The organism is Devosia sp. 67-54, assembly GCF_001899075.1.
Lineage (GTDB): Bacteria > Pseudomonadota > Alphaproteobacteria > Rhizobiales > Devosiaceae > Devosia_A.
The window spans coordinates 386,406-443,228 of sequence record NZ_MKVA01000003.1 but is presented as its reverse complement, the minus strand read 5'-3'; the positions used below and the strand labels follow the sequence as shown (position 1 = coordinate 443,228).

General features: G+C 68.0%; 51 protein-coding genes (2 of these 51 running past the window's edge). 18 read left to right on the top strand and 33 right to left on the bottom strand.

The annotated features are described in order from the left end of the window. From BGO82_RS04850 to rpiA, 4 genes are all read right to left on the bottom strand, one after another. Nucleotides 1–1,322, bottom strand: partial view of a class II 3-deoxy-7-phosphoheptulonate synthase gene (locus tag BGO82_RS04850; RefSeq protein ID WP_291304421.1) — the 5' portion only. Its footprint begins 58 nt before the window's first position; 1,322 of the gene's 1,380 nt are visible here — the first part of the coding sequence; it begins with the start codon at nt 1,320–1,322; its stop codon lies beyond the left edge, outside the window. 53 nt (nt 1,323–1,375) lie between these two features. Beyond that, nucleotides 1,376–2,749 (bottom strand): glutathione-disulfide reductase, encoded by a 1,374-nt coding sequence (gene gorA / locus BGO82_RS04845; protein ID WP_291304420.1) that lies wholly within the window; start codon nt 2,747–2,749, stop codon nt 1,376–1,378. A 71-nt stretch (nt 2,750–2,820) separates the two neighbouring features. Further along, nucleotides 2,821–3,339 carry a DUF2059 domain-containing protein gene (locus BGO82_RS04840; protein WP_291304419.1) on the bottom strand — a complete coding sequence of 173 codons (519 nt, stop codon included), beginning with the start codon at nt 3,337–3,339 and terminating at the stop codon, nt 2,821–2,823. A gap of 35 nt (nt 3,340–3,374) precedes the next feature. Next, entirely contained in the window at nt 3,375–4,067 is a 693-nt protein-coding gene (gene rpiA / locus BGO82_RS04835; protein ID WP_291304418.1) for a ribose-5-phosphate isomerase RpiA, read from the bottom strand. A gap of 234 nt (nt 4,068–4,301) precedes the next feature. Between rpiA and BGO82_RS04830 the strand changes: the two genes are divergently transcribed. After that, nucleotides 4,302–4,895: a L,D-transpeptidase gene (locus BGO82_RS04830; protein WP_291304417.1), complete on the top strand. Its 594-nt coding sequence runs from the start codon at nt 4,302–4,304 to the stop codon at nt 4,893–4,895. A 75-nt stretch (nt 4,896–4,970) separates the two neighbouring features. After that, complete coding sequence (gene moaA, locus BGO82_RS04825) at nt 4,971–6,008, top strand: GTP 3',8-cyclase MoaA (protein WP_291304416.1); 1,038 nt, start codon at nt 4,971–4,973, stop codon at nt 6,006–6,008. Nucleotides 6,009–6,209: 201 nt separating this feature from the next. Here moaA and BGO82_RS04820 read toward each other — a convergent pair whose 3' ends face one another. After that, nucleotides 6,210–6,689, bottom strand: coding sequence for an Lrp/AsnC family transcriptional regulator (locus BGO82_RS04820; protein ID WP_291304445.1), 480 nt, complete (start codon nt 6,687–6,689; stop codon nt 6,210–6,212). A gap of 132 nt (nt 6,690–6,821) precedes the next feature. After that, nucleotides 6,822–7,385: a thermonuclease family protein gene (locus BGO82_RS04815; protein ID WP_291304415.1), complete on the bottom strand. Its 564-nt coding sequence runs from the start codon at nt 7,383–7,385 to the stop codon at nt 6,822–6,824. A gap of 96 nt (nt 7,386–7,481) precedes the next feature. Between BGO82_RS04815 and BGO82_RS04810 the strand changes: the two genes are divergently transcribed. From BGO82_RS04810 to BGO82_RS04800, 3 genes are all read left to right on the top strand, one after another. Then, a complete protein-coding gene (locus BGO82_RS04810; RefSeq protein WP_291304414.1) occupies nt 7,482–9,032 on the top strand; it encodes a HAMP domain-containing sensor histidine kinase in 1,551 nt (516 codons plus the stop codon). Between the two features lie 69 nt (nt 9,033–9,101). Further along, on the top strand, nt 9,102–9,365 hold the full coding sequence (locus BGO82_RS04805; protein WP_291304413.1) for a hypothetical protein: 264 nt from the start codon (nt 9,102–9,104) through the stop codon (nt 9,363–9,365). Beyond that, nucleotides 9,340–9,741 carry a hypothetical protein gene (locus BGO82_RS04800; protein WP_291304412.1) on the top strand — a complete coding sequence of 134 codons (402 nt, stop codon included), beginning with the start codon at nt 9,340–9,342 and terminating at the stop codon, nt 9,739–9,741. The genes BGO82_RS04805 and BGO82_RS04800 overlap by 26 nt, the downstream gene beginning before the upstream one ends. On the opposite strand, the gene cobT is transcribed toward BGO82_RS04800, so the two are convergent. Continuing rightward, entirely contained in the window at nt 9,742–10,755 is a 1,014-nt protein-coding gene (gene cobT / locus BGO82_RS04795) for a nicotinate-nucleotide--dimethylbenzimidazole phosphoribosyltransferase (RefSeq protein ID WP_291304411.1), read from the bottom strand. Nucleotides 10,756–10,887: 132 nt separating this feature from the next. Here cobT and BGO82_RS04790 point away from each other — a divergent pair, with 132 nt between their 5' ends. The 3 genes from BGO82_RS04790 to BGO82_RS04780 all read left to right on the top strand — a co-directional run bounded on the left by BGO82_RS04790 (nt 10,888) and on the right by BGO82_RS04780 (nt 13,061). Beyond that, nucleotides 10,888–11,715 carry an adenosylcobinamide-GDP ribazoletransferase gene (locus BGO82_RS04790; protein WP_291304410.1) on the top strand — a complete coding sequence of 276 codons (828 nt, stop codon included), beginning with the start codon at nt 10,888–10,890 and terminating at the stop codon, nt 11,713–11,715. Between the two features lie 141 nt (nt 11,716–11,856). Beyond that, nucleotides 11,857–12,543, top strand: a complete 687-nt coding sequence (locus tag BGO82_RS04785) for a TIGR02281 family clan AA aspartic protease (protein ID WP_291304409.1) — start codon at nt 11,857–11,859, stop codon at nt 12,541–12,543. A 26-nt stretch (nt 12,544–12,569) separates the two neighbouring features. Further along, a complete protein-coding gene (locus BGO82_RS04780) occupies nt 12,570–13,061 on the top strand; it encodes a nucleoside deaminase (RefSeq protein ID WP_291304408.1) in 492 nt (163 codons plus the stop codon). 14 nt (nt 13,062–13,075) lie between these two features. Here the strand turns inward: BGO82_RS04780 and dusA are convergent, their stop codons facing one another. The 7 genes from dusA to BGO82_RS04745 all read right to left on the bottom strand — a co-directional run bounded on the left by dusA (nt 13,076) and on the right by BGO82_RS04745 (nt 20,765). Next, on the bottom strand, nt 13,076–14,086 hold the full coding sequence (dusA, locus tag BGO82_RS04775) for a tRNA dihydrouridine(20/20a) synthase DusA (protein WP_291304444.1): 1,011 nt from the start codon (nt 14,084–14,086) through the stop codon (nt 13,076–13,078). Nucleotides 14,087–14,157: 71 nt separating this feature from the next. Next, entirely contained in the window at nt 14,158–15,168 is a 1,011-nt protein-coding gene (locus BGO82_RS04770; protein WP_291304407.1) for an Ldh family oxidoreductase, read from the bottom strand. After that, a complete protein-coding gene (locus BGO82_RS04765) occupies nt 15,165–16,199 on the bottom strand; it encodes a proline racemase family protein (protein WP_291304406.1) in 1,035 nt (344 codons plus the stop codon). Before BGO82_RS04765 ends, BGO82_RS04770 begins: the two co-directional genes overlap by 4 nt. Nucleotides 16,200–16,326: 127 nt before the next feature. Continuing rightward, entirely contained in the window at nt 16,327–17,430 is a 1,104-nt protein-coding gene (locus BGO82_RS04760) for a cis-3-hydroxy-L-proline dehydratase (protein WP_291304405.1), read from the bottom strand. A gap of 165 nt (nt 17,431–17,595) precedes the next feature. After that, complete coding sequence (locus BGO82_RS04755) at nt 17,596–18,597, bottom strand: 4-hydroxyproline epimerase (protein WP_291304404.1); 1,002 nt, start codon at nt 18,595–18,597, stop codon at nt 17,596–17,598. A 12-nt stretch (nt 18,598–18,609) separates the two neighbouring features. After that, nucleotides 18,610–19,848 carry an FAD-binding oxidoreductase gene (locus BGO82_RS04750; protein ID WP_291304403.1) on the bottom strand — a complete coding sequence of 413 codons (1,239 nt, stop codon included), beginning with the start codon at nt 19,846–19,848 and terminating at the stop codon, nt 18,610–18,612. Nucleotides 19,849–19,856: 8 nt separating this feature from the next. Next, nucleotides 19,857–20,765 (bottom strand): dihydrodipicolinate synthase family protein, encoded by a 909-nt coding sequence (locus BGO82_RS04745; RefSeq protein ID WP_291304402.1) that lies wholly within the window; start codon nt 20,763–20,765, stop codon nt 19,857–19,859. Between the two features lie 33 nt (nt 20,766–20,798). Between BGO82_RS04745 and BGO82_RS04740 the strand changes: the two genes are divergently transcribed. Beyond that, nucleotides 20,799–21,563 (top strand): NAD(P)-binding domain-containing protein, encoded by a 765-nt coding sequence (locus BGO82_RS04740; protein WP_291304401.1) that lies wholly within the window; start codon nt 20,799–20,801, stop codon nt 21,561–21,563. Nucleotides 21,564–21,614: 51 nt separating this feature from the next. On the opposite strand, the gene BGO82_RS04735 is transcribed toward BGO82_RS04740, so the two are convergent. From BGO82_RS04735 to BGO82_RS04715, 5 genes are all read right to left on the bottom strand, one after another. Beyond that, nucleotides 21,615–22,319 (bottom strand): ABC transporter ATP-binding protein, encoded by a 705-nt coding sequence (locus BGO82_RS04735; RefSeq protein ID WP_366246923.1) that lies wholly within the window; start codon nt 22,317–22,319, stop codon nt 21,615–21,617. 10 nt (nt 22,320–22,329) lie between these two features. After that, nucleotides 22,330–23,118 (bottom strand): ABC transporter ATP-binding protein, encoded by a 789-nt coding sequence (locus BGO82_RS04730; protein ID WP_291304399.1) that lies wholly within the window; start codon nt 23,116–23,118, stop codon nt 22,330–22,332. Next, nucleotides 23,118–24,113, bottom strand: a complete 996-nt coding sequence (locus BGO82_RS04725) for a branched-chain amino acid ABC transporter permease (RefSeq protein ID WP_291304398.1) — start codon at nt 24,111–24,113, stop codon at nt 23,118–23,120. The genes BGO82_RS04730 and BGO82_RS04725 overlap by 1 nt, the downstream gene beginning before the upstream one ends. Further along, nucleotides 24,113–25,027, bottom strand: coding sequence for a branched-chain amino acid ABC transporter permease (locus BGO82_RS04720; RefSeq protein ID WP_291304397.1), 915 nt, complete (start codon nt 25,025–25,027; stop codon nt 24,113–24,115). The genes BGO82_RS04725 and BGO82_RS04720 overlap by 1 nt, the downstream gene beginning before the upstream one ends. A gap of 113 nt (nt 25,028–25,140) precedes the next feature. Further along, nucleotides 25,141–26,241: a branched-chain amino acid ABC transporter substrate-binding protein gene (locus BGO82_RS04715; protein WP_291304396.1), complete on the bottom strand. Its 1,101-nt coding sequence runs from the start codon at nt 26,239–26,241 to the stop codon at nt 25,141–25,143. Between the two features lie 184 nt (nt 26,242–26,425). On the opposite strand from BGO82_RS04715, the gene BGO82_RS04710 reads away from it, so the two are divergent. Next, on the top strand, nt 26,426–27,154 hold the full coding sequence (locus tag BGO82_RS04710) for a GntR family transcriptional regulator (protein ID WP_291304395.1): 729 nt from the start codon (nt 26,426–26,428) through the stop codon (nt 27,152–27,154). Nucleotides 27,155–27,160: 6 nt separating this feature from the next. Here BGO82_RS04710 and putA read toward each other — a convergent pair whose 3' ends face one another. After that, nucleotides 27,161–30,661 carry a bifunctional proline dehydrogenase/L-glutamate gamma-semialdehyde dehydrogenase PutA gene (gene putA, locus BGO82_RS04705; protein ID WP_291304394.1) on the bottom strand — a complete coding sequence of 1,167 codons (3,501 nt, stop codon included), beginning with the start codon at nt 30,659–30,661 and terminating at the stop codon, nt 27,161–27,163. 114 nt (nt 30,662–30,775) lie between these two features. Here putA and BGO82_RS04700 point away from each other — a divergent pair, with 114 nt between their 5' ends. From BGO82_RS04700 to BGO82_RS04690, 3 genes are all read left to right on the top strand, one after another. Continuing rightward, a complete protein-coding gene (locus BGO82_RS04700; protein WP_291304393.1) occupies nt 30,776–31,237 on the top strand; it encodes an Lrp/AsnC ligand binding domain-containing protein in 462 nt (153 codons plus the stop codon). Continuing rightward, nucleotides 31,237–31,800, top strand: coding sequence for a hypothetical protein (locus tag BGO82_RS04695; protein WP_291304392.1), 564 nt, complete (start codon nt 31,237–31,239; stop codon nt 31,798–31,800). Before BGO82_RS04700 ends, BGO82_RS04695 begins: the two co-directional genes overlap by 1 nt. 141 nt (nt 31,801–31,941) lie before the next feature. Then, nucleotides 31,942–33,282 carry an NAD(P)/FAD-dependent oxidoreductase gene (locus tag BGO82_RS04690; RefSeq protein WP_291304391.1) on the top strand — a complete coding sequence of 447 codons (1,341 nt, stop codon included), beginning with the start codon at nt 31,942–31,944 and terminating at the stop codon, nt 33,280–33,282. Here BGO82_RS04690 and BGO82_RS04685 read toward each other — a convergent pair. Further along, nucleotides 33,206–34,591, bottom strand: coding sequence for an aminopeptidase P family N-terminal domain-containing protein (locus tag BGO82_RS04685; RefSeq protein ID WP_291304390.1), 1,386 nt, complete (start codon nt 34,589–34,591; stop codon nt 33,206–33,208). The two genes, BGO82_RS04690 and BGO82_RS04685, sit on opposite strands and share 77 nt — an antisense overlap. A gap of 143 nt (nt 34,592–34,734) precedes the next feature. On the opposite strand from BGO82_RS04685, the gene BGO82_RS04680 reads away from it, so the two are divergent. Together BGO82_RS04680 and BGO82_RS04675 are read left to right on the top strand one after the other, a co-directional pair. Then, the gene (locus BGO82_RS04680; RefSeq protein WP_291304389.1) at nt 34,735–34,920 is read left to right on the top strand and encodes a type II toxin-antitoxin system CcdA family antitoxin; all 186 of its coding nucleotides are present in this window, start codon (nt 34,735–34,737) and stop codon (nt 34,918–34,920) included. After that, nucleotides 34,920–35,213: a CcdB family protein gene (locus BGO82_RS04675; RefSeq protein ID WP_291304388.1), complete on the top strand. Its 294-nt coding sequence runs from the start codon at nt 34,920–34,922 to the stop codon at nt 35,211–35,213. The genes BGO82_RS04680 and BGO82_RS04675 overlap by 1 nt, the downstream gene beginning before the upstream one ends. 4 nt (nt 35,214–35,217) lie before the next feature. Here BGO82_RS04675 and BGO82_RS04670 read toward each other — a convergent pair whose 3' ends face one another. The 6 genes from BGO82_RS04670 to BGO82_RS04645 all read right to left on the bottom strand — a co-directional run bounded on the left by BGO82_RS04670 (nt 35,218) and on the right by BGO82_RS04645 (nt 43,925). After that, nucleotides 35,218–36,135 carry a DMT family transporter gene (locus BGO82_RS04670; protein ID WP_291304387.1) on the bottom strand — a complete coding sequence of 306 codons (918 nt, stop codon included), beginning with the start codon at nt 36,133–36,135 and terminating at the stop codon, nt 35,218–35,220. Between the two features lie 26 nt (nt 36,136–36,161). Beyond that, a complete protein-coding gene (locus BGO82_RS04665) occupies nt 36,162–36,851 on the bottom strand; it encodes a D-lyxose/D-mannose family sugar isomerase (protein ID WP_291304443.1) in 690 nt (229 codons plus the stop codon). An 8-nt stretch (nt 36,852–36,859) separates the two neighbouring features. Further along, nucleotides 36,860–37,369: a DUF6580 family putative transport protein gene (locus BGO82_RS04660; RefSeq protein ID WP_291304386.1), complete on the bottom strand. Its 510-nt coding sequence runs from the start codon at nt 37,367–37,369 to the stop codon at nt 36,860–36,862. A gap of 11 nt (nt 37,370–37,380) precedes the next feature. Beyond that, nucleotides 37,381–39,867, bottom strand: a complete 2,487-nt coding sequence (locus BGO82_RS04655; protein WP_291304385.1) for a glycoside hydrolase family 2 protein — start codon at nt 39,865–39,867, stop codon at nt 37,381–37,383. Nucleotides 39,868–40,017: 150 nt separating this feature from the next. Then, nucleotides 40,018–41,880, bottom strand: coding sequence for an ABC transporter ATP-binding protein (locus BGO82_RS04650; RefSeq protein WP_291304384.1), 1,863 nt, complete (start codon nt 41,878–41,880; stop codon nt 40,018–40,020). A 185-nt stretch (nt 41,881–42,065) separates the two neighbouring features. Beyond that, nucleotides 42,066–43,925 carry an ABC transporter ATP-binding protein gene (locus BGO82_RS04645; protein WP_291304383.1) on the bottom strand — a complete coding sequence of 620 codons (1,860 nt, stop codon included), beginning with the start codon at nt 43,923–43,925 and terminating at the stop codon, nt 42,066–42,068. 212 nt (nt 43,926–44,137) lie between these two features. Here BGO82_RS04645 and pepN point away from each other — a divergent pair, with 212 nt between their 5' ends. Both pepN and BGO82_RS04635 read left to right on the top strand, forming a co-directional pair. Further along, a complete protein-coding gene (gene pepN / locus BGO82_RS04640) occupies nt 44,138–46,774 on the top strand; it encodes an aminopeptidase N (RefSeq protein WP_291304382.1) in 2,637 nt (878 codons plus the stop codon). A gap of 217 nt (nt 46,775–46,991) precedes the next feature. After that, on the top strand, nt 46,992–48,470 hold the full coding sequence (locus BGO82_RS04635) for a PAS domain-containing sensor histidine kinase (RefSeq protein ID WP_291304381.1): 1,479 nt from the start codon (nt 46,992–46,994) through the stop codon (nt 48,468–48,470). A gap of 163 nt (nt 48,471–48,633) precedes the next feature. On the opposite strand, the gene BGO82_RS04630 is transcribed toward BGO82_RS04635, so the two are convergent. Then, nucleotides 48,634–51,411: a bifunctional [glutamine synthetase] adenylyltransferase/[glutamine synthetase]-adenylyl-L-tyrosine phosphorylase gene (locus tag BGO82_RS04630; protein WP_291304380.1), complete on the bottom strand. Its 2,778-nt coding sequence runs from the start codon at nt 51,409–51,411 to the stop codon at nt 48,634–48,636. A gap of 149 nt (nt 51,412–51,560) precedes the next feature. Here BGO82_RS04630 and BGO82_RS04625 point away from each other — a divergent pair, with 149 nt between their 5' ends. Continuing rightward, nucleotides 51,561–52,214 carry a hypothetical protein gene (locus tag BGO82_RS04625; RefSeq protein ID WP_291304379.1) on the top strand — a complete coding sequence of 218 codons (654 nt, stop codon included), beginning with the start codon at nt 51,561–51,563 and terminating at the stop codon, nt 52,212–52,214. A 162-nt stretch (nt 52,215–52,376) separates the two neighbouring features. On the opposite strand, the gene BGO82_RS04620 is transcribed toward BGO82_RS04625, so the two are convergent. The 5 genes from BGO82_RS04620 to BGO82_RS04600 form a co-directional block, all read right to left on the bottom strand. Then, the gene (locus BGO82_RS04620) at nt 52,377–53,768 is read right to left on the bottom strand and encodes an ATP-binding protein (protein ID WP_291304378.1); all 1,392 of its coding nucleotides are present in this window, start codon (nt 53,766–53,768) and stop codon (nt 52,377–52,379) included. Then, nucleotides 53,761–54,432, bottom strand: a complete 672-nt coding sequence (locus BGO82_RS04615) for a response regulator transcription factor (protein WP_291304377.1) — start codon at nt 54,430–54,432, stop codon at nt 53,761–53,763. The genes BGO82_RS04620 and BGO82_RS04615 overlap by 8 nt, the downstream gene beginning before the upstream one ends. 89 nt (nt 54,433–54,521) lie before the next feature. After that, a complete protein-coding gene (locus BGO82_RS04610; protein WP_291304376.1) occupies nt 54,522–56,060 on the bottom strand; it encodes a Do family serine endopeptidase in 1,539 nt (512 codons plus the stop codon). Between the two features lie 204 nt (nt 56,061–56,264). Further along, complete coding sequence (locus BGO82_RS04605; RefSeq protein ID WP_291304375.1) at nt 56,265–56,723, bottom strand: cytochrome c-type biogenesis protein; 459 nt, start codon at nt 56,721–56,723, stop codon at nt 56,265–56,267. Next, nucleotides 56,720–56,823, bottom strand: the 3' end of a protein-coding gene (locus tag BGO82_RS04600) for a heme lyase CcmF/NrfE family subunit (protein ID WP_291304374.1). Its footprint extends 1,870 nt past the window's final position; only the last 104 of its 1,974 coding nucleotides appear in the window; its start codon lies off the right edge, out of view; the stop codon is at nt 56,720–56,722. The genes BGO82_RS04605 and BGO82_RS04600 overlap by 4 nt, the downstream gene beginning before the upstream one ends.

Here is a 56,823-nt window from a genome sequence, read left to right as displayed (position 1 = left end):
ACGAGGAAAGCGAGCTCGAGCGATTGGCTGGCGTTGAGGCGCGGGTCGCAATAGGTGTGGTAGCGGTCCTTGAGGCTGGCCTCGGTCACCGCGCCGACGCTGCCGCCGGTGCATTCGGTGACGTCGTCGCCGGTCATCTCGATGTGGATACCGCCGGCATAGGTGCCCATCTGGCGGTGGATCTGGAAGAAGGAGTGGACCTCGCTCAGCACCCGGTCGAAGGGCCGGGTCTTGTAGCCGTTGGCGGCCTTGACGGTGTTGCCGTGCATCGGGTCGGAGCACCACACCACGGTGCGGCCGGCGCGGCGCACGGTCTCGATGATGCGCGGCAGATGCTCCTTCACCTTGTCGGAGCCGAAGCGGCAGATGAGCGTGACGCGTCCGGCCTCGTCGTTGGGATTGAGCTGGTCGAGCAGACGCAGCAGATCGTCGCCCGACAGCGACGGCCCGCATTTGATGCCGACGGGGTTCTTGATGCCGGAGAAATATTCGGCATGGGCGCCGTCGGGCTGGCGGGTGCGGTCGCCGATCCACAGCATGTGGCCGGAGGTGGCGTACCAGTCGTTGGTGATCGAGTCGCGGCGGGTGAGCGCCTGCTCGTAGCCGAGCAGCAGCGCCTCGTGGCTGGTGTAGAACTTGGTTTCGCGCAGCGCCGGGGTGTTGTCGGGGGTGAGGCCCAGGGCACGCATGAAGTCGATGGCGTCGTCGATCTTGCGGGCCACCTCGTCGAAGCGGCCCGAGGCCGTCGAATCCTTCATGAACCCCATGGTCCATTCGTGCACGCGGGCGAGATTGGCATAGCCGCCGGTGGCGAAGGCGCGCAGCAGGTTGAGCGTCGCCGCCGACTGGCGGTAGGCGAGCAGCAGGCGCTCCGGATCGGGCACGCGGGCGCCCTCGCTGAAGCCGATGTCGTTGATGATGTCGCCGCGATAGGAGGGCAGCGTCACCCCGTCGATGGTCTCGGTGTCGGCGGAGCGCGGCTTGGCGAACTGGCCGGCGATGCGGCCGACCTTCACCACCGGCTTGCCGGCGCCGTGGGTGAGGACGATCGCCATCTGCAGGAAGACGCGGAAGAAATCGCGGATGTGGTCGGCACCGTGCTCGGCGAAGCTTTCGGCGCAATCGCCACCCTGCAGCAGGAAGGCGCGGCCATGCGCGACCTCGGCCAGCTGCGCCTTGAGCTCGCGCGCCTCGCCGGCGAACACCAGCGGCGGAAAGCTCGCGAGCTGCTTTTCGGCGGCCGCCAGCCGCGTCGCATCGGGATAGGCCGGCACCTGCGAGATCGGCTTCTGCCGCCAGCTATCGGGGGTCCAGGTGCTCATGGTGATACTCGCGATGGATTGCCGGCGCGTCGTAACGCCTCCGCCGTTTGGGGTCAAACCTTCACGCCGCCGCGGTAGCGGGTGGTGGGAGCCTTGAAGGTGACGAGCTCTTCGGCGGCGGTGGGGTGCATGGCCATGGCGCGGTCGAAATCGGCTTTGGTGGCGCCCATGCCGAGGGGGATGGCGGCCATCTGGACGAGCTCGGCGGCGCCCGGGCCGAGGACGTGGACGCCGAGGACCTTGCCGCCATCGGCCTCGGTGACGAGCTTGAGCAGCATGCGCTGCAGGCTGTCCGACAGCGTGTTGAGCATCGGACGGAAGCGGGTGACGTAGACGTCGATGTCGCCATGCGTGGCGGCTTCGGCCTCGGTGAGGCCGATGGTGGCGGCCTCGGGCTCGGCAAAGATCGCGGTGCCGATGAGCGAATGGTCGACGGCCATCGGGTTGTCGTTGAACACGGTCTCGGCGAAGTACCAGCCCTCGCGGATGGCGACGGGGGTGAGCTCGACGCGGCCGGTGACGTCGCCGACGGCGTAGATCGAGGGCACCGAGGTACGCGAATATTTGTCGACCTGGACGGCGCCCTTCTCGGTGAGGGTGACGCCGGCCTGCTCAAGGCCGAGCCCGGCGGTATTGGCGCGGCGGCCGGTGGCAAACATGACGCCGCCGAAGGGGGCGGCGACGCCGTCGGAAAACTGGACTGATATTTCGTCGCCCAATTTCTCCAGAGCGCGGATGGTGGTTTCGTAGATGAACTTGACGCCGCGCTCCTGCATGCCGGCTTCGAGGCCGGTGCGCAGATCGTCGTCGAAGCCGCGCAGGATCTGGCGGCCGCGGTAGATCACGGTGGTGTCGACGCCCAGCCCGGCGAAGATGGTGGCAAATTCGAGCGCGACATAGCCGCCGCCCTCGATCAGCACGGAATGCGGCAGGCGCTCGAGGTGGAAGGCTTCGTTGGAGGTGAAGCCGAGCTCGCGGCCGGGGATGTCGGGGATGTGCGGGTGGCCGCCGGTGGCGACGAGGAGGTAGCGGGCGCTGAGCACGCGGCCGTCGCGGGCGAGCCGCACGCTGTTGGGGCCGGTGACAATGGCGCGGTCGCGGATGATCTCCACCCTGGCGCTTTCGAGCCCCGAGACATAGGCCTTTTCGAGCCGGGCGATCTCCCTGTCCTTGTTGCGGACCAGGGTCGGCCAGTCGAATTCGGCGGTCGTGGTCCAGCCGAAGGAGCCGGCGACCTCGAACAGATCGGCGAAGCGCGAGGCGTAGACGAAGAGCTTCTTGGGGACGCAGCCGCGGATGACGCAGGTGCCGCCGACGCGGTATTCCTCGATGATGGCGACGCGGGCGCCGAGATTGCCGGCGACACGGGCGGCGCGGACGCCCCCCGAGCCGGCGCCGATGACGATCAGATCGTAGTCGTGAGCCATGACACCCCTCGCCTACGCAAAAAAAGAACCCCGCACAAGGCGGGGTCCGGAATGCGGCGATCGGCGAGGGATCAGAACTTGTAGCCCTGGGCCTTGAGCTCGGCGCGCACCTTGGTGACGAACTCGGTGCCGAAATTGTAGGTGAAGACCTGCATCACCTGCTTGATGCCGTTGTTGATGTCGAGGGCGGAGCTGGCGAGCTTGACGCCGACCGGGCTCGAATAGAAGTCGTTCATCTGCTTGAGCTCGTCGGGGGTGAAGGTGGTGGCATAGACGCGGGCGAACTGGTCGTAGAGATCGCCGCTCTTGTCCTTGTACTGGTCAAGGATCTTGCCGATGGCGGCATCGATCTTGTCGCTGAGGTCGGGGTTCTGCTGGGTGAGCAATTTGCTCGTCTGGGCAGCGGTCTGGGCGAGAATGGCCTGATAAAGCTGCGCCTTGTTCGTGAGATCCACGTATTTGCGCGCCAATGCCAACGTTTCGGGCGCGATTTCCTGCGACAGCGCGGGCGCGGCGGCACCGCAGGCCAGGGCGACGGCCAGCACCGCCATGGCGGCCCATTTGGTCAGGCGCGACAGATACATAGTCATGGTCTCCAATAACCCCCGGTTGGTGACGTTGCGCGTCACGCGTCGATCGTTTCTACGCCATCCGCGGCGGCGACGTAGGCCCTTTGGCAAAGCTTGAGAAACAGCCCGTGCTCGACCACGCCCGGCACCTCGTGCAGGTCGGTCGAAAGCGCTTCTGGCGCGGAAATGCGGCCAAAAAAAGCATCCAGAATGAGGTGTCCGCCGTCGGTCACGAACGGCTCGCCGGTGGGGGCGAGGCGCAGCTCGACGGGGCCTTCGGCGCGGTGCCGGGCAGCGACGCGCTCGACGGCGATCTGCGTGGCGCGCAGGCCGAAGCGGTTGACTTCGATGGAGAGCGGGAAGCGGCCGAGCGCCGCGACGCGCTTGCCGGCGTCGGCGATGACCACCATGCGCCGGCTCGCGGCGGCGACGATCTTTTCGCGCAGCAGGGCGCCGCCGGCGCCCTTGATCAGGCTGAGGCCGGGGCCGATCTCGTCGGCGCCGTCGATGGTCAGGTCGAGCTCGGGGGTGTCCTCGAGGGTGGTCAGCGGAATGCCGAGGCCCCGCGCCTGGGCGGCCGTGGCCTCGGAGGTCGGCACGCAGAGCACGTCGAGCCCCTCGCGCACCCGGGCCCCCACCAGATCGACCAGATGCCGCGCCGTGGACCCGGTGCCGAGGCCGAGGCGCATGCCGGGCCGAATCTCGGCGAGCGCCGCGGCCGCCGCCATGCGTTTGAGATCGTCGCTCACCGGTGCCTCCCTCGCCCCGCGGCGGTGCTAGAAGGCGCAAATTGCCCTGTCAACCGCCGTTCTTCACGCGTTGGTGAAGCAGAATGTCGCTTTGCCGCAACACACGACGCATTTGCGCCGGTCGGGTTGCTCAAAACAAGATGAGCAAGACTTCCGGGAAAACTGCAATTTAGCTAAGCAAAATTCATACGATCCGCTGGGGGTTCGTGGCCCGGCATCGCTCAGAGGCAAAATATGAATCGACGTCACCTGCTGCTTACCGCGCTCGGCGCGGCTGCTTTCTCCGTTTCCGGTGCGGCTCCGGCGATGGCAAAGCTCTACTACAATCCCGACACCAACAGATGGGAAGAACGGACCGTCACCTCCAACGGGCGCGGCCGTTATACGCCGATCCCGCGCGAGACCGTCGACTATCCGACCAAGCTCAAGCCCGGCACGATCGTGGTCGAGACGGCGGAGCGCCGGCTGTATTTCGTGCTCGGCGACGGCGAGGCCCTGCGCTACGGCATCGGCGTCGGTCGCGACGGCTTCCGCTGGTCGGGGCAGCACAAGATCACGCGCAAGGCCGAGTGGCCGGGCTGGACGCCGCCCGCCGAGATGCGCAAGCGCGTGCCGGACCTGCCGGCCTACATGCCCGGCGGCCCGGACAACCCGCTGGGCGCGCGGGCGCTCTATATCGGCTCGACCCTGTACCGGCTGCACGGCACCTCGGAGCCGTGGACCATCGGCCAGGCGGTGTCGTCGGGCTGCATCCGGCTGACCAATGAGGACATCATCGACCTCTACGACCGGGTAAGGGTCGGCTCGCTGGTGGTCGTGCACCAGTAAAAGCGGTCAATTCACCGCGGCCGGTTCTTCGGGACCGGCCTTTTTGTTTGCCGCGGCGGCGGCTATCCTTGCGCCATGACCCTGCTCCTTGCGCAGCGCGACCTTGCGCCCACCGGCGCCGTGCGGCCGCTGATCGACCGCTTCGGCCGGCAGATCAGCTATCTGCGGATCAGCGTCACCGACCGCTGCGACTTCCGCTGCGTCTATTGCATGTCCGAGCACATGCAGTTCCTGCCCAAATCCGAGGTGCTGGGCTTCGAGGAGATCGTCGCCATCGCCTCGGCGTTCATCGCGCGCGGCACGCGCAAGATCCGGCTGACCGGCGGCGAGCCACTGGTCCGGCGCGACATCCTCGAGCTGGTGGAGCGGCTGGGCGGCTTTATCGGCCATGGCCTCGACGAGCTGACCCTCACCACCAATGGCAGCCAGTTGCGGCGCTATGCGACGCGGCTGGCCGGCGCCGGCGTGCGGCGCATCAACGTGTCGCTCGACACGCTGGACGAGGCGCGCTTCCGCGAGATCACGCGACGCGGGCGGATCGGCGACGTGCTCGACGGCATCGATGCGGCGGCGGAGGCCGGCCTCGCGATCAAGCTCAACATGGTGGCGATCCGGGGCGTCAACGACGACGAGATCGAGGCCATGCTGGCCTTCGCGCATGGGCGCGGCTTCGGCCTGACGCTGATCGAAGGCATGCCGCTGGGCGAGGTCGGGATCGACCGGGTCGAGTCGTACCTGCCGCTCAGGGAACTGCGCGAGCGGCTGGCGGCAAAGTACACGCTGGAGCCGACGGCGCACCGGACCGGGGGCCCTGCCCGCTACGACTGGGTGAAGGAAACCAATGGCTTGCTCGGGTTTATTACGCCGATGAGTCACAATTTCTGCGAGAGCTGCAACCGCGTGCGGCTGACGGCGACGGGGCAGCTCTATCTCTGCCTCGGGCAGGACGACATGGTGGATTTGCGGGCGGTGCTGCGTGGCGACGGGCCAGCAGGCCTCGACGCGGCGCTGGACCGCGCCATGCGGATCAAGCCCCAGGGCCACGACTTCGTGCTCGACCGCGACCACACCGGGCCGGCGCTGGCGCGGCATATGAATGTGACGGGGGGCTAAATGGTGAATGGTGAATGGTGAATGGTGAATGGTGAATGGTGAATGGTGAATGGTGAATGGTGAATGGTGAATGGTGAATGGTGAATGGTGAATGGTGAATGGTGAATGGTGAATGGGAAGGCGGTGGTCTGATGCCGTTCGCACAGCAAGGGCTATCGCCCCTTACCAATCACCATTCACTATTCACCACTCACCATTCACCTATTTGTCGTCGTCGGCGACCGAGACGAATTCCAGCGGCAGGGCGGTGGTGTATTTGATCTGGCCCATGGCGAAGGACGAACTGACGTCGGTGAGGTTTATCTTGCCGATGAGCTTTTTGTAGAAGGCGTCGTAGGCGGCGATGTCGGGGACGACGACGCGCAGCAGGTAATCGACCTCGCCGCTCATGCGGTAGAATTCGACCACCTCGGTGAAATCGTCGACGACGGACGAGAATTTCCGCATCCAGGCGTCGTTGTGCTCGTTGGTGCGGATCGACACGAAGACGGTGACGCCGGCGTTGATGCGGGCTGGATCGAGGATGGCGACGCGGCCCTTGATGACGCCGTCCTCCTCCATCTTCTGGATGCGGCGCCAGCATGGCGTGGTGCTGAGGCCGACCTTGCGACCGATCTCGGCGACGGGGGTGGTGGCATCCTTCTGCAACAGCGCCAATATCTTCCGGTCGATCTTGTCCAGAGCCATGGGTCCCTCGTCAATTTTGAAATTGCTTTGCGGAAAATGCCGCAAAGAGCCGCGGTTAGCGCAATAGCAAGCGCACATTCGGCCAGTCAACGAAAATTCGTTGCGCAAACGCGGGATGGAGTCAACCTACTGGAACCAGCTTCTCATCCACTCCCACGGGCCCGGCCGATCGGTGCCGTGGTCGCGCCGCCAGGTGGACGGGCGATCGAAGCTGCCCGACCAGATGCCGAGATCGCCGGCACGAGCGGCGTCGGCTTCGGCGGCGTAGCCGCCCTCGTCGATGGCCCAGCCGGCGGCGACGAGGGCAGCGCCGATGTCGTTGCCGTTGGCGCTGCACCTGGCGAGGGCGCGGCCGTAGACATCGCGGCCCTGGCGGGTGCACGCGACGTCGTGCCGTGCCAGCGCGGCGGCGAGGAATGCCTTGGCCTCGGTACCGCACGACCATTCGGCGCCGTCGGGGCGGGTGCAGGTCTGGTCGAGCTCGGGCGCGTCGAGGCCGACGAGCCGGATGCGCGCGGTGCCGAGGCGCAGGGTGTCGCCATCGATGGCGGTCGCCGGCCCGACGAGGGGCGTGGCGTCGGGCTGCCAGCGGGCCAAAGCGACGGCGCCGACCGCCAGCAGCGCAAGCACCGGCAGCACGCCGCGCGGCGGCCGGACCCTGCCGCGATTGCCCCAAACCGACTGCCGCATTTCACCGCCTCTTAACCATGATCCGGCTAGGGTCCCGCTTCAGCGTAGCGAATGCGTTTGCTTTTCGCAGTATCGAGTTCGTCGAGTACCAGCGTGATGCCGTTTGAGCCTGCCAACCAGGCCGATGTGCGCTCCCAGATGGGGCGCGAATTGCGCCGCAATGCGCAGAAGACGGTATTCGACGCCCGCCAGCGCCTGACCTCGTCGTCGGGCACCCGCGCCGATTTCGATTTCGAGCTGCTCGACGAATATGCCGATGCGCGCAATTGGGGCGCGCTGGTGCTGCCGGTGGTGTTCGCCATCCTGGCGCTGTTTTCGAGCCTGTGGGTGCCGGTGTATGTCGCGGCGGGCTGGGCGGGGCTGGTCGCGGCGTCCAATGTGGCGGTGGTCCTGGCGGCGCGGCGGTTCAAGGCGGCGTCGCCGGAAAAGTTCAACGCCGCCCGGTGGACGGCGACGTTCATCACGGTCGAGACCATCTACGGCGTGTCGTGGGCGCTGCTGGCGCTGTTCACGCTGTTCGGCACCGACGAAGCGAGCCTGGTGGTGGTGATGTTCGCGCTGGCGCTGGTGGGCATCGCCACCAATGCGGTGTCGACGCGCACCCTGCCCGGCGCCACGCTGATGTCGACGCTGCCGGTGGCGCTGACGGTGGCGATCAACCTGATCTGGATCGGCGGGCCGCTCAACACGCTCAACTGGTCGCTGGCGGCGGTGCTGTGCGGCGGCGAGGTGTTCTTCGTCTACCTGGCGCGGCAACTGCATGGCTCCAAGCTCGAGGAGATCATGCACCAGGCCGAAAAGGACCAGCTGATCAACGAGCTGGAAGAAGCGCGCGAGATGTCGGACGAAGCGCGGCGGCATGCCGAGCAGGCCAACATCGCCAAGTCGCAGTTCCTCGCCACGATGAGCCACGAGTTGCGCACGCCGCTCAACGCCATCATCGGCTTTTCCGAGGTGCTGCAATCGGAGCTGCTGGGGCCGCACCAGGTGCCGCAGTACAAGGAATATGCCGGCGACATCCACCGCTCGGGCCAGCACCTGCTCAACCTGATCAACGAGCTGCTCGACCTGAGCCGGATCGAGGCGGGCAAGTACGAGCTCAACGAGGAGGCGGTGTCGCTGGTCGACATCGCCGAGGACTGCCGGCGGATGATGGAGATCCGCGCCAAGGCCAAGAGCATCGAGCTGACCTTCAGCTATGGCCACAATCTGCCCAAGCTGTGGGGCGACGAGCGCGCCATCCGGCAGGTGCTGCTGAACCTGCTCAGCAACGCCATCAAGTTCACGCCGCAATCGGGCAAGATCCAGTGCGTGGTCAACCGCTCGCCCGACGGCGGGCAGATGATCTCGGTGCGCGACAACGGCCCCGGGATTCCCGAGGAGGAGATCGCCACGGTGCTGAGCTCGTTCGGTCAGGGGAGCCTGGCGCAGAAGACGGCGGAACAGGGCGCGGGACTCGGCCTGCCGATCGTGCAGAAGATCATGGAGCTGCACCAGGGGCGGTTCGACCTGTTCTCGAAGCTGCGCTTCGGCACCGAAGTGATCGCCACCTTCCCGCGCGCCCGGGTGATGGACGCGCTGGCGCCGGTGGTCGAGAAGCGGCACAAGCTGCAGATCTACTCGGAGGCCGACGGCACGCACGGGTGAGGCGGCATGCCATTGAATCGAGGCTCCGAGTGTCTATGTTGCTGGTATGCGCAACGTTGGGTTCGACGAATGAAACATGACGGCGCCAAACGCGAAGTTCACGACAACTACGAGGCGTTCAAGCAACTTTTGCCTGAGTTGATGCTCCGCATTCCAGGCAAGTTCGTCGTGCTGCATCAGCGCAAGATTGAGAGGTCTTTCGATACTTTCGCGGACGCGGTTCAGTTTGGCTCACGTACATTCGGCCGCGGGCATTTCTCTGTGCAGGAAGTTACGGACCGGGTCATAACCCTTGGTGCCTGGTCGTATGCGCTGCATCCCGATACGCATTGAGGCGATCGGCCTCATCGTGCGGATGGGATTGGCCCTGCCAAAATCCGAAGGCGGCAAAGACAACATTCACTGGATCGACGCGCTCATCGACACAGGAGCGACCCATACGTCGGTCAGCGTGGAGATCGCAGTCGCAGTGTCGCTTCCCAATGTCGGCGAGGACGAAATGATTACGCCGGCCGGTAGAGTAGCCATCGACCTGTTTCACGGTGATCTCGCCCTCGATCCTGACATGCCAACGCTATTTCGGGACCGTCGGCTGGCGGGACTCATTCACCGCCAGCCAGAGTTCGACGCCGTTCTCGGCATGGACATGCTAAGCAAGGGCGTCCTGACCTTTGACGGCCCGGCGAAAACGGCGACCTTCTGCTGGTAGTCAGTCCTTGCCGCTGACGCCGGCGCTCTGGAAGGTCGCCATGTGCTGGTGCAGGTGCAGCGCGGTCTTGACGAGGACCATGGCGAGGGCGGCGCCGCTCCCCTCCCCCAGGCGCATGTCGAGGTCGAGCAGCGGGCGGACGCCGAGGCGGTCCAGCACCTTGCGATGGGCAGTCTCGGCCGAGGCGTGGGCGAACAGGCAATGGTCGATGGCGGCCGGATTGACGGCGTGCGCGATGGCGGCGGCGGAGGTGGCGACGAAGCCGTCGACGACCACCGGGATGTGCTGCTGGCGGGCGGCGATGATGGCGCCCAGCATGGCGGCGATCTCGCGGCCGCCGAGGCGGGCGAGGATCGACAGCGGATCGGTGAGGTTGGCGCGGTGGCGCTCGAGGGCGCGGTCGACGGCGTCGGCCTTGCGGCGCAGTCCGGCATCGTCGACGCCGGTGCCGCGCCCGACCCAGTCGGCGCCGCTGCCGCCGTAGAGCGCGGCGTAGAGGGCGGCGGCGATCGTGGTGTTGCCGATGCCCATTTCGCCGATGCCGAGCACGTCGGGTTTGCCGGCGATGGCCTCCATGCCGTAGGCGATGGTGGCGGCGCACATCTTGTCGTCCATGGCGACGGTGCGGGTGATGTCGCCGGTGGGCAGCTCCAGCGCCAGCTCGAAGACCCGCAGATTGAGCTCGTGCTGGGCGCAGATCTGGCTGATGGCGGCGCCGCCCTCGGTGAAATTGGCGACCATCTGCGCCGTCACCTCGCGCGGGAAGGCGCTGACGCCCTGGTCGGTGACGCCGTGATTGCCGGCGAAGATCGCTACCATCGGATCGTCGAAGGTGGGCTTCGACTTGCCCTGCCAGCGCGCCAGCCATTCGACCAGGCCCTCGAGCCGGCCGAGCGAGCCGGGCGGCTTGGTGAGCTGGGCGTCGTGCCGGCGCACGGCGTCGACCGCCGCCTCGTCGCCCTCCGGCACGATGGTCAGGAGCTCGAGGATTTCGGCGAAGGGGCTGGCAGGCATGGCGGACGCTCCCGGTGGGCGGCCTTCATGCGCCGAGTCTGCGCCCGCGCCTAGTCCCATCCGGCCGGGGCGGTGCTTGCCTGGCCTGTGCTTCGGTGGGACAAGGCGGCAACCATCCTGGCGGACCCGCAATTGACCGACGACCCGACGGGGGCGCCCGCGCCGCGCCCGACCAACGACAACAACCCGCTCAAGGGGGACGTCCGATTCGGCGACGATCTGCTGATGGGCATCCGCTTCTTTTCGCGGCTGCCCACCGGGAACGCGCCGCACCGGCGGCCGAACCTCACGCGCATGGCGCTGGCCCTGCCCTTTGCCAGCCTGGCGATCGGCATCGGCCCGGTGCTGGTGCTGCTGGGGCTCGAATGGCTGAACGTGCCGCATTATTTCGCGGCGGCGCTGGCGGTGGCGGCAATGGTGGCGGTGACCGGCGGCATGGCCGAGGACGCGCTGGCGGATGCGCTGGACGGATTGTTCGGCGGGCACGACGTCGAGGCGCGGCTGGCGATCATGAAGGACAGCCGGCACGGCACCTATGGCGTCTGCGCCATCGCGCTGCTGCTGGCGCTGCGCATCGCCGCCATCGGCGCGATCGCCAATCCGCTGGAAGCGGCGGGCGTGTGGCTGGCGGCCACGGTGATGGCGCGCTCGGGGGCGCTGTGGCTGACCGTGGCGCTGCCGGCGGCCCGCACCGGCGGAGCGGCGGCGGCCGCCGGACAGGTGTCGCGGCAGGCCTTCGGCATCGGCGCGGTGTTCATGGTGGTGCTGAGCTTCGTCCTGGCGGCGTTCGCGGTGAGCGTTGCGGGGCTGGTGGTCGCCTATGCGCTGGGCGCGCTGGTGGTGTGGGGCTGGGTGACGCTGTGCCGGCGGCTGATCGGCGGGCAGACCGGCGATCTGATCGGCGCGCTGATGGCGCTGGTGGAGGTGGCGGTGCTGACGGGGTTCATGGTGTTCGTGTGAGCGCGATGCTGACGGCTCCCCCCGCCCTAGCTTCGCTATGAGGGTCTTCTTTGCGCTCTGGCCGATCGATCCCTAGAGGGCTCGATCGGCCAACCGCGGTGGACGCTTGATTTCGCCCCAATCGTCCCCACTATTCCGGCCATGCTGTTTGTCGGTGTCGCATTGCTGGTGGCGGTGGGGATCGGGCTGCTGGTGAGCGCCGATGCCGGGACCGTGCTCGGGCTGTCGCAGGCGCAATTCGCGCAGCTGATCGTGCTGGTGGTGCTGGCGATCGTGTTTGCCGCCGGAGCGTTCTCGCGGCGGCAGAAGTTTTCGACCATCGTTGCCAACGTGGCCATGTGGGGCGCGATCTTCGTCGTCTCGCTGGTGGGCTACACCTATCGCGAGGACATCAAGGGCGTGGCGGCGCGGGTGTTCGGCGAGTTGTCGCCGACCTCGGCGGTGATCGATTCGCGCAATGGCACGGCCCGCTTCACGCGCGGCCTCGACGGGCATTTCCTCGTGGCCTCGCGGGTGAACGGCGCCGACATGGCGCTGCTGTTCGACACCGGCGCCAGCGCCGTGGTGCTGTCCTACGCCGACGCCCGCAAGGCCGGCATCGACGTCGAGGCGCTGAATTTCGACACGCCGGTGACCACGGCCAACGGCACCGGCCGCGCCGCGGTGGTGACGCTGGCCGAGATGGAGGTGGGCGGCATAAGGCGCAAGCGCGTGCAGGCCTTCGTCGCCGACCGCGGGGCGCTCGACGGGAGCCTGCTCGGCATGACCTTCCTCGAAACGCTGAGCCGCTATTCGGTGGCAGGCGACAAGCTCGAACTCTCCGACTAGGGTCGGCCGATCCAAGGGAGGCCGACATGCCCCAACGCGACGATGACGAGCGGCTGCTGCGGCAGGCCTTTGCCGTGGCGCAGCGGGCGCGCGCAAGCGGCGACCATCCGTTCGGCGCGCTGCTGGCGGATGCGCAGGGCACGGTGCTGCGCGAACAGGGCAACGGCTTCAGCGCGGCGGGCGGCGACCGCACGGCGCATGCCGAGCGGCTGCTCGCCTCGTGGGCGGCGACGCATCTCAGCCTCGAGCAATTGCAGCACTGCACGCTCTACAGCTCGGCGGAGCCCTGCGCGATGTGCGCCGGCGCGATCTACTGGGCCGGCATCGGCCGCGTGGTGTTCGGCCAGAGCGAGCGCGACCTCAAGGCGCAGACCGGCGCACATGAGGAGAACCCGACGCTGGACCTGCCCTGCGCGGTGGTGTTCGCCGCGGGGCAGCGGCCGACCGAAGTGGTGGGGCCGCTGCTGGCTGACGAGGCGGCACGATTGCAGGCGGAGTTCTGGTCGTCGAAGGGATAGCGACGAGAACGACGCTACACCGCGAGCTGCAGATCCGGCTCCAGCGCGTCGAGGGCACGGAGGAGGATTTCGGGACCGGCGCCGCGCCTCGCCGCATCGACGCTGAGGATCTGGCGGAAGGTGCGCGCGCCCGGGCGGGCGGCGGCGAGGCCGAGCATGTGGCGGGTGATGGCGTTGAGGCGCGCGCCCCTGGCGAGCTCGCGCTCGGCATAGGCGGCCATGGCCTCGACGACGGGGCGCAGCTCGACGGACGGTGCGGCCTCGCCGAAAAAGCGGCCGTCGACCGCGGCGAGCCGCATCGGCTCGTGGTAGGCGAGGCGGCCCAGCATGACGCCGGAGACGGACGCCAGATGATCCTCGGCCTCGTGCAGCGATTTGATGCCGCCATTGAGCAGCACCGGCACCGGCAGGCGCGCGGCGAGACGATAGACGCGGCCGTAATCGAGCGGCGGGATCTCGCGGTTCTCCTTCGGCGACAGGCCCTTGAGCCACGCCTTGCGGGCATGGACGTAGAGCGCCGCGACGCCCGCCTCGGCCATGAGGTCGGCGAAGCGGTCGAGCGGCGCCTCGATGTCCTGCTCGTCGATGCCGATGCGGCATTTGACGGTGACCGGAAGGTCGGTGGCGTCGCGCATGGCGCGCACGCAGTCGGCGACGAGCTCGGGTTCGGCCATCAGGCAGGCGCCGAAGCGGCCCGACTGCACGCGGTCGGACGGGCAGCCGACATTGAGGTTGATCTCGTCATAGCCGAAGGCGGCGGCGATGCGTGTCGCCTCGGCCAGCTCCCTCGGATCGGAGCCGCCGAGCTGCACGGCGACCGGGTGCTCGACCGCATCGAAGCCGAGCAGCCGATCGCGCGGGCCATGCACGATGGCGGCGCTGGTCACCATCTCGGTGAACAGCAGCGCCCGGCGCGTCAGCAAGCGATGGAGAAACCGGCAATGCCGGTCGGTCCAATCCATCATAGGCGCAACGGAGAAGCGGCGCGCCTCGGCCAGCGATGTGGTTTTTTCGGTCACGAGCAGGATATGGGGGTTACGACGCGCCCGTCCTAGAGCATCGGCGGCGTGCGGACAAGCAAGGCGCGGGATCGGGCTCAGCGGTCTTCGGCGAGGGCGCGGAGATGGTTCAGGGTTTCGGCGGGGAGCGGGATGCCCTGGGCGGTGTTGATGCGGCGGTTGGCGTAGCGGCGGTCGCCGGGGAGGCGCTGCTGGCCGGCGGCGTGGATGGCCTCGACCAGGGTTTCGATGCGGGCGGCGAAATTGCGGGCGTTGCCGCGGTTGGGGTCGATGAGGATGTAGGTCTGGCCGCCATGCGGCGTGGCGGCGCCGGGATGGCGGCTCCAGTCGATCTCCCACGAATAGTCGCCGCCGGCGAGCGCGGCGCCCATGATCTCCATCATCATGGCGATGGACGAGCCCTTGTGGCCGCCAAAGGGCAGCAGCGCGCCGCCCTCGAGCACGGCGTCGGGATCGGTGGTGGGGTTGCCGTCACGGTCGACGCCGATGCCCGGAGGGAGCGCCCTGCCCTCGCGGCGGGCGATCTGCACGTCGCCATTGGACCAGCCCGACGAGGCCTGGTCGAAGACGATGGGGTCGGGATCGCGCGGCACGGCGAAGCCCATGGGGTTGGTGCCGTAGAGGCGCGTCCTGCCGCCGTGTGGAACGACGTTCGACATGGAGTTGATCATGGCCAGCGCCACGAAGCCCTCGCGGGCGAAGGGCTCGATGTCGGGCCAGACGGCGCTGAAATGATGGGCGTTGCGGACGCTGAGCATGGCGAGGCCGTTCTGGCGGGCCTTGGCCATCAGCGGGGCGCGCGCCAGCTCCAGCAGCGGCAGCGAAAAGCCGTTGTGGCCGTCGCCGCGCAGCACGCCCGGAGCCACGTCCTCGAGCGTGGGAACGGCCCTGCCGTCGACCCAGCCGCTGTCGAGCGAGCCGAGATTGCCGGCGACGCGGAAGACGCCGTGGCTGTGGGCGCCGTCGCGCTCGGCGGCCGCCATGTTGTCGGCGAGGGTTTTGGCGACGATGTCGCTGCAGCCGTGGCGCCGGAAGATGATGGCGAGCAGCGCGGCGAGGTCGGCGGTGGAGATGCGCGCGTCGGTCACGGGGCGATCCGCGGCCAGGTGTCGGAGAGCTTGTAGCCCTGGGGCCAGGGGTCGGCAGGATCGAGCATCTCGGTACGCTTGCCGCAGATCCAGGCGCGGCCGGAGATCGAGGGGATGATGGCGGGCTTGCCGCCCAGCATGGTGTCGGCCTCGATGCGGCCCAGAAACTCCGAGCCGATGATGGAGCGGGCGAGATAGCGGTCGCCGACCTGCATCTGCCTCTTGGCGCGCAGCACCGCCATGCGGGCGGAGGCGCCGGTGCCGGTGGGCGAGCGGTCGATCTTGCCGGGCTGGATGGCGACGGCGTTGGCGGCGGTCAGGAGGCCATCGCGCGGCTCCACCGGGCGGGCGATCTGGCAGAAGGAATAGTGCGTCCAGTCGGGATTGGTGGGGTGGCGGAAGCCCAATTGCTCGTTGGCGGCGCGGGTGATGCGGATGCCGGTCTCGGCGAGATCGCGCGCCTCGTCGGGAACGACGGCGAAGCCGAGCGCGTCGGCATCGACGATGACGAAGCTGTCGCCGCCATAGGCGGTGTCGACGGTGAGCGTGCCCAGGCCCTCGACCTCGAGTTTTGCATCGAGGCGATCGGCGAAGCTCGGGACGTTGGTGACGGTGATGCGCTCGGCCTTGCCGTCACGGCATTGGGCGACGATCTCGACGAGGCCGCCGGGAGCTTCGAGCGTGAGGCGGGTCTCGGGCTCGGTCATCGGCACGATGCCGGTGTCGAGCAGGACGGTGGCGACGCAGATGGAGTTGGAGCCCGACATCGGCGGCGTGTCCTCGGGCTCCATGATGATGAAGCCCATCTGCGCCTTCGGATTTTTCGGCGGCACCAGCAGATTGACGTGGCGGAAGACGCCGCCGCGCGGCTCGTTGAGGACGAAATTACGCAGCGTCTGGTCGGTGGCGATGAAGCGCGACTGGGCCCACAGCGTGTCGCCGGGCGGTGGCGCGACGCCGCCGACGATGACGTCGCCGACCTCGCCCTCGGCGTGGCAGGAGACGATGTCGATGGAACGGGTGGTTCTCATGGCTGGCCCGGGTGGGTGTGGCCCCCACCCCCGGCCCCTCCCCGCAAGGGGGAGGGGGGCGATAGAACCGATGGCTCAGTCGGGCTTCCTCCCCCCCTGCGGGGTGGGAGCAGCGCGCACGATACTCTCATCGGATCACCTGCACGGGATCGCCCAGCACGTCCCATTTGGGGGTAACGCCGAGGCCGGGCTGGTCGGAGGCGGTCATGAAGCCGTGCTCGCGTCGGGGGGCGCCGTCGGCGGTGGAGACAGTGACGTAGGAATTGAAGTCGGTGGCGGTGAAGCAGAAGCGCTCGGGCGTCGAGCGGGCGAGGTGCGCGATGGTGGCGGTGACGATGTCGCCGCCCCAGGTGTCCTCGATGGTCATCGGGATGGAGTGGCTGACGCAGAGGTCGCGCATCTGTTTTGCCTTGGTGAGGCCGCCGACCTTGGAAATCTTGAGGTTGATGACGTCGAAGGCGTCCTCGGCGATGCCCGTTACCAGATCCTGCACCGAGCCGATGTTCTCGTCGAGGACGAAGGGCAGCGCCGTGCGGCGGCGGATGGAAAGGCTTTCCTCGTAGGTCATGCAGGGCTGCTCGATATAGACGTCGAGGTCGCGCACGGCGGCGACGACGCGGGCGGCGTCGGCCTTGGTCCAGCCGGTGTTGGCGTCGGCGACGAGAATGTCGGTGGGCGCGAGGATGGCGCGGCAGGCGCGGATGCGGGCGATGTCGTCGGCCGCATCGCCGCCGACCTTGAGCTGGAACTTGGTGTAGCCTTCGGCGCGGTAGCCGGCGATCTTTTCAGCCATACGCCCGGCGTCTTCCTGGCTGATGGCGCGGTAGAGCGCAATTTTATCCTGCTCGCCGCCGCCCAGCAGCTTGTACACCGGCAGGCCGGCGACCTGGCCGAGAATGTCCCAGCAGGCGATGTCGATGGGCGCCTTGACGTAGGGGTGGCCGCGCAGCACCGCGTCCATGTGGTGGTTGAGCGGCCAGAGGTCGGTGGGGTCGTGGCCAATGAGCTTCGGGCCGATCTCGTCGAGGCCGGCGCGCACGCCCCTGGCGTAGCTGGGCAGATAGGCCGAGCCGAGCGGGCAGCATTCGGCATAGCCGGTGATGCCGGCATCGGTCTCGACGGCGACCACGGTCGAGTCGAACACTTCCATGAAGTTGCCGCCCGACCAGTTGTAGCGGCCTTCGCGGAGCGGGAGATCGACCTGGTAGATGCGGATGGCGGTGATTTTCATGGATGCTGTCCTTCGACCGGCGATTCAGTCGGGCTCCCCTCCCCCTTGCGGGGAGGGGTTTGGGGTGGGGGCAGATTGCCCAGGATCCGGTGCGCGCGGCCCCCACCCTCGGTCCCTCCCCGCAAGGGGGAGGGAGGCGCCGGAACCGCTAATCTTGCGACAGGATCAGACAAGCGAAAAACCGTGGGCGAAGGGGTCGCGGTCGTCGATGAAGATGGTGTTGATGCCGGTCTGGCGAGCCCAGCCGGCGATGGAGGGGACGATGCCGTCGAGGTTGCCGACGCGCACCGCCTGCTCGACGCGGCCCTTGAAGATGGAGCCGATGATCGATTCATGGATGAAGGCGTCGCCGACCTTGAGCTTGCCGCGGGCGAACCACTGCGCCATGCGGGCGGAGGTGCCGGTGCCGCAGGGCGAGCGGTCGATGGCCTTGTCGCCGTAGAACACGGCGTTGCGGGCGGTGGAGCCGGGCTGCAGCGGCCGGCCGGTCCACATGATGTGGGTGCAGCCCTTGATGTTGTCGTTCTCGGGGTGAAAGAAGCTGTAGCGCTCGTTCATCGCCCGGCGCAGAACGGGACTCCAGCGCAGCAGATCGCCAACCGACACGTCGGCGAGGTCGGAAAAGTTCTCCTGTGGGTCGACGATGCAGTAGAAATTGCCGCCATAGGCGACGTCGACGGTGAGCCTGCCGAGGCCGGGGCAGTCGATCTCGAGGTCGCGCGAATGGAGGAAACTCGGTACGTTGGTGAGGCGCACCTCATCCACGTACTCGCCGTCCATCGTATACTCGGCCACCACCTTGCCGGCGGGGACGTCGAGATTGACGACGCCGGGCGTCTTCGGCTGCACCAGGCCGTTCTCGATGGCCATGGTAACGGTGCCGATGGTGCCGTGGCCGCACATATAGAGGCAGCCCGAGGTTTCGATGAACAGCACCGAGATGTCGCAATCGTCGCGCGTCGAGGGATAGAGGATCGAACCACTCATCATGTCGTGGCCGCGCGGCTCGAACATCAGGCCTTTGCGGATCCAGTCCCAATGGTCAAGGAAGTCGGCGCGCCGCTCCATCATGGTGGAGCCCTTGAGCAGCGGCCCGCCGCCGCTGACCAGACGCACGGGGTTGCCGCAGGTGTGGCCATCGATGCAGGAGAAGGTGTGGCGTGCCATGATGAGGTGGTCCTAGAAGCGTTGCGGCGAAAACGGCGCGAGGTCGAGCGACGGGGCCGCGCCCGTCACGAGATCGGCGAGCAGCCGGCCGGTGGCGGCCGACTGGGTGAGGCCGAGATGGCCGTGCCCGAAGGCATAGAGGATATGCGGCGACGGACGCGAGCGGCCGATGGCCGGCAGCGAATCCGGCAGCGACGGGCGAGAGCCCATCCACTGGCGGCCGCCTTCGGTCCTGAGGCCGGGCATGAACAGGGCGGCCTTCTTCAGCATCGCGTCGGAGCGCTTGAAGTTGGGCGGCAGGTCGAGGCCGCCGAACTCGACGGCGCCGCCGACGCGGATGCCGGTCGACAGCGGCGTGACGACGAAGCCGTGGCCGGGAAAGACGAGCTGGCGGCGAAGGTCGAAGGCGCCGGGCGGCAGCGTGGTGTTGTAGCCGCGCTCGGTGTCGAGCGGGATGAGATCGCCGAGCGGCGCGGTGAGGCGGCGCGACCAGGCCCCGCACGCCACCACCACCTTGCCGGCGGTGAGCGACGTGCCATCGGCGAAATCGAGGGCGGCCCCCTGCCCCAGCGGGCGCAGCGCCTTGACCTCGGCCTGGCGGAAGGCGACGCCGCGAGCGGTAGCGGCCTTGCCGATGGCGAGCGCGAACTCGTAGGGATCGCTGACGGTCTGCCATTTCGGGATGAAGGTAGCGGCGACGAAGCGCGGATCGAGCCCCGGCTGCAGCGCGGCCAGATCGGCGCCGCGGACGATGCGGATCTCGATGCCCTCGCGGGTCTTGGCGTCGATCTCGGGCTGGGCGCGGCGGAGCTCGGCCTCGCTCTCGTAGAGCTCGAGCACACCGTCGGAGCGCACGAGGCTGGCGATGCCGGCGGCGGCGACGAGCGCCTCCATCTCGGCGCGGGCAAGACGCATCAGCGCCGCCTGCGCCTTGACGCCGGCGGCGACACGGTCGGGCCAGCCGGCGCGCCAGAAGCGCAGCATCCACGGGGTGATCTGCGCCAGATATTCGGGACGCACGGTGAGCGGCCCCAGCGGGTCGCCCAGCCATTTCGGCAGCTTGCGCAGCACGTCCTTGGTGGCGAGCGGCATGATGTCGGAGAAGGCGAAGGCGCCGGCATTGCCGCGGCTGGTTTCCTCGGCCATGCCCTTGCGATCGACCAGCAGCACCGCGCGGCCGGCCTCGGCGAGCTTGAACGCGCTCGCGAGGCCGACGATGCCGGCGCCGACAATGACGATTTCCGCGTCCACGGTGGTGCTCAGGCCACCAGCTTCAGTTGCGGACGGGTGTCGATGGTGTGCTGGATGACGGCGGCGATCTTCCGGCGCTCCTCGCCCTCAAGGGTGAGGCGCGGCGCGCGCACCCATTCGCTGCCCTCGCCGGTCATCTGGTTGGCGAGCTTGATGTACTGCACCAGCTTGGTCGCCACATCGAGATGCAGCAGCGGCATGAACCAGCGGTAGAGCTCGACCGCCTCGGCCAGCTTGCCCGCCTTGGCGAGCCTGTAGAGCTGCACGGCTTCGCGCGGGAACGAATTGGCGAGGCCCGACACCCAGCCGACGGCGCCGAACAGCGCATTCTCGAGGAACAGATCGTCGACGCCGGAGACGATGGCGTAGCGATCACCGAGGCGGTTGATCATGTCTGTGATGCGGCGGCTGTCGTGGCTCGATTCCTTGACCGCAACGATGTTCTTCTCGCTGGCGAGCTCGGCGAAATCCTCGGGCTTGAGATCGACCTTGTAGGCCACGTGATTGTTGTAGATCATGATCGGCAGGTCGGTGTTGCGGGCCAGCGTGCGAAAGTGGTTGATGCTCTCGCGCGCGTCGGTCTGGTACACCATGGTGGGCAGCGCCATGATGCCGGCGGCGCCGGCCTTGCCCATGCGGTTGGCGGCGTCGATGGCGAGCCTGGTGGTGTATTCGGCAACGCCGGCGACGACCGGGACGCGGCCCTTCACCGCCTTCACGGCGGCGGCGACGACGGCGTCCTTCTCCTCGGGCGCCAGCGAGGAATTCTCGCCGAGGGTGCCGAGCATGACGAAGCCTTCGCAGCCGGCGCTCAGGCAGGAGTCGATGTGCCGGGCGGTGGCCTCGAAATCGAGATCGCCATTCTGCTTCATCTCGGTCATCAATGCGGGGATGACGCCGCGCCAGGTGAGTGTCATATCGGAAGTCCTTCAGTGTGCAGGGAGTGAGAGATGCAAATCGGATTCATCGGCACGGGCACGATTTCGGCGGCCGTGATCGAGGGGTTGCAGTCGCTGCCCGAGGCGCCCGAGATCGTGGTCTCGCCGCGCTCGGAGAGCACGTCGCTGGCGCTGGCCGCGAAATTCCGGAACGTCAGCCGCGCCGGCTCCAACGCCGAGGTGGCCAGGGCCGACATCGTGTTCCTCGGCATGCGCCCGGCGCATCTCGACGAGGCGATGGCGGGCATAAGCTTCGACAAGGGCCAGATCGTGGCGAGCATGGTGGCCGGCTTCGGCCTCGCCGAGATCAAGGCGCGCTGGCCGCAGGCGACGGCGTGCCGCTTCGTGCCGCTGCCCGGCATCGCGCGCGGCGTCGGGCCGATGGCGACCTATCCGGCGGTGCCCGAGATCGTGCGGCTGATGGCGCCGCTGGGCGACCTGTTCGTGGCGGCGGACGAGCGGCGGCTGCAGTTCGGCGGGCTCAGCGCCTTCATGTCGAGCTATTTCGAGCTGCAGCGGGCGCTGATCGACGTCGGCACCGGAGCCGGGCTCAGCGAAACCGAAGCGCGCAGCTATGTGGTGTCGCTGCTCGGCATGCTGGCCGACACCGCCAGGCATACGCCGGCGCAATCGTTCGACGGGCTGGCCGCGGAGCACCAGACCCGCGGCGGGCTCAACGAGCGGGTGCGCGCGGAGCTGCTGGAGAAAGGCTGGTTCGACGTGCCGGGCGCCGCCCTGCAGGCGACCACGGGGCTGGGATACAAGACGCTGGGGTAAGTCTTGTGCGCCGGTGGATGTGGGGGCCGCGGGCATCGGGGTCATCGGGTCTCACGCGCCAAGGTACGCCTCCACGATAGAGGTGCTGGCACCGAGCGTCTCGGCGTCGCCCGCCATACGGACGGCGCCGGTTTCGAGGACGTAGCCGTAGTCGGCGAGCTTGAGGGCGAGGCGGGCGTTCTGCTCGACCAAAAGGATGGTGACGCCGGTCTGGTTGAGGTCGCGGATGATGCGGAAGGTTTCGAGCACCAGCTTGGGGGCGAGGCCCATCGACGGCTCGTCGAGCAGCAGCACCTTGGGGCCGTGCATGAGGGCGCGGCCGATGGCAAGCATCTGCTGCTCGCCGCCCGACAGCAGCGAGCCGTCCTGGTGCTGGCGCTCCCGGAGGATGGGGAACAGGCTGAAGGCGTGCTCGAGGCGCTCGCGGCGGAGCTTTGGATCGGCAACGGTGAAGCCGCCGAGCTCGAGGTTTTCGCGCACGCTGAGGCCGCGCAGCACGTGGCGGCCTTCCGGCACGTGCACGACGCCGAGGCGGGCAATGTCGCTGGCCTTCCTGCCGACCAGTTCCTGGCCCTCGAAGGTGACCGAGCCCGCAGTGGCGCGGACGAGGCCGGAGATGGTCTTGAGCGTGGTGGTCTTGCCGGCGCCGTTGGCGCCGAGCAGCGTCACGATCTCGCCGGCGCGGACTTCGAGATCGATGCCGTGCAGCGCGCGGATGCGGCCGTAGCCCGCTTCGACGCCCTTGAGGGACAGCACGACCGGAGCTTCAGAGCGCAAGGGCGGCCTCCGCGTCTTCGCTGCCCAGATAGGCTTCGATCACCCGGGGGTTGGCCTGGATTTCCCGAGGCGTGCCCTCGGCGATCATGACGCCGTGGTCGAGCACGCTGACGCGCTCGGAGATCGACATCACGAGGCCGGTGTCGTGCTCGATAAGCAGCACCGCCACGCCGCGCTCGTCGCGGATGCGAGCGATCAGCGTCACCAGCTCGGCCTTCTCGCCCTTGGTGAGGCCGGCGGCGGGCTCGTCGAGCAGCAGCAGCTTGGGCTCGGTGGCAAGGGCGCGGGCGATCTCGACGCGACGCTGGTGGCCGTAAGCGAGGGTGGTGGCGTCGCGCTCCCACTCGGCCGGATCGATGCCGACGAAGCGCAGGCAGCCGGCGGCGACGTCGTGGATGTGCGCCTCTTCGCGCTGCTGCGCCGGCAAATGCAGCACGGCGCCGATGGCCCCCGCCCGCGAGCGGCAATGCTGGCCCGACATGACGTTTTCGAGCACGCTCATTTCGCGGAACAGGCGGACGTTCTGGAAGGTGCGGGCGATGCCGGCGCGCGTCACCTGGTGCGGCTTCATGCGGCGCGTCTCGACGCCGTCGAACACGATGCTGCCGCGCTGCGGCTTGTAGAAGCCGGTGATGGAGTTGAACAGCGAGGTCTTGCCGGCGCCATTGGGGCCGATGAGGCTGGCGATGGCGCCCGCGTCGACGGCAAAGCTCACATCCTGCAGCACGCGATTGCCGGCAAAGCCGAGGGACACGCCCTTGAGGTCGAGCAGGGCCATCAGCGTTTCGCTCCGCTCGGCCAGATGCCGCTGGGGCGGAACAGCATGATCAGCAGCAGGCCGACCGCGAAGACGAGATAGCGGAAGCTGCCGAGGTCGCGCAGCAGCTCGGGGCCGAGCACGACGATGAAGGCGCCGAGGATGACGCCCGGGATCTTGCCCATGCCGCCCAGGATCACCGCCATCAGGAACAGCGTCGACTGCTGGAAGGAGAAGCTCTGCGGCGAGATGGCGGTGAAGTTCACCGCGAAGAAGGCGCCGCCGATGGCGCCGTAGATGGCACCGATGATGTAGGCGGCGAGCTTCACCCGCACGCGGTCGATGCCCATGGCCTCGGCGGCATCCTCGTCGTGCCGGACGTAGAGCCAGGCGCGGCCGAGCCGCGATCTCGCGAGGCGCACGGAGACGAAGATGCCGATGACCGCGAGCAGCAGGAAGACGTAGTAGAAATCGGTGGAGCCGGCGATGTGCCAGCCGAACAGCCAGGGCTGTTCGATGCCGGAGATGCCGCTGGCGGCGCCGGTGATCTGCAGATTGCGCGCGGCGATGCGCACGATCTCGCCGAAGCCGAGGGTGACGATGGCGAGGTAGTCGGAGCGCAGCCTGAGCGTCGGGCCGCCGATGATGATGCCGGCGCAGACGGCGGCGAGTACCGCGACCGGGATCGTGGCCCAGAAATTCCAGCCGAAGACGGTGGTGAGGATGCCCACCGAATAGGCGCCAACCGCAAAGAAGGCGGCGTAGCCGAGATCGAGCAGGCCGGCATAGCCGACGACGATGTTCAGGCCGAGCGCGAGGATGGTGTAGAGCAGCGCGTTGGTGAGGATCACCACGGCGTAGGGGCCGAGCAGCGGCGCCGCGACCATGGCGGCGAGGATCACGACGATGGCGGCGGCGCGCTTGGCGGGAGTGTCGAGCAGGAGGCCGAGGCCGCCCCAGGCGCTGGGCCGGGAGACCACCGATTGCGGGCCGGGTGAGCCGGGTTCGAGCGCCATCACATGCGCTCCTGTTCGGATTTGCCGAGAAGTCCCGTGGGCTTGAACACCAGCACCAGGATCAGCACCGAGAACGAGAACACGTCCTTCCAGGCGCTGCCGATGCCGGGGATCTGCGTGCCGAAGCTTTCGAGCAGGCCGAGCACCAGGCCGCCGAGCATGGCGCCGGGGATCGAGCCGATGCCGCCGATGACCGCGGCGGTGAAGGCCTTGAGGCCGATGAGGAAGCCCATGAAGTACCAGATCGAGCCGTAATAGGCCCCGGCCATGGTGCCGGCGGCGGCGGCGAGCGCGGTGCCGACGAAGAAGGTGACGGCGATGATGCGGTTGACGTCGATGCCCATCAGCTCGGACATGTCCTTGTCGACCGACACGGCGCGCATGGCGCGGCCATACTGCGTGCGGGAGACGAACAGCTCGAGTGCCAGCATCAGCACCGCGGCGGCGCCGGCGAGCGCGATCTGCTTGTAGTTGATGAAGATGTCGCCCAGATTGATGCCGGCGAAGCCGAGCTTGGGGCTGAACGGCATGACCTGGCCGCCGGTCAGCGACAGAACGCCGTTCTGCAGCACCAGCGAGACGGCGAGCGCGGTAATGAGGATGGACAGCCGCGGAGCCTTCAGCATCGGCGCGTAGGCGATGCGTTCGATAAAGACGCCGAAGAAGCCGACGGCGAGCATCGACAGCAGGATGGCGAGCCCGACGCCGACCCAGCTCGTGCCGACGGCGCCGGCGACCAGCGACAGGGCGAGCAGGCCGATGAAGGCACCGACCATGTAGAGATCGCCATGGGCGAAATTGAGCAGCTTCACCACGCCGAAGACCATGGTGTAGCCGAGCGCGACGAGCGCGTAGAACGAGCCCAGCACCAGGCCGTTCACCAATTGCTGCAACAGGATGGTGGTCAAGGTCATTGGCGACTATCCCTGGCGGTGCGGAGAGGCCCGGACCAGCTACCGGATCATTTGATCCGGCGGCCGGTCCAGGTCGTTGTCAGGCCTCCCCGCACACGATTTGCGATGGAGGGTTACTGGGCCAGGGCCCAGGCGCCGCCCTTGGCCTCGATGACGATGAAGTTCGAGCGGGCCAGGGTGTGGTCGGGCCGGAAGCTGATTTCGCCGGCGAGACCCTTGTAGTCTTCCTTCGACAGCGCATCGATGACCTTGGCGCTGTCGGTGCCGCCGGCCTTGCTGATGGCGTCGGCGAGCAGCTTCATGCCGTCATAGGTGAGCGGGCCGTAGGAGCTGGGCGCGACGTTGAACTTGGCCTGGTAGGCATCGGCAAAGGCCTTGGCGTCGGGCAGGAACTCGGCGGTCGGGCTCGAGAAGGCGAAGACGCCCTCCGACGCGTCGCCCGCGAGCTTGAGCAGATTGGTCGAGGTCGAGCCGTCGCCGACATAGATCGCGCCCTGGTAGCCGCCCTCGCGGAGCTGCTTGATGAAGGGGCCGCCGTCGTCGTCATAGGCCGTCCAGAACACGGCGTCCGGGTTGGCCGCCTTGATCTTGGTGACGACGGATGAAAAGTCCTGCTCGCCGTGGTTGACCGTCTCGAAATCGGCAACGGTGCCGCCGCCTTCGGTGAAGCTCTTTTGCGCCAGCGTCGCCAGATCCTGGCTGTAGGCGTCGCCTTCGTTGACGATGGCCAGCGACTTGACGCCCTTGGCCTTCCACACGTCGATGGCCTTGGCGACCTGGTCGTTGCCGGTCGAGTTGATCATGAAGGCGTTGCCCGGATTGGCCGGGATCAGCTTGGTGGAGTTGGCGGCGGTGATGATGAAGGGCAGCTTGGCGTCGCCGAAGATCTTCAGCGTCGGGATGGTGGCGCCGGAGCAATAGCCGCCGACCACGCCGGCGATGCCGGAGGAGGCGAGCTTGGTGGCGGCGTTCACCGCCTGCTGCGGATCGCAGCCATCGTCGCCGACGACCATCGAATAGGTGTTGCCGCCGCCGGCCTTGTTGAGCTCGTCCATGGCGAGTTGCACGGCGTTGGCCATGTCCTGGCCGTAGCTCGCCTGGCCGCCGGTGGTGGGCACGAGGACGCCGATCTTGATGTCGGCAGCAAAGGTTGCGGTGCTGAGCGCCAGAGCCAGCGTCAGGCCGGCGAGTGCCGAGGTCATGGTCAGTTTCATAGATGGTCTCCCTGTTGCAGTGTGTTCACGTGCGCCGCCCGAAAACGGCTCTTAACGACCGACACGATACGGGCGACTGCCGATGCTTCTGCATGCATCTTGTCGACAGATTGCACGCAGACGGATTTCGTGTCAATCGAAGGGGAAATGGAGTGTGGAACCGATGGCCAATCGGGCATCGACCATGACAGGCACGACCCGGCCGGTGCGCGGCGCCGGGGTGCAGACGGTGTATGAGCGGCTGCAGTCGGCGATCGTCAATCTGGAGCTGCCGCCGGGCAGCCCGCTCGACGAGGTGCGGCTGAGCAAGCAGTTCGCGATGTCGCGCACGCCGATCCGCGAGGCGCTGGTGCGGCTGATGGCCGACGGGCTGGTGACCGCCCTGCCCAACCGCAGCACCGTGGTGGCGCCGATCGATTTCGAGAAGCTGCCGGTGTATTTCGAGGCGCTGACGCTGATGTATCGCGTTACCACCCGGGCGGCGGCGCTGCGGCGGACGCCGGCGCAGATCGAGGTGATCCGCGCGGCGCAGGCGGATTACGTCGAGGCGGTGGAGCGCAGCGACGCGGTGGGGATGATCTCGACCAACCGCGAGTTCCACCTCGCCATCGCCGAGGCCGGCGGCAACGCCTATTTCACCCGCTGGTTCACGCGGCTGCTGGACGAGGGACGGCGGCTGCTCAGGCTCTATTATTACGCCTCGTTCGACGACCATCTGCCGCGCAAATATGTCGACGAGCACGAGGCGATGATCGTCGCCATCGACAAGGGCGACGCCGAGCGCTGCGACGAGTTGGCGACCCAGCACGCGGCGCAGATCGTCAAGCAGATCCAGAGCTACATCGCCCGCGACGTCACGGCGACGATGCGCCTCGGCGACAAAATTGCTCCCGTCCGCCGATCGCGCAAATAGCTCCACTCAGCTTTCTCCCAGCGCCATCAGGCTGGCATTGCCGCCGGCCGCGGCGGTGTTGATGCTGACCGATACCTCGTGCACCAGCATGTCGCGGTTGACGTCGGCCGCCGACTGCACCGGCACGATCTTGCCGGGACGCGCCGCCACCTGCACAGCAATATCGGCAACGCGCGCCGCATCGCCTTCGACCAGCACGCCGTCGATGCCGGCTTCGGTGGCAGGCGTCGCCGCCAGCCGCGCCGCCGGCGCCAACTCTCGCACCACGGCGGCGCCGACCACGGTGCCGTCGACCACGGGACTATTGCGCGTGGCGATCACCGCGTCGAGCATGCGGCTCAGTCCCTCGCGCGTCTGCGGCAGCAGCAGGATTTGGCCACGTGGCGCGGTGCGGTAGAGGTTGGATTCGCCCACCGGCCCCGGCAGCAGCTCGGCCAGATCGTTGTCGGCGGGGCGCTGCCGCACCAGCCGCCGCACGTAGAGCGGACCGCCGGCCTTGGGGCCGGTGCCCGACATCCCCTGCCCGCCGAAGGGCTGCACGCCGACGACGGCGCCGATGATGTTGCGGTTGACGTAGATATTGCCGGCGGCGATGCGCGCGGTGACGTGGTCGATGGTGTCGTCGAGCCGGGTGTGCAGGCCGAAGGTGAGGCCGAAGCCGAGGCGGTTGACGGCATCGACGACGCCGTCGAGGTCGCGGCGGCGGTAGCGCACCACGTGCAGCACCGGGCCGAACACTTCGCGGTCGAGCTGGTCGATGCGATCGAGCTCGATCAGCGTCGGCGGCACGAAGGTGCCGGCACCGCCGGGCAACGGCGTCTGCGTGACGCGGTGGCCGGCGGCGCGCATGGCGTCGATGTGCGCGGTGATGCGGCCGGCCGCCTCGGCGGTGATCACCGGGCCGATATCGGTCGCGAGCACGGCGGGATCGCCGATGCGCAGCTCCTGCATGGCGCCCTTCAGCATCGCCAGGGTGCGGTCGGCGACGTCGTCCTGCAGGCAGAGCAGGCGCAGCGCCGAGCAGCGCTGGCCGGCGCTGTCGAAGGCCGAGGACAGCACGTCGTTGACCACCTGCTCGGTGAGCGCCGAGCTGTCGACGATCATGGCGTTGATGCCGCCGGTCTCGGCGATCAGCGGGATGGGGCCGCGCGGCGCGAGCTGCTTCTGGATCAGCCGCGCCACTTCGTTGGAGCCGGTGAAGACGACACCGGCGACCTTGGCGTGGCCACAGAGCGCGGCGCCGACATCGCCCGCGCCCGGCAGAAACTGCAGCGCCGCGCGCGGCACGCCGGCCTGGTGCAGGATAGCGACCATGGCGGCGGCGGTGAGCGGCGTCTCCTCGGCCGGCTTGGCGAGCACGGCGTTGCCGGCGGCAAGCGCCGCGGCGGCCTGGCCGGTAAAGATCGACAGCGGGAAGTTCCACGGGCTGATGCAGACCACGGTGCCGAGCGGCGCCGCATCGGGGCCCAGGGCCTCGGCCTGGTCGGCGTAGTAGCGCAGGAAATCGACGGCCTCGCGCACTTCGGCGATGCCGTTGGCGGCCGACTTGCCGGCCTCGCGCATCATCAGGCCGAGAAATTGCGGCAATTGCGCCTGCAGGCGGTCGGCGGCATCGCGCAGGATGCGGGTGCGGTCGGCCAGCGGCGCCCAGCCCGGCGTAACCGCGGCGAAGGCGCGGTCCACCAGCGCGGGCGGCGCGAACATCGCGGTGCCGACGATATCGGCGGGGTCGGCCGGATTGCGGAGGGTGACCGGCGTGCCGCCGGCCGGTCCATCGACGAGGATGGGGTTCGCAGTCCAGGTGCCGGCGGCGGCCTGCAACTGCGTGGTCAGGTGCTCCAGCACGAGATCGTCGGCGAGGTCGAGGCCGGCGGAATTCTGCCGGGCGCCGAGGATGCTGGCGGGCAGCGGGATCTGCGGATGCGGAGCGCCGGCGGGAACGATGGCGGAGGCCACCGCCGCCGGATCGGCGACCAGTTCGTCCACCGGCACCGAGTCGTCGCCGATGCGGTTGACGAAGGAGCTGTTGGCGCCGTTTTCGAGCAGGCGGCGCACCAGATAGGCGAGCAGCGTGCCGTGCGTGCCGACCGGCGCATAGATGCGGCAGGGGCGGTCGAGATTGTCCGGGCCGACGACGTTGCCGTAGAGCGGCTCGCCCATGCCGTGCAGGCACTGGAACTCGTAGTTGCCCTGCTGGAACGATGCTCCAGCCAGCTCGTAGATCGAGGCGACGGACTGGGCGTTGTGGGTGGCGAATTGCGGGAAGACCGCGTCGCGGGCGGCGAGCAGCTTCTTCGCCGAGGCGAGATAGGAGACGTCGGAATAGACCTTGCGGGTGAACACAGGATAGCCGCCGAGGCCGTCGAGCTGCGCCTGCTTGATCTCGCTGTCCCAGTAGGCGCCCTTGACGAGCCGCACCATCAGGCGGTGGCCGCTGCGGTGCGCCAGGTCGATCAGCCAGTCGATGACGAAGGTGCAGCGCTTGCCGTAGGCCTGCACCACGAAGCCGATGCCGTCCCAGCCCTTGAGCTCGGGGTCGAAACACAGCGCCTCGAGCAGGTCGAGCGAGATGTCGAGGCGGTCGGCCTCCTCGGCGTCGATGTTGAGGCCGATATTGTAGCGTTTGGCGCGCGCCGCCAACGCCTTGAGGCGCGGCAGCAATTCGGCCATGACGCGGTCGAGCTGGCTGCGGCGGTAGCGCGGATGCAGCGCGCTCAGCTTGATGGAGATGCCCGGCCCGGCGATGGGGCCACGGCCGGCCGAGGCGGCGCCGATGGCGTCGATCGCATCCTCGTAGGCCTTGAGGTAGTGCGCGGCATCCTCAGCGGTGGTCGCCGCCTCGCCGAGCATGTCGTAGGAATAGAGGAAGCCCTTGCGCTCGAGGCGGCGGCTGTTGCGCAGCGCTTCCTCGATGGTCTGGCCGGAGACGAAGGTCTCGCCCATCATGCGCATGGCGAGATCGACGCCGGTGCGCACGATCGGCTCGCCGCCGCGCGCGATGAGCCGGCCCAGCGCCCGCGCCAGTCCCTCCTCCGGGATGGCGGCGGTAATCTTGCCGGTGACCATCAGGCCCCAGGTGGCGGCGTTGACGAACAGCGTGCGCTCGGGCCCCAGATGCGCGCGCCAGTCGCCGCGCGAGACCTTGTCGCGGATTAGCGCGTCGCGAGTGGCGTCGTCGGGGATGCGCAGCAGCGCCTCGGCGAGGCACATCAGTGCCACGCCTTCTTCGCTCGACAGCGAATATTCCTGGATCATGCCGGCGATGCCCTGGCTGGGGCCGGAGGCGCGCAGCTTGCGCACCAGATCGGCGGCGAGGCGCTTGATCCGCGCGGCGGTGGCCGGATCGACCGAGGCCTGCGCGATCAGCGGCGGCACGCAATCCGGCTCGGGGCGGCGGATGGCGGCACGGATCGCCTGGCGGAGAGGGGTTTGCGGACGCGGTGGACCAGCGAAATCCAAAAACGGCGCAACGCCGTTCTGCTCCGTCGTTTCGACCGGGCTTACCAACGCATCTCGTCTCCCACTCCGGCCCCCAGCTTAGCGGCGATTTCCCGTAGCTCCATTGCGATCTTTGCTTGATTGCCGTACATTCCACGGAGATATGCTTTTTTTGATGCAGATATGACAGATATCGACCAGACAGACCGCCGCATCCTCGCGGAGCTGCAGCGCGACGGCCGCATCACCAATGCCGAGCTGGCGCAGCGGGTGGGCCTGCCGCCGACCTCGATGAGCGACCGTTTCCGGCGACTGCAGCGGCAGGGCTACATCGCCGGCTTCGGGGCGCGGCTCGATCCGCACGCGCTTGGCCTCGGGCTGCTCACCTTCGTCGAGGTGTCGCTCGACAAGACCACGCCCGACGCCTTCGAGCGCTTCGCCGAGGCGGTGCGGCGGGCGCCGGAGGTGCTCGAATGCCATATGGTGGCCGGCGGCTTCGACTATCTGATCAAGGCGCGGCACGCCGACATGGCCGCGTATCGGCGCTTCCTCGGCGAGACGCTGCTGGCCTTCCCCGGGGTGCGCGAGACGCGGACCTACGCGGTGATGGAAGAGGTCAAGAACGACGGGCCGCTGCCGCTCTGATGCCGATCCAGGGCGAGGGCTGGGAACTGCATGTGGAGCGGCTGGGCCTGCATCGGCGCGGGGCCCTCGCGCGCACCTATGGCCGCTACGCGGTCCATATCGGCGGTGTGCCCTCAGGCCCTGCCGGCTTCATGGTAGAGACGGTGGGGCCGGGCGACAATTCGGCGCCGGACAATGGGCGGCGGATCGAGGCAGGACGATACCGGCTGACGACGCACTACCGCACCTTCGTCAGCGCCGGCTATTCGCGGAGCGACAGCGTCGTCGCCGAGCCGCCGATGCCGGCGATCCGCGTGCTCGACACCGGCAGGCGCACCGGCATCCTGATCCATCCGGTGTACCTGCCGGCGCCCAAGCTCTACGTGGCGAGCATCGGCTGCCTCAATCCGACGAGAGCGGTGACGGCGGACGAGGACGTCGATTTCTGGGACTCGCGGGCGCGGGTGATCGGGCTCATCGAATCGCTGCGCCGCTTCCGGCCCGCGGCGTTCGCAGACGCGGTGCCCACCGTGATCGATAACGCCGCGGTGGTGATCGACGGGGAACCGATGGAGCGGCCCTGAGCTTGGATGAAAGGACCGCATGCCCGCGTGCGCCGGGCCTGCCCACAACGCATGGCCGCCTTGCCGAGCAGCATCGCTCGCGACCTTGCGACAGTCTGACGCACGGCCTATGTCGAACACGGGACGAACGAGGTGAGCGACATGAACACAGCACATCGGCCCAGGATCGTGGTGGTGGGCGGCGGCTTCGGCGGCCTCGCAGCGATCAAGGAACTCAAGGGCGTCGACGCCGACATCACCCTGATCGACCGGCGTAACCATCATCTGTTCCAGCCCCTGCTCTATCAGGTCGCGACCACGTCGCTGGCGCCTGCCGAGATCGCCTGGCCGATCCGGCAGCTCGTGCACAAGCGGCAAGAAGTGACGACGCTGCTGGGCGAGGTGGTCGGGATCGATCGCGAGGCGAACGTCGTTCGTCTCAGGAACGGGACGCAGGTGCCGTTCGACTATCTGATCCTCGGCACCGGGGCGCAGCATGCCTATTTCGGCCATGACGACTGGGAGCCCTACGCCCCCGGACTCAAGACGCTGGAGGATGCCACGGCGATGCGGCGGCGGCTGCTGCTGGCATTCGAGAAAGCGGAAATCGAGACCGATCCCGAGACGCGCCGGGCGCTCCTGACCTTCGCCATCATCGGCGGCGGGGCCACCGGGGTGGAACTGGCCGGCGCCATCATCGAGCTGGCGCGCATCACGCTCAAGCAGGATTTCCGCAGCATCCAGCCGGAAGAGGCGCGGGTGGTGCTGATCGAGGCGGGACCGCGGGTGCTCGCCAACTTCAAGCCGGAGATGTCGGCGTATGCGGAAAAGGCACTGCGCGAGCTCGGCGTCGAGGTCGAGCTCGGCCAGGCGGTGACGGCGGTGCGCCCCGACAGCGTCGACTATGGCGGCAGGACCCTCAAGGCGGGCACCATCATCTGGGCGGCCGGCGTACTCGCCTCGCCGGCGGCGAGATGGTTGGGCGCCGAGGCGGACCGCGCCGGGCGCATCAAGGTGCGGCCCGACCTCAGCGTTCCCGGGCTGCCGCACATCTTCGCCATCGGCGACACGGTGACAATCGTCAACGGCAGCGGCAAGCCGGTGCCGGGCATCGGCGACGCCGCCAAGCAGGGCGGCCGGCACGCGGCGCAGGTGATCAAGGCGCGGCTGCGCGGCGACATGGCGGAAATGCCGTTCCACTATCACCATCTGGGCGACATCGCGACGATCGGCCGGAGCCGGGCGCTGATCGATTTCGGCTGGTTGCAGCTTACCGGCTGGGTCGGCTGGTGGGTATGGGGGCTGGCCCACATCTATTTCCTGATCGGGATGAAGAACCGCATCTTCATCGCGCTCAACTGGCTGTGGATCTACCTCACCGGCTACCGCAGCGCGCGGCTCATCACCGAGCCGCGCGGCGGCGAGATCAGCGCAGCGCCAGAAGCCGGTCCGGGCGCAGCAGGAAAGGCGGATATGCCGCGGCCAGATTCGAAAGCGGCATGATTTCCGGCTTCAGCCTGATCCCCAGCACGTCGCCCATGAAGGCGCGACGCGCCTCGGCCCGCGCCGCCACGTCCGGGTATTTGTCGCGCAGCTCGTCGCGGCCGCGCTGGTCGAGCAGCGCAACGCCGTCCTCGATGTTGGCGGAGTGGTAGGGCGGGCCGACGGCCGGAATGATGTCGCACTGTATGGCCTGGCCCGACCGCAGCGCCTCGCGCGAATTGGGATAGACCGGCGTGTTCATCCACTCGTCGAGGTGGATCAGATGGCCGGGATTGAGGATGAGGTTGAAGAAGGGCGCGCCCAGATGCTTGCGGGCGATGGCGTCGAGCGTGCCGCCGGTGACGCCGATGCCGAGGGTGGCGTACCATTCGGCGGCGCAGGCGAAATACGGCATCGCCAGCCGCTCCAGCCAGTCCTCGGCGCCGGCGGGCAATTCGGAGCTGTCGGCGACCATCCACACCACGCGGCTCGACAGGCCGCCGGGATAGCCGACGGCGGTGGTGATCGGATCGCCGCGCTCGATGATCTTGCCGGACGGGCTTTCGAGCCCGGAGAGGCGGCCGCCGGTGGAGAGCATGGTGTGGCACGAGTGCGGCAGGACGCCGAGCCCCATGCTCTGCACCGCGGCAAATTCCGACATGCCCGGCCGGGCGGCGCGGAACAGCGCCTTCAGCGCTTCCGATGCGGCAACGGCACCGAACTCGAACTGGGCGATCTGCTCGATCTCGTTGACGGCGCGCAGGCCGGTGCTCGCATCCATCAGCAGGGCGTTGGCGTTCACCGCCCTGCCCTCGGGCCCGACAATGTGGCGCAGCGTGTCGATGATGAAGGCCGGAGTCTCGAACCAGGCGTCGGGCCGCGGCGATTCACTGGGGCCGAAATATTTCCAGCCAATGACGCCGACGCGCTGGTTGCGCGCCACGCCGGCGCTGGTCAGCACCTCTTCGAGCTCGGGCGTCTGGCTGCGGTCCTGGCCCATGAGGCCGAAAGGCGGATAGAGGCGCGCCTCGACCTCGATGCTGGCCTTCTGGGCGCGGCCGAGATTTTCGGGGCCGGCCAGCAGGGTCGGCGTCTGCCCCGGCGCGAGGATCAGCAGCGCCTCCTCGAAGCGCGGATCGAAGCCGGTAAGCCAGGCCAGGTTGGCCGCGTGCTCGCGGTCGGCATAGATCAGCAGCGAGTCGATGCCAGCGGCGCGGCGCGCCTTGTTGAGAGCATCCAGGCGCGACAGATAGGTCGCGCGCGGCAAATCCGGACGCGTCGCCGGCACCCCGAAATCGGGCAGCGTCGCGTCGATCAGTTGAACTGCCATATAGCCTCCCAACACACCCGCCTGATCCTTAGTAGGTCGGATATCGCCCACAGCGCAACGGGGGACGGATCACAAGAACAGCTCGATGCGCCCAGCGGAGCTGCTCCATTTGCCGAATATCGAGGCATGGGCTATTCTTCAGCATGCCTGCCAAACCAAGACGTCATACCGACGATAGCGCCGACGGACGCCCGCAGCGGACGGCGCTGCCCCCGCTCACGCCCGAGGAGATGCGCCGCTGGCAGGAGGAGAACGCCGAATTGGCCAAGGCCTGGGAAGCCTGGGTCGAAAAGCATGGTCTTCCGCTAGCCAAATACCGCATGTTCTGATGGGACGATACGACCTGCACCGCGTGGACAATGCGCTCGTGCTTGACGTTCAGTCCAACATTATTCCCCGCGTCGGAACGAGACTGGTCATTCCGCTTTTTGAAGAGGGTACGGTCCCGCGGGCCATGTCTCGCCTGCATCCGGTCCTGGACGTCGGCGGGCGCGACTACGTGCTGGTCACGCATCTGATGGCCGCCATGCCGATCTCACAATTGGGGCCGGCCATCGGCTCGCTCGATCATCTGCATGATACGATCCGCGCCGCGCTCGATATGATCTTCCTCGGCTTCTGACGGGTCAGTCGCCGGCCAGCACTTCGGTGACGACGGTCTTGGCCAGTTGCCGCTCGCGCAGCCAGAGGTAGAGGCCGGAGGCGATGACGATGGGGGCGCCGAAGTAGAGCGAGGGCTCGGGCAGTTGGCCAAACACCAGCGCGCTCGATGCGGTCATGAAGATGATCTGCACATAGCCGAACGGCGCCAGCACCGAGGCAGGGGCGAAGCGGTGCGCCTGGGTCAGGAACTGGTGGCCGGTGAGCGCGGCGACGCCGATCAGGCAGAAGGCGAGCCACACGTCGGGGCTCTGTGGCCAGGTCCAGCCGCCCAGCGCGAACGGGCCGATGCAGATGGTCGCGACGAGGCCGGCATAGAATTGCTGCGTGGTGGTGGTGTCGACGCCGGCGAGCTTGCGCGTCATCAGCATGTAGGACGCGCCGAAGAACGACGACAGCAGCGACAGCAGCGCCGCCGGATGGAACGAGGCGGTGCCGGGATGGACGATCACCAGCACGCCGGCGAAGCCGACCAGGATTGCCGTCCAGCGGCGCCAGCCCACGGTCTCGCCGAGGAACGGGATGGACAGCGCGCACAGGATCAGCGGCTGCGTGAACATGATCGACGAGGTGGTGGTCAGCGGCAGCCAGGTCAGCGCGAAGAAATTGGCGATGGTCGAACCCATCAGGCAGAGGCCGCGGACGATTTCGTCGGGATAGGCGCGGCTGCGCACCAGATCCGCGCCGCGCTGCGGCAGGAAGATGGCCATCACGATCAGCAATTGCGCGGCATAGCGCACGAACGCAACTTCCAGCGGCGGCAGGCCGTGCTGCGCCATGTACTTGGCGCAGCTGTCGATGATGGTGAAGCAGAAATAGCCGGCCAGCACGAGGCCGATGCCGAGCAGGCGGCGGTCTTCCCGGGGGCGGACGGCTGCGGGCATGGCGGACACCGGGCGGCAGGCGCCGCTCAGCCGAGCCAGGTCTTGTAGTCGGAGACCAGCAGGTGCCAGGGCTCTTCGTCCTCCTCGATGCCGCCGAAACGGGCGATCCGCGGGTCCTCGAAGACGTTGTCGGTGTTGTCGTCGTTGACGGTCGACACCTCGCCGACGAAGACGTCGCCGCCCTCGCCCCAGAAGGCGTGCCAGTGCTCGTTCGGCATCAGCGTGACGCTCTCGCCGGGGGCAAGCTTCAGATGATGGCCGGCGGGCAGCTCGCGGCGGATGCCGTCGGTATAGACGGTGACGCCCTTGCTCCGATCGCACTTGCCGCCGGTGTCGCCGAAGAGCTCGATCACCAGCGTGCCGCCGCCGCGGTTGATGATGTCCTCGGCCTTGAGGTTGTGGCGGTGCATCGGCGAATACTGGTCCTTGCGGCTGATCATCGCCTTTTCGGCGTAGAGCATGCCGCGGCCCTTGCTCAGATCGCGGTTGTCGCCGTTGCGCACGGTGAACAGGAACAGGCCGGTCTTGTCGAATTCGTTGAGGCCGTAGTCGGTGATGTCCCAGCCGCAATTGCGGTCGACGATCATCTGCGCCTCGGCCTTGCGCGCCTTGAACTCGGCCGGCGACCAGTAGGCGAAGGGCGGCATCACGTAGCCGAAGGAGCGGATGAACTTGTCCGACTCCCGCATGATGCGGTTGACGTCGCTGCGCTTGATCTTGCCGCTCATGCCTGCACCTTTACGCTGGGGAGCGCCCGTTGCAGGGCGAGATAGAGGACGAACACCAGGGCGGTCGAGGCGAAATCGGCGACGAGGCTCGACTGCCAGAAGGGCAGCGCCGCGACATAGCAGGCGAGCAATCCCTCGAGCGAGTAGCCATAGTAGCCGCCCACGAACACACCGAAATTGGACACAAGGAAAAACGAGAGGCTCGCCGCGAAGGTCGTGGCGATGAGGCGCGGCGTGGTCAGCGGATGCAGCAGGCCACGCGCGATAACGACGCCGAGCGCCATGCCGACATAGGTGAACGCCATGTCGGGATACCAGCCGAGCGCCACATCGGCGAGCGCCATCGCCGCGATCGGCACGGCCAGCGCCAGCCACACATTGCGGATGGCGAAGCCGGCAAAGATGGTGACGCCGGTGACCGCCGCGATGTTGGGCGGCAAATGCAGCAGGCGGCTGCCGGCACCGGCCAGCACCAGAACGATCGCGAGCTTTTCCGAATTCAGCATGGAACGCTCCATCAGTAGGTCTCGCGAAGATGCCGGAGCGCGAGGCTCGACGCCAGCGCCTTCTGGCTCACCTTGGCGCCTCGGCGCGGCGTGAAGCCGAGCCGCGTCTCGCGGTCGGGCAAGAGGGTCACGGCATTGTCGGAGAAATAGCCCGGCACGTCCGTGGTGGCGGTGACGAACAGCGCCGGCCTGTCGGCCTTGAGGACGAGCACCGGGCCGGCGTCGGAGCGTTCCCAGCGCGACGTGACCTTGGCCGGCGGCAGGTCGTAGGCCTTGTAGGGGCGCGGGAAATAGTCGTTCTCGCCGAGCAGGCGGCCGTCGGCCCCGGTCCAGCTGAAGAACAGGAACTCGGTGGGCTGCAGATCGCCGAGCGCGATGCGCGCCAGCTCGGTGGCCCGGTCCGGGGAGATCGTGCCCTTGCCGGTGAAGACCACGCGGGTGGGGCCGCCGACGTCGACGGCCAGCACTTCGAGCTCGACCGACGTTTTCGCGGCGGTGTCGTTGATGCCCTTGAGGATCAACCGGTCACCATCCGGCACCACCACGACGTTGACCGGCAGGAAAAAGCGGCGGGCCATGTAGTGCAGCAGCTTCCACTGCCCGCCATAGTCGAGGCTCGACCAGCTCGCCACCGGATAGGTGTCGTTGATCTGCCAGAACAGCGTGCCCATGCAGCGCGGCTTGGTGGAGCGCCAGAACTCGATGGCGGTCTTGATGGCGAGGCCCTGCTGGATCTGGCTCAGAAACACCATCTGGCCGAAGTCGCGCGGGAAGCGGAAATAGCGCGTCATGGTTTCGAGGATGCGCGCATTGCCGCCGGTGTTGCGCTGGTGGCTCTCCATCACCGGCGAGGAGGGGTTAAGGTCCTCGGGGTTGGTGAAGGTCTCGATGACGTTCATCGAGGTGAAGGACTGGAAGCCGAATTCGGAGGCGAAGCGCGGCTGCACGTCGCGATAGGCGGAAAAGTCCTTGGCCTCGTGCCAGACGCTCCAATAGTGCGTGTCGCCGCGGGTGTCCTTGTGCCAGCCGTCGGAGAAATCGAGGTAGCCCAGCGACGGCGACGACGGCCAGAAGCGGCGGCCGGGGTCCTCGTCCTCGACGATGTTGCCGAGCATCGAGTTCAGGCGGTCGTAATTGGCGATGTAGCGCGCCGGATCGGCCTTGGTCTCGGGGTACCAATGCAGCGAGCCGATCACCTCGTTGTCGCCGCACCACAGCGCAATGCAGGCGTGGTGGCTGAGCCGGCGCACCTGCTGGGTGATCTCGGTGCGCACGTCGTCGAGGAAGTCGCGGTTCGACGGATAGCTCATGCAGGCGAACATGAAATCCTGCCAGACTATCAGGCCGAGCTCGTCGCAGAGCTCGTAGAAATAGTCCGGCTCGTACTGCCCGCCGCCCCAGACGCGGAGCATGTTCATGTTGACCGCGCGGGCGCTCTCGAGCAGGTCGCGCACCACTTCGGGCGTGATGCGCGAGGGGATGGCGTCGGCGGGGATCCAGTTGGCGCCCAGCGCGGTGATGTCGCGGCCGTTGACGCGCACCTTGAACGAATGGTCGATGGCGTCCTTTTCGACGATCCATTCGAGCTTGCGGAGCCCGATCTTGCGTTTGGTCACCTCGCCGTCGAGGGTGGTCCACAGCTCGTAGAGATGCTGCTCGCCCTGCCCGTTCGGCCACCACAGCTTCGGATTCCTGACGGTGAGATTGTGGACGAAGACGTTCTCGCCCGGCCGCACCGCCACCTTGTCGCTCAGCTTTTCGCCGGCGATCTCGTGCATCAGCTCCACCGAGCCCGCAGCGAAGGCGAAGACCCGCGTGGTGATCGACAGCTCGACCGAAGTGCGGCCATGCGCCTGCTCGACCTGCACGCTCTCCTGCCGCGCCAGCCGGGAGCGGCGGATGGCCATGCGGCCATAGACGCCTGTGGGCATCAGGCAGATGCCCCAGTCCCAGCCGGCGTGGCAGGCGGTCTTGCGCACGAAGTTCATGTGAACGCCGGGCAGCCCGTTGCTGAGATAATTGAGCGTGAACGGGATGGGGAACGGATGCGCGTCGGCGCGGGCCTTGGCGACGTCCCGGGTCACGGCGAACTCGATGCGCAGCGTGTTCGCACCGGCCCGCACCTTGCCGGTGACGTCGATGTCGTAGCGGATGAACTGGTTCTGGGTGCGCGCCACCTCCTCGCCGTTGAGCAGGATGGTGGCGATGGTGTCGACACCCTCGAGCGTCAGCGTCAGGTAGCCGTCGATCTCGGCGCGGCTGGCGGTGAAACGGCGCTCCACCGTCCACGGCGTCGCGTGCACCCACATCGCCGCCTGCTCGTTGTCGCCGAAATACGGATCGGGGATGAGGCCGGCGTCGAGCAGCGCGGTGTGCACGTCGCCGGGCAGCCGGATCGCCGCCTTGGCCGCGTGGGCGGGCGAGGTCAGCGCATACTCGCCGGCAAGGTCGATCTCGGCGTAAGCCGGCGCCGGCGCGACAACAGCCTGTCTGGCCATCAGGACGTCTCCTCACCGGCCCCATGCCGATAACGAGTCATCGTTCAATCGTTGCAAGCGCCGTGTGGCGGCCTTTTAGCGGGCGGGGCCGGCGGTGCCAATGGGCTCGCGGAAAAATCCCCCGCCGGCGCACCGGCGGAGGGATCGGCGTCATTCGGCGGCCTTGGCATCGAGGTCGAGGAAGCCGCCGGACTGGCGTTCCCAGAGCTTGGCGTAATGCCCGCCGCTGGCCAGCAGCTCGGCATGCGTGCCCTCCTCGACGATGCGGCCGGCCTCGAGCACCACCAGCCGGTCCATGGCGGCGATGGTCGACAGCCGGTGGGCGATGGCGATCACCGTCTTGCCGCGCATCAGCGACTGCAACTGCTCCTGGATGGCCGCCTCGACCTCGGAATCGAGAGCCGAGGTGGCCTCGTCGAGCATCAGGATCGGGGCGTTCTTCAGCAGCACGCGGGCGATCGCCACGCGCTGCCGTTGCCCGCCGCTGAGCTTCACCCCGCGCTCGCCGACATGGGCATCGTAGCCCGTGCGGCCCTTGGGGTCGACCAGGGTGGCGATGACCTCGTCCACCTTGGCCTGCGCCGCGGCGGCGAACATCTCGTCGTCGCTGGCGTTCTGCCGGCCGTATTTGATGTTCTCGCGAACGGAGCGGTGCAGCAGCGAGGTGTCCTGGCTGACGAGGCCGATGGCCCGCCGCAGGGATTCCTGCGTCACCTCGCGGACGTTCTGGCCGTCGATGCGGATTTCGCCGCTTTCGACGTCGAACAGCCGCAGGGCGAGGTTGACCAGCGTCGACTTGCCGGCGCCGGAGCGTCCGACCAGTCCCACCTTTTCGCCCGGCGCGATGCGCAGGTTGAAGTGCTCGATGACCGTGCCGGCCTTGCCGCGCCAGTAGTTGAAGCTGACGTCGTCGAAGACGAGCTCGCCCTTGTCGACCACGAGCGGCTTGGCGGCGGGCTGGTCGACCAGGGTGATCGGCTGGGCGATGGTCTCCATCGAATCCCGGGCGGTACCGAGCTGCCGGAAGATGTTGGAGCCGATCTCGAGGATCCAGCCCGACATGTTCATGATCTGCAGCGCGAACGGGATCGCCGTCGCCACCGCGGCGGCGTTGAGCGTGCCGGCATTCCAGGCGGCCAGCGCGATCCAGGTGATCGACACCACCAGCGCCGCGTTGAGCACGAACAGGATCGTCCACATGTAGGTGAACACCCGCATGAGGTCCTGGAACTTGCCGTTGTGGGCCAGCACGGCGTCGGCGACGTAGCGGTCCTCGTAGTCGTCGGTCGAGAAGGTCTTGAGCGTGTGGATGTTGGTGTAGCTGTCGACCATGCGGCCGGTCAGCACCGACTTGGCCTCCGACAGCTCCTCCGACCGCGTCGCGATCAGCGGCATGACGACGGTGAAGAGGATGCCGTAGCAGACCAGCCAGCCGACGACCGGCAGCAGCAGCAGCAGGTCCATCCGCGCCAGTACGGCGATGGCGACGATCACGAACACCGCCGCGTACCATACCGCGTCGACCGCCGAATTGACGCCGGTCTCGAGCGCCTCGCCCGATTGCAGCACCTTGTTGCCGATGCGGCCGGCAAAGTCGTTCTGGAAGAACGTCCAGCTCTGCCGGATGACGTGGAAGTGGCTTTGCCAGCGCACCAGATTGACGAAGCTGGGCGCGATGGCGTGGTTGCGAACGAGGCTGTCGAGGATGAAGGTGACCGGCCGCACCACGGCGACCACCACCACCATCAGCACCAGCGTCGGCCAATGATCGGTGAACATGTTGCCGGGCGTGGTGCCGGAGAGGAAGCCGACCACGAGGCCGACGAAGATCGGCAGCGTGGCGTCGGCGACCGAGCCGACGGCCACCAGGACCATGCGGATCAGGTAGGCGGTGCGGAACTGCCGGACGAAATAGGCGACGAACTTCGCCAGGCCCATGGGGGGCTGGCGGTCCTGGGCGAGCGCGACCGGCGAATAGCGCGCGTCGAACCAGGAAATGATGGCGTTGAACATTTGGCTCTCATGTCGATGAGAACCCGGCGATCGGGGATCAGCTTCGGGTTCGCGTGAACGGTTTTCGCTTCAGGGCGTGACGGTTGGTGCCTCGGATCTCGAGACGTCCGGCATCGGGGGTGTCGTTCAGGCTTGCCATCTGTGTGCTCCTTGTGGGTTGAAGTTGGGATTGAAGAAAGGCGTCGTCATTCCGCCGCTTCCTCGGTCACGGCATCGGCGTCGGCTTCGAGGAAGCCGCCGGACTGGCGCTGCCAGAGCTTGGCGTATTCGCCGCCCAGCTCCAGCAATTGCGCATGCGTACCCTGCTCGACGATGCGGCCCTGGTCGAGCACCACGAGCCGGTCGAGCGCGGCGATGGTCGACAGGCGGTGCGCGATGGCGATCACGGTCTTGCCGCGCATCAGCAGGTGCAGTTGCTCCTGGATGGCGGCCTCGACCTCGCTGTCGAGCGCCGAGGTGGCCTCGTCGAGCACGAGGATCGGGGCGTTCTTCAGCAGCACGCGGGCGATGGCGACGCGCTGGCGCTGGCCGCCGGAGAGCTTCACGCCGCGCTCGCCGACATGGGCGTCGTAGCCGGTGTTGCCCTTGAGGTCGCGCAGGCCAACGATGAACTCGTGCGCCTCGGCGAGCCTGGCGGCGGCGACGATCTCCGCCTCGGTCGCGTCGGGACGGCCATAGGCGATGTTGTCGCGCACCGACCGGTGCAGCAGCGAGGTGTCCTGCGTGACGACGCCGATATTGGCGCGCAGCGAATCCTGCGTCACCGTGGCGATGTCGGTGCCGTCGATCAGGATGCGACCGCCCTCGGGATCGTAGAAGCGCAGCAGCAGGTTGACGATGGTCGACTTGCCGGCGCCGGAGCGGCCGACGAGGCCGACCTTCTCGCCCGGCCGGATGTGCAGGTCGAGCCCGTCGATCACGCCCTCCCCCTTGCCGTAGTGGAAGGTCACATGGTCGAAGCGGATATCGCCGGCGGACGCCGCCAGCGCCGGTGCGTGCGGTTTGTCCACCACGGCACGCGGCACGGCGAAGGCGCCCATGCCGGTGCGGACGGTGCCGATGTTCTCGAACAGCGCCGACAGCTCCCACATGATCCACTGGCTCATGCCGAACAGGCGAAGCACCAGTGCCGCCGCCGCCGCGATGGCGCCCGGGGTGATGGACGCCCCGAGCCAGAGCGCGATACCGATGGCGAAGATCGAGGCCAGCAGCAGCAAATTGAGCAGATAGATCGCCATGTTGAGGATGGTGGCGATCCGCATCTGCCGGTGCACGGTGGGCAGGAACTCGTCCATCGCCTCGCGCGCATAGGCTTCCTCGCGGTTGGAGTGCGAAAACAGCTTGACCGTGGTGATGTTGGTGTAGGCGTCGACGATGCGGCCGGTCATCAAAGCGCGCGCCCCGGCCTGCTTGGCGGAGATATCGGCCAGTTGCGGCACGAAGATGCGGAGCAGCACGCCGTAAACGACGATCCAGGCGACGAACGGCAGCGCCAGCCGCCAGTCGCTGGCCGCCGCCAGCGCGATGGCGCCGATGAAATAGAAGCCGACGTAGTTGAGAACGTCGAACATCTTCATGGCGGCGTCGCGCACGGCAAGCGCCGTCTGCATGAGATTGGTCGAGACGCGGCCGGCGAACTCGTCCTGGAAATAGCTCATCGACTGGCGCAGGACGTAGCGGTGGAGCATCCAGCGGATCCGCTGCGGCAGGTTGCCCATCATGCCCTGGTTGATCACCAGCGACTGCAGCGCGGCGACGGCCGGCAGCAGCACCACGATGAACACGCCCATCAGCGCCAGGCGCCAGCCTTCGGTGGCGATGAAGGTGGCGCGATCGGCGCCGCTCAGCCAGTCGACGATGTTGCCGATGAACCCGAACAGCAGCACCTCGCTGAGCGCGATGGCGGCGGTGAGGATCGCCATCAGCACCAGCAGGCGCTTGCTGCCCCTGAGGTAGAACAGGAAAAACGGCAGCAGCCTGGCCGGCGGCTGTTGCGGCTCCGCGGACGGATAGGGATCGAGGCGGCGTTCGAACCAGCGCAGCATGAAACTCACCAGACGTTGTCGTGAACGCAAATGCTTGACGCGGCGGGGTGCCGCGGGCTTGTTGCGCGCCGGCGCTGCCGCCCCTTCCCAATGCTGCCGCAATTGGCGCAAACAGGGAAAGGCCGGTTGGCCAGCCGGACAGAATATAAGAAGATTCGGCGATCTGCCTGTCACCGGCAGGCCACAGTCGGATCAAGTTCCATGGAGCGGCGATGCGGACCGAAACCGAGCACACGATCTACCTCAAGGACTATGCCCCGACGCCGTATCGCGTCGACAAGGTGGAGCTCGACGTAAAAATCGCGCCGGAGGTGTCGCGCGTGCGGGCGCTGCTGACCCTGTCGCCGCGGCCGGAGACGCCGCCCGGCACGCCGCTGGTGCTCGACGGCGACGAGCTGAAGCTCACTTCGATCGCCATCGACGGCTCGCCGCTGGCGCTCACCGCCTATGAGACGACGCTGACGACGCTCAGCATCGGCGAGCCGCCGCACCGTCCATTCGTGCTCGAGACGGAAGTGGTGCTGGAGCCGGAAAAGAATCTGCGGCTGATGGGGTTCTACCGCTCGGGCGGCACCTGGTGCACGCAATGCGAGCCCGAGGGTTTTCGCCGCATCACCTATTATCTCGACCGCCCGGACGTGCTGGCGCCGTTCCGCGTCACCATGACCGCCGACAAGGCGGTGGCCCCGGTGCTGCTGGCCAACGGCAATCCGGTGGAGAGCGGCGAGCTCGAGGGCGGGCTGCACTATGCCGTGTGGGACGACCCGTTCCCGAAGCCGGCTTATCTCTTCGCCATGGTGGGGGGCGACCTCGGCGCCATCCACGACAGCTTCACCACCATGAGCGGCCGCGAGGTGAAGCTCGGCGTCTATTGCACGCACGGCAAGGAGGACGAGTGCCGCTTCGCCATGGACGCGCTGAAGCGCTCGATGGCATGGGACGAGCGGCGCTTCGGCCGCGAATACGACCTCGACGTGTTCAACATCGTCGCCGTCAGCGATTTCAACTTCGGCGCGATGGAGAACAAGGGCCTCAACATCTTCAACGACAAGCTGGTGTTCGCCAAGCCGGAGACCGCCACCGACGACGACTACTACAACGTCGAGCGCGTCATCGCGCACGAGTACTTCCACAACTGGACCGGCGACCGCATCACCTGCCGCGACTGGTTCCAGCTCTGCCTCAAGGAGGGGCTCACGGTCTATCGCGACCAGGAGTTCACCTCCGACGAGCGCTCGCGCCCGGTCAAGCGCATCGAGGACGTGCGCACGCTGCGCGCCACGCAGTTCGTCGAGGATGCCGGTCCCCTCGCCCACCCGGCGCGGCCCGACCACTACAAGGAGATCAACAACTTCTATACGACGACGGTGTACGAGAAGGGCGCCGAGATCGTGCGCATGCTGGCGACGCTGCTCGGCGAGGCCGGCTTCCGCAAGGGCATGGACCTGTATTTCGACCGGCACGACGGCGACGCCACCACCATCGAGGCCTTCATCAAGGCGTTCGAGGACGCCAACGGCGTCGACCTCAAGCAGTTCCAGACCTGGTATCTGCAGGCGGGCACGCCGGAGGTGACGGTCAGCGACAGCTACGACGCCGCCTCCCAGACCTACAAGCTCAGCCTCAGCCAGAGCACGGCGCCGACGCCGGGCCAGCCCGACAAGCAGGCGCTGGTGGTGCCGGTGAAATTCGGGCTCATCGGCCCCAACGGCTCGCCGATGGGCTGGAGCTCGGCCAGCGGCGACGTGCGCGGCGACCTGCTGGTGCTGAGCGGCGACAGCGCGACCTATGAGTTCAAGGGCGTCGCCAACAAGCCGGTGCCGTCGCTGTTCCGCGAATTCTCGGCGCCGGTGAAGGTGGTCTCCAACCAGTCGCAGGCCGACCGGCTGTTCATCGCCCGGCACGACAGCGATCCGTTCAACCGCTGGCAATCGCTGCAGGACGTGGCGATGGCGCTGATGCTCGGCGCCATCGGCGGCACGCCCTGGGCCGACGCCGACATCGAGGCGCTGGCCGGCGCGCTCGGCGACACCATCACCTCGCCATCGCTCGATCCGGCGTTCAAGGCGCTGACCCTCGGCCTGCCATCGGAATCGATCGTCGCCCGCGCCGTCGGCACCGACGTCGATCCCGACAAGGTGCGGGCGACGCGGCTGGCCCTGCTGCAGGCACTGGTCGGCCGGCTCGAGGCCACGCTGGATGCGGCCTATCGCGCCAATATCGTCGCTGCCCCCTACTCCACCGATACGGCGCAGTCGGGCATGCGGGCGCTCAAGAACGGCGCTCTGGCGCTGCTGGTGGTCGGCGGCTCGGGCCTCGGGCCGCGGCTGGCGCGCGAGCAGTACGACAATGCGGCCAACATGACCGACCGCTACGCCGCGCTCGGCGCCGCGGTGGCCGGCTGGACGCCGGATGCCGAGGCGCTGCTCGGCAATTTCCGCATCATGTACACTGCCGACCCGCTGGTGTTCGACAAATGGCTGGTGCTGAACGCGGTGGCCCCGATCGACAATGTGGTGAGCCGCATCGAGGCGATCCTCGCCGACCCGAATTTCCCGCGCAACAACCCCAACCGGCTGCGCGCCCTGGTCGGCACCTTCAGCCTCGGCAACCCCGCGCAGTTCGCGCGCGCCGACGGCACCGGCTTCCGCTTCCTGGCGAATTTCGTCGCCGACATCGACACGCGCAATCCGCAGGTGGCCTCGCGCGCCCTGACGGCGTTCCGTGTGTGGCGCAGCTACGAGCCGACGCGCCGGGCCGCGGCGGAGGCAGCGCTCAACGCGCTGCGCGATGCCGGCGGGCTCAGCCGCAACACCGCCGACATCCTGGAGCGGACGCTCGCTGGTTAATGAAACACTAATGTAGAAGAATTTTTCTTCTGCCTCTAAGTGACTCAGCCGACTCGCGAATTTCCGCCATCGGCGCGCGCCTCGCGGCTGCCCCTCTGGACAGCCGCAAGCCGCTGATTCAGATTGCAAATCAGGGCGTGGCGTTTTCCTGATTTTCCATCATCTGGGCGGGGTTTCGATGCAGTCGACGGAGGCATCCGGCGTCAGGGCAGTTGCAGTGGAGTCACGCTCCACCGGCGACCGCAAGGACGGCCTGCTCAGCGCCTTCGCCGCCTCGATCTCGCCGCTGACCTATGCCCTGGCCCTGGTGGCGCTGCTGGGAGCGACGCTCTACATCCTGGGCGATGCCACCCGCGTGGTCGACGCGCAGCGGCTGCGGGCGAGCCTGGTCGGCGAGCTGGCGACCGGCCGGCCGCTCGACACCGGAACGCCTCGTCCCATCGCGGCTGCCTTCAGCTTCGCGCCGCTGCCCGACGGCAGCGACCTGCCGCAGCGCGCCGCCATCGCCTATGGCCTCGCCGGCCTCGTCATCGCGCTCGGCTTCCGCCGGCGGCAGCGGCCGGCGTCGCAGGGCAGCAGCCTGCACGATCTGCTCGCCACCATTCCGTTCGGCGTCGCCTGCTGGAACCAGCATGGCCGGCTCGTCGTCGCCAACCAGCAATATCGCGACCGCCTCAATGCCGACCCGATCGACTCGCGGCCCGGCGCACTCTATTCGGCCTCGATCCGCCGGCTGATCCAGGGCGGCTATCTGCACCTGGTGCGTGAAGACGCCGGCAGCCGCATCCTCGAGCTGCATCGCGAGGACGGCTCGTGCCTCGTGGTCGACGAACGGCCGCTGGCCGGTGGCGGCTTCGTAACGCTGCTGACCGACGTCACCGAACGGCGCGCCACCGAGGATCTGCTGGTGTCGATCCGCGAGGAACAGCGCGTGCTCGCCCGGCGCTATCACGAGGAAAAGCTGCGCGCCGAAGCCGCCAGCCGCTCCAAGACCAATTTCCTCGCCCATCTCAGCCACGACATCCGCACGCCGCTCAACCACATCATCGGCTTTGCCGAGCTGATGCGGCACGAGACCTATGGGCCGCTGGGCGACGAGCACTATGCGACCTATGTCGATTCCATCCGCATGTCGGGCGAACGGCTGCTGAGCTTTTTCGCCTCGATCCTCGATTTCGCCGAGCTCGAGGGCGGGCAGCGGGTGCTGCGCGAGGAGGAGCTGCCGGTGGACGAGCTGCTCGCCGCCGCTGCGAAACGGCACGCGCCGCGGGCGCAGCGCAAGGGCATCGCGCTCGGCCTCGGGGCGCCGACCGGCGCGGTGCTGGCCGGCGACCGCTTCTCGCTCGAGCGCATGCTCGGCAACATCGTCGACAACGCGATCCAGTTCACCCCGGCCGGCGGCCGCGTCACCATCGCGGCGCATGCGGCGAGCGACGGCGTGGTGCTCGAAATCTCCGATACCGGCATCGGCATGTCGCCGGAACGGCTGTCGTCGCTGTCGCAGCCCTTCGCCTATGGCGACGCGGCGCTGACGCGCGACCGCGAGGGCGCCGGCCTCGGTCTCGCCATCGCCCGCACCATCGCCGAGCTCAGCGGCGGCCGGCTCGCCATCGACAGCCGCCCCGGCCTCGGCACCACGGTGGCGGTGTCGCTGCCGCTGCTGCACCACGAGGATGCACGAGACGTGGCGGCCTAGGAGAGCAGGAACGCACATTGGGTGCATGGTGGCCCCCACCCCCGTCCTCTCCCCGCAAGAGGGAGGGGCGCCTGACTGAGGCGCCTGAGAACGCGGTTCTATCGCTCCCCTCCCCCCTGCGGGGAGGGGTTGGGGGTGGGGGCGGCGAGCACAAATCCAGCGGCTAGAAGCTCCGCGCCTTCGCGTACCACGCGCTCGCCGCCGCCGACACCTCCGCCTGCATCGCCGCCAGATCTTCCGTCAGCCGCGCGAAATTGGGGGCGTTGGCGAGCTGCGCCAGGAGGTCGCGGAAGGCATCGGTCCAGCCGTCATTGTTGAACGGATCGACCAGCGCCGCGCTCATCACCTGCAGCACGGTGGAATAGGTACCGTGGATCAGCGCCAGCCGCTCGCCCTCGGGCACGAGGCCGAGCTCGCCGAGCCGCGCCAGCACCTCGCCGGTGGGCGCCTGCGGCCGGGCGATGTCGCTGCGCCGCAGCAATTGCGCCGATTGCGCGATGAATTCGAGATCGACCAGACCGCCATTGACCAGCTTCAGGTCGAACGGGTGGCGCGGCGGCCGCTCCTTGGCCATCAGCGCCCGCATGGCGAGCACGTCGTCGACGATCTTGCCGGCATCGGCCGGCTGCGACAGCACCGCCGCGATCACGGCGTCGACGCGGCCCGGCAGAGTCCCGTCGCCGATGATGACGCGCGCCCGGGTCAGCGCCAGATGCTCCCAGGTCCAGGCCTCCCCGGCCTGGTAGCGCTGGAAGGCCGCGAGGCTGGTGGCGAGCGGGCCGGCATTGCCGGAGGGCCTCAGCCGCATGTCGGCGTGGTACAGCACGCCCTCCGAGGTCGGCGCCGTCACCGCCGCGACGAGCCGCTGCGTCAGGCGGGCGAAATACTGCGTGGTCGGCAGCGGCCGCTCGCCCGCCGAGTCCTCGGCGTCGCCCTCGACCTCGTAGAGCAGGATGAAATCGAGGTCGGACGACACCGTCATCTCGCGGCTCGCCATCTTGCCGAAGGCCAGCAGCGCCACCGACGCCCCCGGCACCACGCCGTGGCGCTTTTCGAACTCGACGCGCACCGCCGCGAACAGGCGCTGCAGCAGCGTCTCGGCCAGGGCGGTGAACTGCTCGCCCGCCTGCCGCGCCGACAGCGTGCCGGCGAGCAGCCCGGCCGCGATCAGGAATTGCTGCTCCTGGCCGATGATGCGGGCGCGGTCGATCACCTCCTGGTAGTCGCGGGCATCGCCCAGAAAGCTCTCGACCTTGGCGATCAGCGCCGGACGGCGGCCGACGATGTCGGAGAAGGCCGGATCGATCAGCGAATCCATGACATGGGCGCGGTGGATCACCGCGTCGGCCATGCGCGGCGCCGAGGCGAGAAGCTGCACCAGCAGCGTGCGCAGCTCCTCGTGGTTGCGCAGCAGGGCGAAGAACTGCACGCCCGAAGGCAGGCGCGACAGGAAGTTGTCGAAGCGCCGGAAGGCGAGATCGGCATTGCCGGCCTTGCTGATGGTGGTCAGCAGCGCCGGCAGCAGCTCGGTGAGATGGGCGCGCGCGGCGGCGACGGCGGTGGCGCGATAGCCGCCATAGTGCCATTTGCGGATGGTCGCCGACACCGACGCGGCATCCTGGAATCCCATTCCGGTCAGCGTCTCGAGCGTCGCCGGATCGTCGTCGCTGCCGGTGAACACCAGATCGCCGCCGGCGGCGCCCAGCGTTTCGCCCTCGGTGAAGAGCTCGGCATAATAGCCCTGCACGGTAGCCAGCGCGGCGCGGTAGTCGGCCTCGAAGCGCGCGCGGTCGGCATAGCCCATCAGCCGGCCGATGACGGCGACGCCCTCGGCGGTGTCGGGCATCACATGGGTCTGCTCGTCGCGCAGCATCTGCAGCCGGTTCTCGACCGCGCGCAGGAACCAGTAGGCGGCGGTGAGCTCGGTCGCCGCCCTGTCGCCGATCCAGCCCTCGCGCGCCAGCGCCGCCAGCGCCTCGGCCGTCGGCCGCACGCGCAAGCTGCGGTCGCGGCCGCCGGCGATCAGCTGCTGGGTCTGGGCGAAGAACTCGATCTCGCGGATGCCGCCGCGCCCGAGCTTGACGTTGTGGCCCTCGACCCGCGCCTCGCCGACATTCTTCGAGATGTTGATCTGGCGCTTCATCGCCTGGATGTCGGCGATGGTGGCGAAGTCGAGATGCTTGCGCCAGACATAGGGGGCGAGCTCGGCCAGGAAGGCCTCCCCTGCCCGCTTGTCGCCGGCGCAGGGCCGCGCCTTGATCCAGGCGGCGCGCTCCCAGTTCTGGCCGCGGCTCTCGTAGTAGGCGAAGGCGGCGTCGGTGGAGATGGCGACCGGGGTCGAGCCCGGATCGGGGCGCAGCCTGAGATCGGTGCGGAACACGTAATCGTTGCCGACACGGTCCTGCAGCAGCGCCGCCAGCCGCTGCACGATGCGCGAATAGATCTTGGTGGCGTCTTCGGGGTCGGCCAGCACGCCGGCGTCGCGGTCGAAGAAGGCGACGATATCGATGTCGGAGGAATAATTGAGCTCGCGCCCGCCATGCTTGCCGAGCGCGAAGATGGCGAGGCCGCAGGTGGCGGGGGTGGTCGCGACCAGGTCGCCCTTGTCGATGGCGCGCTGCAGCAGCACGGCGAGGCCGGCGTCGAGCGCCGCGTCGGCGAGGTCGGACAGCGCCGCGGTCGATTGCGCCGTCGTCCAGAGGCCGCCGGTCTCCGCCGCCGCCGCGAGGAGCGCGATGCGGCCCTTGGCGCGGCGCAGGGCGTCGCCGATCGCCGCTTCATCCGTGCCGGCGTCCGCCGCGGCGGGGCCGAGGGCATCGAGGCTCTGCCGCAGGGCAAGATCGGGGTCGGCCAAAGCGGCGGCCAGCCAGGCGCCGTGCCGCTGGTTCAATTCCCTGAGATAAGGGGACGCGTCCAGAAGCTGCGCGAGGGGCACGGGCATGGTGGACAAGGCTTAGCCGCCGCGGCGCGGCGGGGCAAGCCGGGGCCCCTCGCCATCCCGTTGACGAGGCTGGGGAACATCGAATAGCCGACTGGCGGACTCCCCGCTCTGCGCGCTAATTTGACCGCCTGCCTCCGGAACCCCTGACCATGCGCTTCAGCCTGCTCGCCGCCTGTCTCGCCGCCCTTGCCCTGTCCGCCCCGGCCGAGGCCGCGGGCCTTTCCGGCATGGGGCTCAATCTGTTCGGCAATTATTTCCACTTCGGCAGCAGGCCGAACATTCCCAAGCCGATGGTCAGGACCATCACCGCCGGGCCGCTGCGCATGGAGTTGCAGCACACCAAGCTCAGCCAGATCAGGAAGACCTTCGGCGGCAGCATCCAGACGCAGGGGTCGAACAAGACGCTGGTCAACTGGCTCTGCTACCACACCGACGGCAGCGGCAAGTCGCCGGCGGCCAACACCTGGTTCATCTCCAACATCCTGGGCGGCGGCGAGTTCGTGATGATCGTCGCGGTGCAGGCGGCCGATCCGACCCGCATTCCCGGCGATTGCGAGCCGGCGCCGAAAAACTTCCAGGTGCCGAACCTCGGCATCCCAGGCCTCGGCGCGTCGCTGGCCGACCTCAAGGCGACGTTCGGCGCCGCCTCGGGCAGCACCATCGCCTACCGCGCCGACGAACCGGGCGCCGACGCGCTCGGCACCGCGCTCAACGCCCAGTATATCGGCTACGTGCTGTCCGGCGGCAGGGTCAGCGGCTACGGCGCCGGCGAGACTTCGGTGCCGGCGGCGGCGCAGAACTAGGAGCACGGACGCGGCTCAAATGCGCGTCGCCTCCACCCCCATCCCCGTAAGGGAGAGGGGAGCCTGACTGAAACACCTGCGAACGAGGTTCCATCGCCTCCCTCCCCCTTGCGGGGAGGGAACGAGGGTGGGGGCCAAGTGCGCCGGGTCCGCCTCGAAGTCCTAGATGGCCTTCGGCAGGTCCAGCACGGCCAGCACGCCGGGGTGGTTGTCCTCGATGCGGAACTCGCCGCGGTGCAGCCGCGCCACCGCGGCGACCAGCGACAGGCCGAGGCCCGAGCCGGGCTCGGTGCGGCTCTTTTCCAGCCGCACGAAGCGCTCGACCACGCGCGCCCGGTCCTCCGGCGGAATCCCCGGGCCGTTGTCGCCGACCTCGATCTTCACCCGCCCGGCCTCCTCGTGCACCGCCACGCTGATGTGGCCGGGGGTGTCGGCGCCGGGCTCGTGATATTTGAGCGCGTTCTCGATCAGATTGACCAGCGCCTGGCCGATCAGCTCGCGATTGGCGCGCAGTTGCACGCCCGGCGTGATGCGGGTGTCGAGCGTCATCCCCGCCTCTTCCGCCGCCGGCTCGTAGAGCTCGGCGACGTCGACGGCAACGGCGCTGACGTCGACATCGGCGAACGCCCCCGAGGGCGCCCCGGCCTCGGCACGGGCGATCATCAGCAGCGCGTTGAAGGTCTTGATCAGCTTGTCGCTCTCGCTGATCGTGGTCTCCAGCGCCTCGTTCTTGCTGTCGTTGCCGCTGCTGTCGCGCAGCGCCGCCTCGGCGCGGTTGCGCAGGCGGGTCAGCGGCGTCTTGAGGTCGTGCGCGACGTTGTCGGTCACCTCCTTCAGCCCCTGCATCAGATCCTCGATGCGGTCGAGCATGGCGTTGAGGCTGGTGGCGAGGCCGTCGAACTCGTCGTTGCGGCGGGTGACCGGGATGCGCTCGCTCAGATTGCCCGACATGATCTTGTGCGAGGTGGCGTTGATGGTGTCGATGCGCTTGAGCACGCGCCGCGCCGTGACCACTCCGGCCAGCGTCGAGAACACCAGGATGCCGGCCACCGCCAGCACGAAGGCCTGGAAGATGAGGGCGGTGAAGCCGCGCCGCTCCACCACGTCGCGCCCGACCACGAGGCGCAGCCCGTCGTCGAGCAGCAGCGAGCGGACCACGGCATAGCCCTTGCCGGTCTCTTCGGAATAGGGGCTGTCGCGGTCGTAGTTGAAGCTGAACAGGCCGCTGCCCTGCAGCACGTCCTGCGGGAAGCCGCTGACATTGCCGGCGATCTGCAGCCCGGCGCTGTCGCCGAGATAGTAGATGCCCGGCCCCGGCTGGCTCGACAGCCGCGCCACGGCGAAGACGATGCCGCGCACGCCCTGGCGTTCGTCGATGCGCTTCAGCAACTGCACTTCGCGGTCGATGGCAGCCGTCTGCTGCTGCTGGATCTGGATGCTGGACTGGTAGGCGATGAAGGCCAGCAGCAGGATCGAGAAGATGACGAACAGCAGGATGAAGACCGCCGTCAGGCGGACGGTCGTCGTGCGCCAGAGCTGGGCGAACCTACTCACGGATCATGTAGCCGGCGCCGCGAATGGTGTGCAGCAGCGGGTTGGCATGCCCCTTGTCGATCTTGGCGCGCAGGCGGGACATGTGCACGTCGATCACGTTGGTCTGCGGATCGAAATGGTAGTCCCACACATTCTCGAGCAGCATGGTGCGGGTCACCACCTTGCCGGCATTCTTCATCAGGTATTCGAGCAGGCGGAATTCGCGCGGCTGCAGCAGGATGCTTTCGCCGTTGCGCTCGACCTTGCGCGACAGCCGGTCGAGCGTCAGGTCGCCGACCTGGTAGCTGGTCGCGGCTTCCGACGGGCTGGAGCGGCGCGCCAGCACCTCGATGCGGGCCAACAGCTCGGTGAAGGCATAGGGCTTGGCGAGATAGTCGTCGCCGCCGGCGCGCAGGCCGGTGACGCGGTCGTCGACCTCGCCCAGGGCGGAAAGGATCAGAACAGGAGTCTTGTTGCCCTCGGCGCGGAGGGATTCGACGATGGACAGGCCGTCGCGGCGCGGCAGCATGCGGTCGACGATCAGCACGTCGTAGTCCATGCTCGAGGCCATGGCATAGCCGGTTTCGCCGTCGGTGGCGTGGTGGGTCACGTGCCCGGCTTCGTCCAGCGCCTGGACCAGGTAGCTGGCCGCCTCGCGGTCGTCTTCGATCAGCAGGATCTTCATGAGCCCAAACCTAAAGACCGCCCGTTGCCGTTTCAATATGACCGGTCCCGGAGCCGAAGCCCCGGGACCGCTTTCCTTTGGAGGAGAGCTTAGCCCTTGCTGGCGTCGAGCGGCAGCCCGATGAAGCGGACGGAACCGTCGCGTTCGGCCTTGATCAGCGCCGTGCTGCGGCCGGAGTCCTTGACCGCCTTGATGGCCGCCTCGAACTGCTTGCCGGTCGAGACCTTCTTGTTGTCGACCTCGAGAATGGTGTCACCGACCTGGAAGCCCTTGTCGGCGGCAACCGAGTCCTGGTCGACGTCCTGCACCAGCACGCCGTCGCCATTGCCGTTGGGCACCAGGGTCAGGCCGACGCTCGACTGCGTCACGCCCTGGTCGTCGGACGGCGGGGTGTTCGGCTTGGTGTTGTCGTCACCCTTGTTGGAGAAGGTGCCGAGCGTCGCCGAGATCGTGGTCTCCTTGCCGTCGCGCCACACGGTGAGCTGCACCGTCTGGTTCGGCTGGTCGCCGGCGATGGTGCGCGACAGCGCCAGGGCGTTGTCGATCTCCTGCCCGTCGACCTTGGTGATGATGTCGCCCGACTTCAGGCCGGCCTTGGCGCCGGGGCCGTTATCGGTCACGTCGGTGATCAGGGCGCCCTTGGCCTCCTTGAGGCCGACGCTGTCGGCGATGTCGCGGCTGACGTCCTGGATCCGGACGTCGAGGAAGCCGCGGGTCACCGTGCCGGTCTTGATCAGCGAGCTGGTGATCTGCTGCACCGTCTTGGCCGGGATGTCGAAGGCGATGCCGACATTGCCGCCATTGGGCGAGAAGATCTCGGTGTTGACGCCGATCACTTCGCCCTTGAGGTTGAAGGTCGGGCCACCGGAATTGCCCATGTTGACCGCCGCGTCGATCTGCAGGAAGTCGCCATAGTTGGAGCCGGCGACGTCGCGGCCGCGGGCCGACACGATGCCGGCGGTGACGGTGCCGCCCAGCCCGAACGGGTTGCCGACGGCGATGACCCAGTCACCGACGCGGGCCTCGTCGGTCGCGAACTTGACGAAGGGCAGGTCGGTGGCGCCATCGACCTTGACCACGGCGAGGTCGGTGCGCTCGTCAGTGCCCACCACCTTGGCCGATTTGGTGTCGCCATTGTCGAAGGTCACGGTGACCTTGCTGGCGTTCTCGACCACGTGGTTGTTGGTGACGATGTAGCCGTCGGGCGAGATGATGAAGCCCGAACCGGCAGCGGCGAAGCGGCGGCCCTGCGGCGCCGGACCGCCCTGCGGCCCGCGGCCCTGCGGCGCGCCGAACTGCTGGAAGAACTTCTTGAGGAAGTTGTCGTCGGGCAGATCGGGGATCTGGCCGTTGAAGTCGTTGTTGTTCTGGTCGATCGCCGGGGGCTTTTCGCGGCCTTCGACGGTAATGGACACCACCGCCGGCTTCACGGCGTCGACGAGATTGGCGAAGCCGGGGTTCTGGGCGGTGAGGTCGGGGGCGGTGATCTGGGCGACGGGCGTCACCTGCGCGGCGGCCATGGGGCTGGACGCAGCGAGGAAGGCCGTGCCGCCGCCGAGCCCGACAAGAATCGCCAGCGCCGAAGCGCCGATCCACTTACGGGTACGGGCGAGGAATTTGGAGCGCATCGTTGTTCTCCTTCAAACGGCTCGATGAGATGCGTCTATATGGAGTGCCACGACTTTCCGTGACGTTGCGCCGACGTGAAAAAACGTTAATGCAACGTGAACCCCTGAGTTTCCTGGGTCTTCGGGCACAGGACGCGTGCCGCAACACGAGAGCGCAAGGCGGGGGGGGCCGCGGCTGCCCGCCTCGATGGCGTCGCCGGGCGGCTATCCCCTGCCCGCGTCGAGCTCGTCGAGCGCCTGCTGCTCTTCGGCGGTCAGCGGGCCGGGGTCGGACAGCCCGCGCCGGCGCCGGGCGGTGACCACCAGCACGATGCCGCCGATCACGAGGATGGTCGGCGCGGCGATCCACAGCACCAGAGTGTGCCAGGCAAAGACCGGTTTCAGCAGCACGAACTCGCCGTAGCGGTCGACGAGGTACTGCACCACCTGCTGGTCGGTATCGCCGGCCTTCAGCCGCTCGCGCACCAGCACGCGGATCTCGTGCGCAAGGTCGGCGTCGGAATCGTCGATCGATTCGTTCTGGCAGACGAGACAGCGCAGCCCCGCCGAGATCGCCCGCGCCCGCGCCTCGAGCGCCGGGTCGGCCAGCATCTCGTCGGGATTGACGGCCAGCGCCGGCAGCGCCAGCCACACCAGCATCAGGGCGGCGAGCAGCGCTCTCATTCGGCCGGCGCCGGCTTGGGCAAGGCGGTGCGGCGGGCAACGCCGACGCGCAGCCGCCGGTCGGTCAGCGACAGCCCGCCGGCAAGCGCCATCAGGATGG

Coding starts and splice junctions, on each gene's coding strand:
- gorA (WP_291304420.1), bottom strand. CDS start 2,749: ATGGCTCACGACTACGATCTGATCGTCATCGGCGCCGGCTCGGGGGGC.
- BGO82_RS04840 (WP_291304419.1), bottom strand. CDS start 3,339: ATGACTATGTATCTGTCGCGCCTGACCAAATGGGCCGCCATGGCGGTG.
- BGO82_RS04830 (WP_291304417.1), top strand. CDS start 4,302: ATGAATCGACGTCACCTGCTGCTTACCGCGCTCGGCGCGGCTGCTTTC.
- moaA (WP_291304416.1), top strand. CDS start 4,971: ATGACCCTGCTCCTTGCGCAGCGCGACCTTGCGCCCACCGGCGCCGTG.
- BGO82_RS04815 (WP_291304415.1), bottom strand. CDS start 7,385: ATGCGGCAGTCGGTTTGGGGCAATCGCGGCAGGGTCCGGCCGCCGCGC.
- BGO82_RS04810 (WP_291304414.1), top strand. CDS start 7,482: ATGCCGTTTGAGCCTGCCAACCAGGCCGATGTGCGCTCCCAGATGGGG.
- BGO82_RS04805 (WP_291304413.1), top strand. CDS start 9,102: ATGAAACATGACGGCGCCAAACGCGAAGTTCACGACAACTACGAGGCG.
- BGO82_RS04800 (WP_291304412.1), top strand. CDS start 9,340: ATGCGCTGCATCCCGATACGCATTGAGGCGATCGGCCTCATCGTGCGG.
- cobT (WP_291304411.1), bottom strand. CDS start 10,755: ATGCCTGCCAGCCCCTTCGCCGAAATCCTCGAGCTCCTGACCATCGTG.
- BGO82_RS04785 (WP_291304409.1), top strand. CDS start 11,857: ATGCTGTTTGTCGGTGTCGCATTGCTGGTGGCGGTGGGGATCGGGCTG.
- BGO82_RS04780 (WP_291304408.1), top strand. CDS start 12,570: ATGCCCCAACGCGACGATGACGAGCGGCTGCTGCGGCAGGCCTTTGCC.
- BGO82_RS04765 (WP_291304406.1), bottom strand. CDS start 16,199: ATGAGAACCACCCGTTCCATCGACATCGTCTCCTGCCACGCCGAGGGC.
- BGO82_RS04760 (WP_291304405.1), bottom strand. CDS start 17,430: ATGAAAATCACCGCCATCCGCATCTACCAGGTCGATCTCCCGCTCCGC.
- BGO82_RS04755 (WP_291304404.1), bottom strand. CDS start 18,597: ATGGCACGCCACACCTTCTCCTGCATCGATGGCCACACCTGCGGCAAC.
- BGO82_RS04745 (WP_291304402.1), bottom strand. CDS start 20,765: ATGACACTCACCTGGCGCGGCGTCATCCCCGCATTGATGACCGAGATG.
- BGO82_RS04740 (WP_291304401.1), top strand. CDS start 20,799: ATGCAAATCGGATTCATCGGCACGGGCACGATTTCGGCGGCCGTGATC.
- BGO82_RS04730 (WP_291304399.1), bottom strand. CDS start 23,118: ATGGCCCTGCTCGACCTCAAGGGCGTGTCCCTCGGCTTTGCCGGCAAT.
- BGO82_RS04725 (WP_291304398.1), bottom strand. CDS start 24,113: ATGGCGCTCGAACCCGGCTCACCCGGCCCGCAATCGGTGGTCTCCCGG.
- BGO82_RS04720 (WP_291304397.1), bottom strand. CDS start 25,027: ATGACCTTGACCACCATCCTGTTGCAGCAATTGGTGAACGGCCTGGTG.
- BGO82_RS04715 (WP_291304396.1), bottom strand. CDS start 26,241: ATGAAACTGACCATGACCTCGGCACTCGCCGGCCTGACGCTGGCTCTG.
- BGO82_RS04710 (WP_291304395.1), top strand. CDS start 26,426: ATGACAGGCACGACCCGGCCGGTGCGCGGCGCCGGGGTGCAGACGGTG.
- BGO82_RS04700 (WP_291304393.1), top strand. CDS start 30,776: ATGACAGATATCGACCAGACAGACCGCCGCATCCTCGCGGAGCTGCAG.
- BGO82_RS04695 (WP_291304392.1), top strand. CDS start 31,237: ATGCCGATCCAGGGCGAGGGCTGGGAACTGCATGTGGAGCGGCTGGGC.
- BGO82_RS04690 (WP_291304391.1), top strand. CDS start 31,942: ATGAACACAGCACATCGGCCCAGGATCGTGGTGGTGGGCGGCGGCTTC.
- BGO82_RS04685 (WP_291304390.1), bottom strand. CDS start 34,591: ATGGCAGTTCAACTGATCGACGCGACGCTGCCCGATTTCGGGGTGCCG.
- BGO82_RS04680 (WP_291304389.1), top strand. CDS start 34,735: ATGCCTGCCAAACCAAGACGTCATACCGACGATAGCGCCGACGGACGC.
- BGO82_RS04675 (WP_291304388.1), top strand. CDS start 34,920: ATGGGACGATACGACCTGCACCGCGTGGACAATGCGCTCGTGCTTGAC.
- BGO82_RS04670 (WP_291304387.1), bottom strand. CDS start 36,135: ATGCCCGCAGCCGTCCGCCCCCGGGAAGACCGCCGCCTGCTCGGCATC.
- BGO82_RS04660 (WP_291304386.1), bottom strand. CDS start 37,369: ATGCTGAATTCGGAAAAGCTCGCGATCGTTCTGGTGCTGGCCGGTGCC.
- BGO82_RS04655 (WP_291304385.1), bottom strand. CDS start 39,867: ATGGCCAGACAGGCTGTTGTCGCGCCGGCGCCGGCTTACGCCGAGATC.
- BGO82_RS04650 (WP_291304384.1), bottom strand. CDS start 41,880: ATGTTCAACGCCATCATTTCCTGGTTCGACGCGCGCTATTCGCCGGTC.
- BGO82_RS04645 (WP_291304383.1), bottom strand. CDS start 43,925: ATGCTGCGCTGGTTCGAACGCCGCCTCGATCCCTATCCGTCCGCGGAG.
- pepN (WP_291304382.1), top strand. CDS start 44,138: ATGCGGACCGAAACCGAGCACACGATCTACCTCAAGGACTATGCCCCG.
- BGO82_RS04630 (WP_291304380.1), bottom strand. CDS start 51,411: ATGCCCGTGCCCCTCGCGCAGCTTCTGGACGCGTCCCCTTATCTCAGG.
- BGO82_RS04625 (WP_291304379.1), top strand. CDS start 51,561: ATGCGCTTCAGCCTGCTCGCCGCCTGTCTCGCCGCCCTTGCCCTGTCC.
- BGO82_RS04615 (WP_291304377.1), bottom strand. CDS start 54,432: ATGAAGATCCTGCTGATCGAAGACGACCGCGAGGCGGCCAGCTACCTG.
- BGO82_RS04610 (WP_291304376.1), bottom strand. CDS start 56,060: ATGCGCTCCAAATTCCTCGCCCGTACCCGTAAGTGGATCGGCGCTTCG.
- BGO82_RS04605 (WP_291304375.1), bottom strand. CDS start 56,723: ATGAGAGCGCTGCTCGCCGCCCTGATGCTGGTGTGGCTGGCGCTGCCG.